A 55,841-nucleotide genomic window follows, 5' to 3' on the forward strand; every position below is an offset into this window, starting at 1 on the left:
TTTCGTGATCATCGTGCTCTGATACGCCCTTGAACATGGCGTCGAGTCAGACCTCCTGAAGCAGGCCCTCGACGGCAGCGAGTGCATCCTGGGCGTACGGCCGCCACCATGCCGGTCGGCGACCTTCGCCGGGCTCGGGTCCCAGGATGCACTCGCTGCCGTCGAGGGCCTGCTTCAGGAGGTCTGACTCGACGCCATGTTCAAGGGCGTATCAGAGCACGATGATCACGAAACCTCCAGGGGTGAAGATGAAGCGCTGGTGGTCGAAGCGGTGGTCGAAGCGGTGATCGGATCGGTGATCGGATCGGTGGTCGGATCGGTGGTCGAAGCAGTTTCCGCCCCAGCTATCGCGGTCGCCGCACCAGTTGGTGGTCGCCTGGGTGTGCACGGCAGGGGCTGCTGTGGCCGTGCCTGCTGCGCCGATCGCAGCGCCGCCGGCCATCAGAATGCTGGCCGCGGACACCGCGGCGAGGCGCCTCGCGCGTTGTGCTCGCATGATGGATGCACCTTTTCCTCCGTCGTCTCGCGCAACTCTCAGCGGCACGAGATGGATAGCCGCAGCCGAAGGGGGAGGAGCGGCGTGGTCGCAGCGTCGCCTCGCACATACGAGGAGCATGCGTTGCATGCCAAGATCCCCGCTGTACGGAAACCGGCTGAACGGGGCGTTTCCCCGGGTTGCGGGCTCTCCATTGACTACGTTGACGGCGCCCTTTTGGATTGCGGGTCGGCGAGAAGACCGCGAAGGGGCTCGCACCTCACGGGCTGCGCCGCACGGCCAAGACGCGCACGGAGGGGTTCCGAAGTCCGCCGAAGTTGATGGATGAGCGCACGGGACACATCCGGTCCGGTGCAGGCGCGCTACTCGCACATCACCGCGCGGATGAGGAATCGGCTCATGGATGAACTGACGAGCAGTGGGAGGAGTCGTTGGAGGCGCGGTTGGCCATGCATCCTCGGTCCCCGTTGCGTGCGCTCGACGCTTCGCTGAGAGCGCGCCAGGGTGACGCTCGGGGAGTGGAATCCTTGATCCACTCCCCGTTCACTCCCCAGAAGCACCGAGGAACGAGTCAGGGCCGGTTTCCCGTGAAGGAAAACCGGCCCTGAACTGGTATTTCAGCTGTCGGGGTGGCGGGATTTGAACCCACGACCTCTTCGTCCCGAATAAGGTCAGGGCAAGATCCAGATCTGACACTCAAGGTATTTGCGCAGGCCAGGGCTTTGGTGTGAGTTGGTCTCGCCAGGCATCTGGGAGACGTCGGGAGAAGATCTTCTCCCAAATTTCTCCCAGCTACGTAGCACCACAGGCGCTACCGCAGTAGATCAAACAGGCCGCGAGAGATGGGGGACGTCTCGGGGTCGGGCCGGGGATGTCACCGGGAGGCCGGCGGCTGCGGAGGGCCGCCGTGGCCGCGCCAAGCGGCGTACAGGCCGGATACGGCTACGGCGATCGTCGCCAGCGACTCCGCCGGCACGCCGCGCAGCACGAGCAGCGTGCCGACGCCGAGTACAGCGAGGAAGACGACGAGATCCTGAATTCGCTTGGTGCGCTGCGGCATGGGTAATTCCCCGTTCATGGTGAGGGCCTGTCCGGCGGATCGCATCTGTGACGATGGACGTCCACCCTCACGGAGGGGCGGGGCGCTGCGGCAGATGCAGCAGTGCTGCCGGACGACCGGCAGCACACTCGGGTACAAGCACGGGCACGGGATACGAGTTCGGGAACGGGGCGGCGGAGCAGGATGAGCGAACTGAAGCCGGTCGATGACGGCCTGCCGCCGGAAGTGGTCGCTCTCGCCCAGGCGTTGCGGGATCTCTTCGCGGGCCTGGGTATCTCGACCCGCCGCTACGCGGCTCGTCGCACGTACGACTCCTCCACCGTGTCCCGCTTTCTCGGCGGACACCGCCTGCCGCCGTGGGAGTTCGTCCTCAACCTCCTGCACGACGTCGCCGAGGAACGGGGCACCGTACCGACCGAGGAAACCATCGGCATGCTCCGCGCGCTGCACACCGCCGCGGTGCAGGCTGGCAACGGCCCGGTGCACAAGGTGCAGTTGCTGGAACGGAAGCTCGCGGAAGCCGATCAGGAGGCACGGCGGGCCGCCGCGCGGGAACGCTGGCTGGAGGACACCCTCCAGGACCGCGAACACCGCATTCGTGACCTTCAAATGCGCTTTCGCGAGCTGCAGGCGATGCCGGCGTCCCCGCTGACAGAGCCGGTGACCGGTGCCCCGTCCGGTGATGCGGCCGACCAACACGCCCGGCTGAGCGCGGAGATCCGTGAACTGCAGGCAGAGCTGGAACGTGTACAGGCCCTGCATCGGCAGGCGGAGAAGCGCTGCGAGCAGCTGGAGCGCCAGCTCGCCGGCGCGGAGGAGACGGCACAGCGGGAGGGCGAGGCCGCTCTGCTGCCGGAGCTTCTGCCGCCTGTCCCCGACGGGTCCGGTGCGGCCTCCCGCTCCGCTGCCGACGTACGGAACGAGGTCGTGACCACCCCCGGCGCATCACCTCTGAACTCGGTGTACCAGTTCGGGCACATCCACGGCGACGTCAGTGTCGTCGCCGACACCTGGCAGGTGGACGAGGAGTTCGTCGCCTCGGTAAGCGTCCGGTTGTGCGCGGGTGGCGAGCACGTGGGCAACGGCCTGCTCTTCGACGCTGAGACGGTGATCACGACGGGCGTAGTGCTGGAGCGGGCCCTGGGGACGAGCGCATCGGGGCACGTGATGGAAGTCGTGATCGGTGAGCACAGGGTCCGGGCCGAGCAGGTCGAGATCCGTGACCTCCCCGGATTCGGATCATATGGTTTGGGGGTCCGCTCGTCCCTCGCGGTGCTGCGCCTGGCTGAGCCCGTCGCCTTCCCCGACCAGGTGCTGGTCTTCGACTGGCGTCATACGCCCGGGAGGCAGAGCCTGGTGAGCGCGCACGCCATGCAGGGGCGGTACTCGTGCCTCCTCGACGTCAAGGGCCGCTCGGGAGACTGGCTGCGCGTGTCCGGCGAACTCGTCGACGGCCTTTTCGGCGCCCCGGCGTTCTCCAGCACTGGCGCGCTGACGGGCCTGGTCGCGGCACGTAGCACCGACAAGCGGGCAGGCCTGCTCCTCCCCGTCGGGGCCTTCCGTGCCCTGACCACCATCACCCTGGACGACTAGGGGGTCCGGTCCGCGTCGTTTCCTGCCGTGACGATCTTCAACGGCAGTAGTAGTGGTGGTCACTGGCGGTCTGGGAGAGGAATTCCAAGATCTTCTCCCAGATTTCTCCCAAAAAGGCCCCCGAAACGAGTAAGAGCCAACCTGCTCTCAAGAGCAGGTTGGCTCTTACCTGGTTTTTCAGCTGTCGGGGTGGCGGGATTTGAACCCACGACCTCTTCGTCCCGAACGCGATCAGCCCCTTCGCGACCTTGCATTGGTGCCATCGACCTGCCCCGTTCGCTACCGGGACTGTCCATGAGCGTCCGGGAGGGTCTCGACGGGGCTGCACCGTTTGGCCCCCTGTTTGGCCCCCTAGATTGGCCGATCGCGGGAGATGTCTCCGTGGGTGACAGCAGCCTGGGCTCTACTGCTCCTCAACTCACGTTCGCCGATGAGCACTTGCGCCGACATCCAAGGCGCCGTCTCTGAGCAGGGGAAGGGCTTTTGTCGACTGTCGTCGTTGGCTGGCTCGGACGGCCCACAGGCGGCCGGTCCGTCGGTGGAGTGGGCTTGAGGGCACGCGGGCGGCTCAGCAGCTCCGGGAGTCTCCTCAAACGGGACTCGCAGCCCGTGGCCGACTGCGAGCATGTAGGCATGTCGTCTCCCTCGCCGCACACCGCTATGGCCCGGGCCAGTTACCTCTTCGAGGACTGCAAATTAGAGCGTAGGCATATTGAGCGCATTTGGGCCGTAATGTGCGAAGGGTTCCCCTCTTCTACCAGCCGGGTCATGGGGACGCGGCGAGGAATTCTTGTAGAAATCTACGCGGCGACACTAGATGATCTGGTCCAGGGGCTAAGTGAGTCAAATGAGCCTGGTGATCCAGAAATTTTAGATAACCTCTGGCTAAGCATAACGACAACCCGAGATGACACACCCGACGGCGAATTCCCGAAAAGTATTCGCGTAGAAATTTCCCCTAAAGGTCTAACTTTATCAATCTCCGGTGATCCCGCTTGGGCCCGTTCCAAGGTTGAGCATCTAAAGTCTTTGATTCAGGAAACGCATGGGAAGCGTCGGCTTTGGCTACTCAAACCGGAACTGACGGGCGTCATGTTCGCGGGGATCTCATGGCTCGCATATGTGGCTATATTGACGGTGGCTGGTGTCGATCTGTCAGCTAAAGCCGATCCGTTCGCGTGGTCCTACGTACCCCTTGCCATGTGCCCCACGTTCGCATACTTTATTGGCTTCATCGTGGGCACACGTGTCCTACGGCGCCACCAGACCACCATTTGGATCTCGGAAAGCACGCCACCACCGCAAGCTCCCTCAATGTCCAGTTTCGAGAGAGTCACCATTGCGATCTCCATTGCATCGCTTCTCGCGGCGATAATATTCGGCTATCTCGGATACGATAAAGACAAGCATGATGCCGATAAGAGGGATAAATCGCATCCGGGCCTCACAGCGCGATAGTGGGCTTCCTTAGCTCGGCTGCCTAGCGGGAGTGCCAGTGCAGCGGGAGTGCCAGTGCAGGCTAGTTTCCGCATGCCGCCATGCCATTGCGGCACTGTCTGAATATACAGAGAAGGTGCGCGCGGATTTGGGTCTCAGCGAGGCAGGAATCCGGGCTTCTGTTCAGCGAGTGAGTGAAGTCGCGCGAGGTAGTCCTGTGCTGTCGGTTCGGAGCTGTACCGGTTCCTCATCTCGGCAGCGAGTTCGCGGCTGGTCATGATGAGCGACGGCACTGACTTCCGGTCGCCTTCGAGGGCCCGCTCTCCCATGATGACTGCCTGCTCCAAGTCGCCCTCACGCGCCGCCGTGACGCCCAGTGTGACGCGCGCTTCGGCGTTACGCATTGGTGAGCGGTCGGTGCCGTCAAAGTCCGTTCCCACCCTCAGCACCTCTTCGGCGAGCGTGCGCGCGAGCTTGTCTTCACCGACCAGGCGGTAACAGTCCATCGCGTAGAAGTCGTACTTGGCTGGGTCCACCACGAAGTGGTTGTCCAGATTCTCAGGGTGTGGCATTCCTTCGAGCATTCGCCGCCCCTTGTCCAAGGCGACCTCGACTTGCCGGCGGTCTCCGAGCCGCGCCCATGCCTTGGCCTCCTGTGCAGCGAGCTGCACGGCCACGCCGTGGTGCGCCGCTGTCTCGGCTCCGGCCCGTGCCGCCGCGATGACGCCCCGATAGTCACCGGTTGTGAGGGCGAACCATGCCCGCATCTCGTGCGCCCATCCGGCGACCTCCGCATGGTCTGCCTCAGTGGCGAGCGAGAGTGCTGCCTGTCGCGTCGACTCAGCCGCGTGGCGGTCGCCCGTGTCGTACTCGACGCAGCCGACCAGGAGGGCGAGCCAGCCGGACAGGGCGAGCACCTCGCGGTGCTGAGAGAGCGTGAGACTCTTCGAGTGGAGTTCGACCACGCGGCGAAGCCACTGGCGCCCCTCGATGAGAAGTTGCTCGCTCGGCATGAATGGATACTCCGAGGCGAGGCGGTCTGTCGTGATCCTTAGAGCATCGAGCGTGGCGGAGTCGACGTCGGACCGGCTGAGACGGCTCACGATCTCCAACGTCTCCATGCCGGACGCTGCCAGGATCTCCCTGTCTCCGTCCCGCCGCGCGGGCGCAGGGAAGAGCGCGTGCGTCACGGTGCCGAAAGTCGCCGCGATGATCGGTTGGTAGAAGTCGTTCGGCATCTGGCCTGACTCCCAGCGCTTCCACTGGCGAATCATGCTGTCTTCGGCGGGCAGCTCCGTGGGAGCGTGCGCCCGCAACGCCCTGACTGCCTCACGCTGCGACCAGTCACGTGCCGATCGCTCGGCAGCAATGCGCCGCGCCCATGCGGGCCTGTCGTCGGTCATGCGCCCTCCTCCGAGTGCCTACTCCGAGTCTCACCCGCGAGCCGGGGGGACAGGGAAGGTGACAGAGGGGTGTCACCGGACATGTCCCCTGCTCCGCTCTGCCGTCCCCTGGCTGTCACTTACCTCTCAACTCCCGTTCCCTGCATGGTGGTTGCAGATCACGCACCACCCGGCACGGAGCGGCTTTCGAGCGCTTCGAGCCTGCCGCGAAGTTCCGAGACCTGGGAGGTGAGATGTTCGAGCTGGCGCAGGACTTCAGGAAGGTCGACACCTACGTCGGCTTCGCTACCTTCGGTGGCTTGCTCCGGGTCGCGGGCATAGCTGCCGCGCGACGTGGTCATGATGAGCCCATCCTCGCGCAGGATCGCAAGGGCTCGTTGCATGGTCATTCCCGAGATCTTGAAGCGCGTGGCCAAGTCCCGCACGGAGCCAACATGGGCTCCGGGCTTGATGTCACCACACAAGATCTCCTGCCGCAGGATGTCGGCGGCCTGCTCAGACTCCGGCCTGGGGTCGTCTTTAGAGATTTCAGCGCTCATCACGCAATCGAGCGTACCCACCCCTAGTACGACCTAGCACGAATCCGTGCCACCCTCTTGCGTCATGGTACGTGCTAGTACATGCTGTTACGTATCAGCACGGCGAACCCGGAAGGGCTTCACCTGTTGTGTCCGCAAGTGCTTGACCTGCAAGACCGCACGACCAGGAGCCCCGCGGTGGACGGGGGGAGGCGACCCGGCGCCTTGGCATTAACCGGAGGGCTTAGACCGAAAGGTCATGTCTCCATACGCCTACTTCGAGGCCGGACAGCTCTACCTGACACGGGAGCGCGGTCGCGATGAAGGAGACACGCACTACCTCAACTTCCGGCGCACCTGGTGCGGCGGCCGGTTGCCTCCCCCACCCGTCCGGCTCCCTGCCGTACGGGCGGGGCTGAGGGGAGCCGGACATCCCCTGGTCTCCAACGGCGCGCGGCCCCGGTGCTCGAACACCGGGGCCGCTGGTTTGGGCCGTTCCCACCTGATGAGGAGTACGACCCATGAAGAACATCGTTGCTGGTCATGTGGCTGTTACCGCCACGGAGTTCGTTGAGCTCGCGCTCGGCACCCCGCTGGATCTGTGGCTGGGTGTGGAGGGCGAGACCGAGATGGAGCGGGCCGCCCGGCTGGACGCTGCGCGGGACATCCTCAGCGCGTATCCGGAGCTGCCGGACACGGTGAGCCAGGTCGCCGCGCAGGCGATCGAGACGTTCGCCCCGGAACTGTTCAACATCATCCCGCTGCCGCGCCGCACCGTTCGTCGTCGGCCGCGTGGTGGCAAGGCGGTGGCGGCATGAACGCGTCGACGACGGCGCGCCCCGAGGTGCCGCCGTTGACCCGCCCGGAATTGGGCCTTGCCGGTCTGGGCGCGCTCAGCGCGGCCGGGGTTGGCGCGCTGGGCCTGGTGGCGTCGTTCGATGCCGTGTCGGTGGCTGCGGCCCGGTGGGGTTTCGTCTCGCCGTGGATGCTGCCGGTCGGTATCGATGTGGCGATCCCGGTGTTCACGGTCGCCAATCTGCTGTTGATCCGGATGGATATGGCGCTGGCCTGGGTGCGGTTCGTGCCGTGGGCGCTGACGCTGATCACGTGCGGGCTGAACGTCGCGGCCGGGCAGGGCATGTGGGCGAAGGTGGCCCACGGGACGATGCCGCTGCTGTGGGTGGTGTTCTCCGAGATCGGCGCCCACATCTACGCCGTCCGGATCGGCGCGGTGACCGGCCGTCGCATGGACAAGATCCGGTTCGGCCGGTGGCTGCTGGCCTTCCCCTCCACCTTCGCCCTGTGGCGGCGCATGACGCTGTGGGAGATCACCTCCTACGCCGTCGCGCTGGAGCGGGAGAGGGAACGGCAGTTGGCCCGCGCGGAGCTGCGCGAGACCTACGGGCGACGTTGGCGCAAGCACACCCCGCAGCGCACCCAAGTGCTGCTCAAGCTGGGGGAATTGGCTCCTGCGACTGTGCCGGCCGATCCGGATCCGGAGCCCGAGCCGGACCGCACGGCCGAGGGGGAGTCGAAGGCGAAGCTGCGGCCCGCACGCCGCAGCAAGGCCAAGGGCAAAGCCGGGCGCACCCCTGCCGAGTTGCTGGCAGCGGCGCGGGAGGCTACGGCTACCTGGTCCGATGCTGAGCTGACCGCGGACCGTATCCGCACCACGGTGCGGGTGTCCGCAGCGAACGCCCGGATGCTGCGCGACGCGCTCAAGACCGAGCGCGCCACCGGCGGTGACCCTGCGGAGCTTGAGCCGGTGGCGGCCTGATGTCCCCGACGTTCGGCAAGTGCTACGACCCGAACGGCACCACCTACGGGATACCGACCTACCCCTGGCGCCTTGCCCCGGACGGCTATGCCACCCGGCGTCAGCTCCGGGCCCGCGGGTTACGGCCCGGCGGGCAGCCGGTCGCCGCGCAGGTGATGCGCCGGTGCCGGGGCCGCACGTCGGGCGCCCTGGTCGCCTACCTCTACCGCGTCGACCGGGCCAAGCCGGTCCGGCCGATGACGTCGCGCAAGTGGGGCGCGCTCGCGCTGGCGATGCTCGCCCGCCGTACCTGCCCGAAGTGCCGCGTTGATGCCGGGTACTGCATCCCGACCTCGCTCGGCATGTGCGTCACCTGCGCCTACCCCGAGGAACAGCGCGCCGAATGAACCAGCCCACCCGCCTGACGGGAGTTACGACGATGACCGACAACAAACCCACCGTGGGAGATCAGGCTGAGGCGATCCGTGCGCTGGCCTCACTCGCGACCGCGTTCCCGACCCTGCCCAGCGACAGCATCACCATCGGCACGGTGGTGGCACCGCACGGCATCCATCAGGGCATCCGCGTCCACCTGCACACCAAGTCCGCCGACTTCGAAGCCTGGCGCGAAGCGCTCAACATCGCTCCGGAGCAGGTCGCGCACTGCAACGCGACCAACATCCAGACCCTCACGGCACACGCGGTCGTCGGCGGCGTGGCCGTCGAACTGATCGCCTACATGCCGCGCTACGCCGTGGCCGAAGCCGCGTAGCACCTGATCCACCCCTTGGGGCCCGGACGCCTGCCGTCCAAAGCGCCGTCCGGGCCCCTTCCAACCCCGTGTCCCAGGGAGGGACGTTCAGTGAATCACGACGACGAGAACGAACTGTTCAACCGACTCGAAGCCGACATGGCAACCGACTCCGGACCCGACTCGGGTGCCCGGGTAGTCGACTTGGACAAGGCCCGGTCGGCTCGTGCCGAGTCGGTCGACTCGGTCGGACACCCGACACCCGACCCGGATGGGCGAGTGGTGGTCGACCAGCCGACTGCTGTCGCTGCCGGTCCGGGCTATCTGGGTCGGCTGATGGGCGCGCGCCGTCGGGACGTTGTCCCGGTGTGGCTGCGGTCGGCCGGAGAGTTGAAGACCGCGGCCACGTGGGTGGCCCGGCACTATGCGCATGCGGCCGGGTATCACGCGCTGCGTTCCCCGGTCTACGCCCTGCGTCTGGCGTTTCAGTCCCCGGCTGGGGCCGCGAAGTTCGTCGGCAGCACGCTGCGGTGGGTGGCCGACCGTGAGGGCGAGCCGGTCCGGCTCGCCGCGGTGCGGCGCGAGGACGCTGCCGAGTACCTGAAGCTCTCGCGTCAGCGGGATGGTCGGGTCCGGCTGCGGACGCTGGTCAGCGTGCTGTCCATGTTCATCGGGCTTGGCGCGGCGCTCGCTCTCTACGTCCTGGCTCCGGGCTGGCTTCAGGCCGTGTCGGTCAGCGCGTTGGTGATGGCGCTCGGGTTCAACGGCCGGCAGGCCGATGCGCCGGTCATCCACCGGGCGGTCGAGATGCCCAAGGCCGTCAAGCTCACCAGTGACATTGTGCTCCGCGCGCTCGGTTCACTGGGCATTCCCGCGATCAACCAGGCACAGGGCAAGGGGCGGGACGGGTTCGAGTTCACCGCCCCGATCACCCGCGATGGGCCCGGCTGGCGGGCTGAGGGCAACCTCCCGTACGGCGTGACGGTGACGGACATCATCGAGCGGCGCGAACGCCTCGCCTCGGGCCTGCGCCGCCCGCTCGGGTGTGTGTGGCCCGAGGCGGTGCCGGATGAGCACACCGGACGGCTGGTGCTGTGGGTCGGTGACCAGGACATGAATAGGGCTAAGCAGCCTGCCTGGCTGCTGGCCAAGGGCGGACTGGTCGACCTGTTCAAGCCGGTCGACTTCTCTACCGACCAGCGGGGCCGCTGGGTCGGCCTGACGTTCATGTACATCGCGGCGATCATCGGCGCGATCCCGCGGATGGGTAAGACGTTCCTGCTGCGCCTGTTCGCGCTGATCGCGGCGTTGGACCCGCGGGCGGAGCTGCACACCTACGACCTGAAGGGCACCGGTGACCTGGACCCGGTCGGCGAGCACGTCTCCTACCGGCACCGTGCCGGGGAGGAAGACGGGGACATCGAGTACGCCATCGCCGACATGCGCGAGGTGCGCGGCGAACTGCGGCGCCGCGCGAAGGTGATCCGCTCGCTGCCACGGGACGTGTGCCCGGAGTCCAAGGTGACCAGCGAACTTGCCTCCAAGCCGAGCTTGGGACTGCATCCCATCGTGATCTGCGTGGACGAGTGCCAGGTGTGGTTCGAGCACGACAAGTACGGCAAGGAGTTCGAGGACATCTGCACTGACCTGGTCAAGCGGGGACCGGCCACCGGGATCGTGCTGATGCTGGCCACCCAGCGGCCGGACGCGAAGTCGCTGCCCACCGGCATCTCCGCGAACGCGGGCGTGCGGCTGTGCATGAAGGTCATGGGCCAGACCGAGAACGACATGGTGCTGGGCACTTCCTCCTACAAGCGGGGCGTGCGCGCCACGATGTTCTCCTGGGCTGACAAGGGCATCGCCTACTTCGTGGGCGACGGCTCGGACGCCCGGATCATCCGCAGCGTCTACGTCGACGCCCCGAACGCCGACCGGATCGCGCGGCGCGCCCGCAAGGCACGCGAGGACGCCGGGACCCTGTCCGGCCACGCGCTCGGTCAGGAGCCGGAGCCTGCTGCGGGCAGCGGCTACGACCTGCTCGCCGACATCCTCGCCGTGGTCGCGGCCGATGAGCCCAAGCGCTGGTCCGAGACCGTCGTCGCCCGCCTCGCCGAACTGCGGCCGGACGTCTACGACGGTTGGGACCCCGACGCGCTCGCCGCGGCGCTGAAGCCGCACGGCGTCTCCACCATCCAGGTGGGCCGCCGTATCGACGGCAAGGTCGTCAACCGGCGCGGTATCGACCGCTCCCACATCGTCACAGCGATTGCGGAGCGTGACGGAAACCGGGACGCGGGCTGAGTCTCCGGGGCCGCTAGCGCTAGCGGCACACCCCGCTAACGTTAGCGGCCCCGCTAGCACCCGAAACCCTGTCTGATCAGGCCGCTAGCGGATAGCGGCCCACCTGCGAAAACCCCTGAACACCGCCTGGGAGGGCCCGTCATGCCCCCTGCCCTGCTCGCTATCGCCTGCCTACTCGCCATCACTCTTGGTTACTGCGGTCTGTGTGCGGCGTCGCCGTTCGGACCGTGCCGCAAGTGCCGCGGCTGGGGCTTCGACATGAAGACCGACCGCAAGGGCCGCCTCAAGCGCGGCAAGGACTGCCGCCGCTGCCACGCGACCGGCAAGCGCATACGCGTCGGCCGACACCTCTACAACGCCGCCGCCCGCCTCCACCGCGACGGCACCCGCTGACCACGCTCCCTCAACTCACCGCAAGGAGGCCTCTCGTGGCTGTCACCGTCTCGCTCGTCGCCCTGTTCGGGCTGGTCCTGTTCTTCCTGCTGCGCTCCAAGACCCTCGGCTACGGCTCCGCGTTCATCGCTGCGATGTTCGGGTTCTACCTCGCCTCCACCGGAGCGTCCGGGCCCGTCAACGACCTGTCTGCGGCTGTCATCGACGCCATCAGCAAGCTCTAGGAGGCACCCCGTGAACGAACCGATCCTGGCGCGCCACTGGATCGCCCTCGCAGCCCCCAAGGCCGCACCCGCCGTGGCCACGTCCACCGTGCTGATCCTCGGCCGCATCTGGAACGCCAACGGTGCCGAACACTCCGTCGGCAACGCCGCGTTGATGGTCGTGCTCGCCACCGGGGCCGCGGCGGCCGGCGCTTTCGCCTCGGCCGGTCGCCGTGGTGACAGCGTCATCGCGGGGACCGCGTTCGCCGCCTCGGGAGGGCTCGCGCTCGCCGGGGTCGCCGGATACGCCGACGGCATCTCGCTGCCCCTGCTGCTGTGGGTCCTCGCTACCGCGATCGCGTACGGGCTCGCGGCCCGGTACTGGCGCACCGACCGCCGCGAAAGTGTCGCCTACGAGCGGCGCACCATCGAGCGTCGCGAGGAACACGCGCACGTCGAGCGCGTGGAAGCCCTGCGCGCCGGAGCACAGATCGAGGTAGCCCGCTCCGGTGCCGCCTACGCCGAATCCCTCGCCACCGCGCTCATCACCCGCGCGGCCCTGCCCGGCTTCGACCCCAAGGCCCTTGAAAGCGCGGGCCTGCCCGAACTCCCCACCGTCGAGATCACCAAGGAGCACTGACATGGACATGAACCACGACGAGGTCGTGACCGTCGAGCTGGACTGCGACGGCTGGACCGAGCCCTACGCACGTGACATCACTCGGCGCCAGCTCGGGGAACTGCTCCTGCAGCTCGATGACATGAGCTACGCGACCGACAACGCCGACCCCGCGCCGCAGCCGCTCACGTGGCCGACGCCGGAAGACGCGTACGCCACCGCGCCGTGCATCACCAGCGAGATCGGATGGACCGCCTACCACTCCGTCGGCCGTCCCACCGGCGCACTGCTCGGGCGGGAGTTCTGGCTCCGCAAGGCCGCGGTCCTGGACCGCATCGCCCTCGGGGACGAGGCCGGAGAGGGGTTCGGCGACGCATGCGAGGCCGCCACCGAAGCGGCCCGCCACCTGCTCGACATCGACCACGCCGACGGCATCACCGACCCGCGCGGCTATGTCCGTCAGCAGTACGCCCTGTGGGCCAAGAACCAGTAGCTACGCCCGGGGCGGCCGCGCCTCTCGCCAAAGACTCGCGGCCGCCCCGGCTACCCAGCACCCATTCAGAGAACTGGAGACATCCAGCATGACTCATGTTCCGCCGTCGGCGCCGCTCACTGCGGCCTTAACTGCCGCTGAACGCGGCTGGCACGTCTTCCCCCTCCGACCCCACGACAAGCGCCCTGCCCTGCACGGCGAAGCGGTCTGTCCCGGGATCGGGGACTGCGCGGGTGGTCACCGCAAGTGGGAAGAGCGCGCCACCATCGACCCTGACCGCATCCGCCGCGCGTGGGCCTCGCTCCCGTTCAATGTCGGCATTGCCACTGGCCCGTCCGGGCTGTTGGTCGTGGATCTCGACATGCCCAAGCACAAGGGCAGGAGCAAGGGCAGTGCGGACACGCCTTGCGGCGTGACGACCTTTCGTGCGCTCTGCGAGCGCGCCGGGCAGGACCTGCCCACTACGCACACGGTGCGGACTGCGAGCGGTGGAGCGCATCTGTACTTCACCACCCCGCCCGGGGCTCGGCTCGCGAACACGGCGGGCAGGCTCGGCAAGCTGATCGACACCCGAGCGTGGGGCGGCTACGTCGTCGCCGCGGGCAGCATCACCCAGGCAGGCCCCTACACCCCGGTTGATCCCACCCCGCCCGTCCCACTCCCGGAATGGCTGTACGCCCTTCTGGCGCTCCGTCAGGCATCGCGGAGACTCATGGCTGTGCCGTCGTCCTCTCGGGCCTCTCGCTACGCCGCAGCCGCGCTCAGGGCGGAAACGGCGACCGTGCGGGACGCCCCGCAGGGCGAGCGCAATGCCACGTTGTTGGCGGGGGCGCGAGCTCTTGGGCGGTTCATCGCGTGGGGCGACCTTCCCCGCGATGTGGTGGAGGAGGCTCTTCAATCGGCGGGGGAGTGCGCGGGCCTGTCGGAGCGCCAGTGCCGCTCGACCGTGCGCAGCGGACTGAACTGGTCCATTGCCCACAACTCGCAGCGGAGGACGGCATGAGCAACCCTCCCCGCTCCCCAATAAAGAGCCATCCCGGCACCACCCACCGGCCGCGCGCCGCCGCACTGGCCGCGGTTCCTCCGGGTGTGGGCGCCCCAAAGGACGTCGCCGAAGGCGTCCCATCTGCCCTTCGCCCGGACCCGCACCAGGCAGACGGCCGCTACCCCGTCGCGTGGCTGCACATCGCCGCACCCAAGGGTGCGATTCCCACCGCCACTTCGAAGTGTGTGTGCGGCTGGGACCGCAGCGCGATCGGCCGGCCGAAGGTGCGTGACCTGATCGACCTGCACACCGCGCACCGCGATCTATGCCCGCTCCGTACCTCTCAGGAAGGGAGGAAAGCAGCATGAGCACCAATCGGCCGACACAAGTTTCGGACGGCTCCGCGCTGCTCGATGAGGTGGAAGCCTTCCACCGGCGCTTCAACGTCTTCCCCATCGACGCGGCCTATGTCGCGGTGACTCTGTGGGATGCTCACGCGCATCTGCTGGACTGCTTCGACGCCACGCCACGCATCGCGTTCCTCTCGCCCGAGCCGGGCAGCGGGAAGAGCCGAGCCCTGGAAATCGTCGAAACCCTCGTGCCCAAGCCCCTGGTGGCGGCGAACGCATCCGCCTCGGTGCTCTTCCGCGCCGTGTCCACACTCGAGACACGACCCACGGTCCTGTTCGACGAGATCGACACCGTCTTTGGCCCCAAGGCCGGGGACAACGAGCCCTTGCGCGGTTTCCTCAACGCGGGGCATCGCCGCGGGGTGGGCATGTGGCGGTGTGTCGGCGACGGGGCCAATCAACAGGTGCAGGAGTTCCCCTCCTACTGCGCTGTCGCGATGGCGGGGCTCGGCTCGCTGCCCGACACGATCCTGACCCGCTCGGTCATCATCCGCATGCGCCGACGGGCCCGGAACGAACGCGTGGAGCCGTATCGGCAGCGCATCCACGAGAAGGAAGGGAACGCGCTGCGCGACATGCTCGCCAACTGGGCCCAGACCGTGAGCCACCTCGTTGACGGGGTCTTCCCGATCCTGCCGCCGGAAGTGACGGACCGGCCGGCCGATGTGTGGGAACCGCTCATCGCCATCGCCGACGCAGCGGGCGGGGAGTGGCCCCAGCGGGCCCGTACCGCATGTGTCGAGTTGGTCAATGCGGCCAAGGATGGCGACAAGGGCAGCGTTGGTATCCGGCTGCTCACCGACCTGCGGGATTACGTGTTCAACGGCATCGATCGCCTGCCCACCGTCGCCGTACTCGACCGGCTGCACAGTCTGGACGAGGCGCCGTGGGCGGACATGAGCGGCCGGCCGCTGGACGCCCGGGGGTTGTCGCGGATGCTGCGCGAGTACATGACCGCGGACAACAAGCCCATCGCGGCCCGGAACATCAAGACCGGCGGCAGCGTGATGAAGGGCTATTACGCGGCGGATCTTCACGACGCGTGGGCGCGGTACTGCCCCCCTACCCCTGAGAGTCCGCTACTTCCGCTACCTCCGCTACCGCGCAGGTCAGAGGCCCAAGAAAGGTAGCGGATAGCCGGAATCTATCCGCTACCTCACCGCTCCATCCGCTACCGGCCCACGGACCCGATCCGGGGCCGGTAGCGCATTTATCCGCTACCTCGCGCCCTATCCGCTACCTCGATCACGCCCCTGACCAGGGCGGTAGCGGAGGTAGCGGAGGTAGCGGACCTGACAGGAAGGGGGGCCACCGCCCCTTGCTCCTTGCCGAGGAGGCACCGCCGCATGAGCACCGCCACCGCACTTGCTGAACAACTCCTCTATAGGCCCGAAGAGGCGGCCAAGGCTCTCAGGATTGGCCGCTCGATGGTCTACGAGGAGATACGCCTCGGACGACTTCAGACAGTCCGCATTGGCCGTCGCCGACTCGTGCCGCCGGAGTACATCGCGCGGTACGTCGAACTGCTCAAGCGCGAGGCAGAGACCACCGTCTGACCTCAGATCACCTCAGCTATGCAGGGCCGCGCTCTTTGGGCGCGGCCCTGTCCCATGGAGGCTCAACACAGCATGACCGAGACCCCGCAGCGCGCCCAAAGGGCTGGCCACGGTGCAGACACGATCTATTGGGACCCCACCAAGAAGAGCTATGTGGGAGCCGTCTCGTTGGGGTATGCCCCGAACGGCAAGCGCCGCCGGCCGAAGGTGTACGGCAAGACGAAGACCGAAGTCCGCAACAAGATCCGAGACTTGAAGAAGGAGATTCAGACCGGCGTCAAAGCGCCGGCCAACTACACCGTGGCCGATGCGGTGAACGACTGGTTGGAGCGTGGGCTGAAGGGGCGCGACGAGAAGGGCACCGTCGGCAAGAACCGCTCGATGGCAAACAAGCACCTGATCCCGTTCATCGGCAAGGCCAAGCTGAAGGAACTCAGCGCGGACGACGTCGACGACTGGTTGGACGGCAGGGCCGAATTCCTCGCAACGCGAAGCCTGCGTGACCTGCTCGCCATCCTGCGCCGTTCCATCGCGCACGCTCAGCGTAGGGACAAGGCTGCGCGGAACGTCGCCCTACTCGTCACCGCACCGGAGGGGCGCCCCGGCCGTCCGAGCAAGGCGCTGAACTTGGAGCAGGCGAAAGCAGTGCTCACTGCCGCGCGTCCGTCACGGCTGTACGCCTACCTCGTGCTCTCGCTCCTCAGCGGGGTGCGCACGGAAGAGGCGCGACCCCTCACCTGGGACCACCTCTTCCTGGAGACAACCGACGGCATCCCGCCCCACGTGGCGGTGTGGCGCTCGGTTCGCAAGCACGGCGAGACCAAGACCAGGAAGAGCCGCCGGACCATAGCTCTGCCCAAGCAGGTAGTCGAAGTCCTCGAAGAGCACATGCGATGGCAGAAGCAGGAACGAGCATCGAGAGGGATGGAGTGGAGCCCGACGGGCCGTGTCTTCACGACACGGAGCGGCGAGCCGCTGGACGCAGCCAACGTCCGGAGAGACTTCAAGGCCATCGTGAAAAGGGCCGGGCTGAAGCCTGAGTGGACGCCGCGGGAACTCCGGCACAGCTTCGTGTCCCTGCTCTCCGACCACGGCATCCCCTTGGAGCAGATCGCGCTCTTGGTTGGTCACAGTAGTCAGGCGACCACCGAGGCGGTCTACCGCAAACAGCTCCGGCCCGTGATCACGACGGGCGCCGAAGCGATGGACGACATCTTCGCTGATGGCCGAGATCAACATGAACCCATTGCGACCTGAGCTCGCTCGTACGATCCCCTAAGCATGTCAGGTGCCCATTCATCAGCGCTTGGGCACCTGGCGCAGGCCAGCTCTGCTGGTCAGACGTCCAGCAGATCGCAGCAGAGCTGGATGACGGCATCGTAGGCTTCATAGCTCTTCCCCTGCTCCGCTATTAGCTCGTCCAGACCCACTGCCGGGTCGTAACGGGTTCGCACATGGGCTCCCGAGTCTTCCTCGAGGGCGAGGAGCATGCTGCCCGCCCATCCGGCAAGTGCTCCCACAAGTTCCGTCGCTGCGGCGGCTGCTTCCGCGGGGCCCTCCAGGGCCACGAGACTCATCGGCTCTTCCAGCTTGCGGACCGTCTCGTTGAATCGTTCCCAGAGATCGTCAGTGTTGCGCTCACGACCTGAGTAAGCGGCTGTGGCATTGCCGCCGAGCCTGATGGCCTCAGAAGCTTGGCTTATTAATTGGCTGTAGGCGTCTCGCCGCTGCTGGCGACGCCAGTGCTCGTGCTGATTCCTTCTCTGGTCTCTTCCAGTCAGCCGCACTGATGCCAACGTGCCCGCGACGCCGATGAAGCCCCCTAGCGCCGCCCCCACCAAGCCCGCTATGCCTTGATCCATAGCGTCAGTAGATCTGCCCCGGATGTCCGGTCGTCGCCTGACGAAACAAGTGCACCCGTTTGGGTCTTGATCAACTTCCGTTGGCCCCCTGTTTGGCCCCCCGGGCACGACAGAGGCCACATACCGAATTTGGTATGTGGCCTCTGACCAGCGTCGGGGTGGCGGGATTTGAACCCACGACCTCTTCGTCCCGAACGAAGCGCGCTGCCAAGCTGCGCTACACCCCGATGTCACCGCTGTCGCGGCGACATCGATTACTTTAGCCCACCCGCGCCTGGAGGCGAAATCCGGTTTTCACGCCCCCGTCGACGTCTCGCCGAGGCCCTGCGGCCGTCTTCGGCGGTGCCCCTGCCGGCGCCCCCGAACCGCGCACCCTCAGTCCCGCGCCGTCAGCGTCAGCAACGTCGCTTCCGGTGGGCACGCGAACCGCACCGGCGTGTAGCGGCTGGTGCCGCAGCCCGCCGAGACATGCAGGTACGAGACCTTTCCATCGGCCCGGTGCGTGGAGAGGCCCTTCACCCGGTCCGTGTCGAGGTCGCAGTTGGTGACCAGCGCCCCGTAGAAGGGGATGCACAGCTGCCCGCCGTGCGTGTGGCCCGCCAGGATCAGGGGGTAGCCGTCGGCCGTGAAAGCGTCGAGCGTGCGCAGATACGGGGCGTGGACGACGGCCAGCGACAGATCGGCGCCGGTCTCGGGGCCGCCCGCGACCTCTTCGTACCGGTCCCGCTTGATGTGCGGGTCGTCGAGGCCGGTGAAAGCCAGCTCGTAGCCGTCCAGCTTCAGCCGGCCGCGGGAGTTGCTCAGGCCCACCCAGCCCGCCGCGTCGAACGCGTCGCGCAGGTCCTCCCACGGATTGTGGACCACGCCGACCGCCGGGGCGTTGCCGTTCAGGCCGTGGCGGCCCTGGGCCCTCTCCAAAAGGTAGCGGGCGGGATTGCGGAGCGTGGGGCCGTAGTAGTCGTTGGAGCCGAAGACATAGATGCCCGGGAATTCCATCAGCGGGCCGAGCGCGTCCACGACCTCGGGCACACCGTCAGGGTCGGAGAGGTTGTCGCCGGTGTTGACGACGAAGTCCGGGCGCAGGCCCGCGAGGGACTGCAGCCAGGCACGTTTCTTGCTCTGACCGCTCACCATGTGGATGTCCGAGAGCTGGAGTACGCGCAGCGGCCGCATTCCCGGCGGCAGCACCGGCACCGTCAGCCGTCGGAGCCGGAAGGAGCGGGCCTCGAAGCCGGCGGCGTAGGCGAGGCCGGCCGCGCCGACTGCCGTGATTCCCAGGGGTACTCCATAGCGTGCGCGCATGCGCCCATCGTCGCAGACCCTTCGAGGAGAAACGGTTGGCGGGCATCCGCTTCCGTCGCGGCTTCCCGTACGGGGAGAGCGAGCAGCAGGCCGAGCGAGATCCAGACGTACGTGTTGCTGCCCAGGAAGCCGTCGACACCCGTGGCGTCCCAGCTCCACAGCCACACGACGCTGCTGCACAGCACGACGTAGATCGCGACGGCCCATGTCAGCAGCCAGCGGCGTCTCGGATCGCCGGGCTTCGCGCGGAGCCCGGAGTCGATCAGCACGGCGAGGGCCGGGAGCAGCCAGACCAGATGGTGGACCCAGGTGACCGGGCTGATGAGACAGGCTACGAGGCCGGTCAGCGCGAAGCCCGCCCGCTCGTCGCCGGCCGCGACGGCCTGGCGCGCCCGCCATGCCCAGACGCACAGGAGCACGATCACGCCGAGCGCCCACACCGTACGGCTGGGGGCCGCGGGTTCCGAGAGCCGCGCCAGGACGCCCTGCCACGACTGGTTGGAGACATAGGCCAGCGAACCGACACGGTCCGTGTCCCACATCGCCTCGGTCCAGTACACCCGCGACGCGCCGGGTGCCGCCCACATGGCGAGCAGTGTGGCGCCGGTCGCGACAGCTGCCGCGGTGCCGGCGGCCCGCCAGCGCCGGGTGACCAGCAGATAGCCGATGAAGACTGCCGGAGTGAGCTTGATCGCGGCGGCGAGCCCGATACCGACGCCCGCGAGCCTGCCAACGCCCGTGAATCGCCGGCCTCTGCCGTGGCCCGTGAGCCGCCCCGCGTCACCGTGTTCCGTGAACCGTTCTCGGGCCATCGACAGCGGCCAGGCGTCCGACAGCACCAGCGCCAGCAGCAGAAGATTGACCTGCCCGAAGCTGAACGTGTCGCGGACCGGTTCCAGCAGCGCGAACAGACAGCCCGCGACGGCGAAGGCGAACCAGCGGCTCCAGCCCTGCCGGCGGACGACTGCCACGGCCGACCAGTACAGGATGGCGGCCGCCGCGGCTAGGTTGAGCAGCACGCTGATCGCCACCGCGCTCGGCCAGTCGACCAGCGTCATCGGCAGCATGCACACCGCCGCGAACGGCGGATAGGTGAAGCCGTAGTGCGTCCCCGGCACCAGATAGTCGTAGATCGGCCCGCCATGGCGCCAGCTGTCGACGGCTCCGTAGTAGACGCCGAGATCGAACCAGTCCCGGTGCAGCGGGACCGTCGCGAGGAAGAGTCCGGCCGCGGCCGCCAGCGCCACCACCAGCAGCAGCCGTCCGCGTGTGCTCGTCGGCCACGTCATGCCGTACTCCCCACAGGTCCCGTCCCCGTCATGCCGTACTCCCCACTGGCCCGGTCCCGGCCCCCGTGCGTTCCGTGATCCGGTACGCGCACCACAGCGTCAGCACCGCCAGCACCCCGCCGCCGGCCGCCAGCGCGAGCTGCGCCCGGTCCGGCGCGAATCCACTGGGGAGTACGGCCAGGGCCAATACCGCGCTGGCGACGGCGACCGCCCGGCGTATCGGCCGGTCGGGCCCGGCGGCTATCAGGAACAGCCCCCACAGCACGTACCAGGGCCGGATCGCGGGCCCGAGTACGGCCACCGCCGTCAGGCTCAGCCCGAGTGCGTAGACCGGGCGCGGCAGATGGCGCCGCCAGGCGATCAGTACGGCGGTTGCGGTCGCGGCGAGGCCGAGCAAGTGCCATGCCGGAGTGGCGAATTGGGCCAGTCCGCTGCCGGCGTTCTCCAGCACGGCGCCGGTCATCCGACCCAGCGACGAGGTGAGTGACCAGTTCTGCGGCGATACCGGGGTGTGCAGGGCGGCTATCCACCCATAGCCCGTGCCGGCCAGCGCGGTCGCCGCGGCTGTGGTGGCCGCTGCCACGCCGAGCACCGCCAGCGCCGCTTTCAGCCTCCGCGCCCGGCCGCCGAGATGCCGGCCCCAGAGCAGGGCCACGGCCAGCAGCCCCAGCGCGGCGGGCGCCTTCACCAGGGCCGCGAGGGTGACCAGTACGACGGCGAGTACCGGCCAGCGGCCCAGCGCGGCCACCAGACCGGCGCCCAGCAGGCCGAGCATGATCGCGTCGTTGTGGGCGCCGCCGACGAGATGCAGCAGCACCAGCGGGTTGAGCGCCCCGAGCCAGAGCGCGGCGGCCGGCTCCGCCCCGCAGTGCCGGGCCAGCGCGGGCAGGCAGACGACCATCGCGGCGACCCCGAGCAGCGCGACCAGCCGCATGCCGAATACGCCGGTGGACACCTCCGTACGGGAGAAGTCGGCTATCGCCTTGGCGCAGGCGAGAAAGACCGGGCCGTACGGGGTCGGGGTGTGCCGCCACACCGGCGCCACCTCGTCGGTCAGTGGGCCGCCGAGCCGGGAGGGACCGTACGCGTACACATCGATCCGCGCGTCGACCATCGCGCCCTGGGCGAGGTAGCTGTAGACATCCCGGCTGAACAGCGGTGGCGCCACGATGAGCGGTGCCGCCCACAGCCCGAGTGTGAGCAGCAGCGCGCGGCGGTCCGGTGGTTCAGGGCCGCGGATCGCGCGCCCCAGCAGGGCCCAGGCCGCGATCAGCAGTACGAGCCCGAAGTACGCGCCGGCCAGGCCGACCGCCGCCCGGCCGGACTCCGGCGCGAGAGCCTCCCGTACGGGCAGCGCTCCGGCGGTCGCGCCGCCCGCGGCAAGGGCTGCCGAGCCCACCAGCCCCAGCAGTTGGCAGCGGCGGGTGTCGACGACGGGGACGCGGATGGACGGCACGTGGGCAGACTGTCAACGGGCGATGGCCGGAAGGCGACGCCGTCATCGCCATCGAGCGGCAGCCGCATGTCGGCCGCATGACGGATGCCGGGTCCGGCGGCCCGCCGCCGTGAAATGCGCGGGCATGTACATCGCCGCACCCGCGGGTGGCGCGTCACAGCATGCCGAGGTCTCGGTCGGGGCGGCAGATCGTACAGGGCTCGACGTGCGCGGCGAGGGCCGCGAGTGCCCGCTCGCGGCTGATCGGCCTGGCTCGTGATGCCCCGCCGTGGGCGCAGTCCGGTGACGGCCGCCCATTGGGAACGCTGTTCTCTGTCAAGTCCCGAAAAGTAGTGACGTGTCGCGACGGCAAGACCCGGGGCTTACTCGAGAGGCGGCTCCGACAAAGCCGGTACATGATCCGTGCCTCCCGGACATGGAGCGACAGTGCCTTGGGAGGCGAATGAGAATTCTGTTTCCGCGACATCAATGCAGTTGAGGAGAGTGCCGTGAGTTCCCTGCCTCCTTCGTCCGAGCGCCCCACCGGCCCTCCCTCCGGTCCGCTGTCCGGCCTGCCCTCAGGTGAGCAGACGCCGGTACCTCCGCCCCCACCCGGGCCATCACCCCCACCCGAGCCACCGCCCCCACCTGGGTCCACGGGTCCGCCCGGCGGACCGGATGAGCCAGGTCGGCGCCGCGGAGGACAGTCGCCCCGGTGGCAGACGCGGAGAACCTTGATGGGTGTCGGCACCATGGTGGTAGGTGCCGCGATGGCGGTGATCCTCACGGTTGCCCTCCCCGGCGGGAAAAGGGGCGGTGGGGAGGTCTTCCTCCAGACCCCTTCCGTGGCCGGCCCTGATCCGTTCACCCCGTCGACCGTCAACCAGGACAAGGACGCCGCAGCCTCGTCCGCAAGCCCTGGTGCGTCATCGGCCGGCGTGGACGGCGGCACGGGCGCCCTCGTCGTCAATGGTTCCCACCCGGGGTTGTACGGCGGTACGCGGAACGTCGCGAGCTGTGACGTCGAGAAGCAGGTCAAGTTCCTCACGCAGCACGGCGACGAAGGGCAGGCCTTCGCCGGAGCCCTCAATCTCCGGCAGTCCCAAATCCCCCAGTACCTGCGGTCCCTGACACCGACTCGGCTGGTCTGGGACACACGCGTCACGAACCACGGGTACACGAGCGGCGCGGCGACCAGCTATCAGGCCATCCTGCAGGCCGGCACGGCCGTCCTCGTCGACGACCGCGGCGTTCCGCGCGTCCGCTGCGCCTGCGGCAACCCCCTGACTCCGCCCGTCGCCGGCGAGAACAAGCAGAAGTACACCGGCAGGCAGTGGTCGTCATTCCAGCCCTCCAACCTCGTTGCGGTCACACCCGCCGAAAAGCCCATGAAGGCCGTGACGATGTTCGACCAGGAACGCAAGGGCTGGTTCCAGCGCCCGAACGGCGACCTCCTGGGCAAGAGCGACGCCAGGGTTCCCACTCCGAAGGGCCAGCCTGCCGGAACGCACTTCCCTGTCCTGCCCCCTCCTGAATCGACAGAGGAGCACCGGGACAAGAAGGAAGGGGAGTACCCGGAGAAGGGCAAGAAGAAGGACGAGGACAGCAAGAAGGACCAGCCGAAGGAGCAGCCGAAGAACGAGCCCAAGGACCACCAGAAGAACGAGCCGAAGAAGGAGCCCAAGGACGAGCCCAAGGACCAGCCGAAGAAGGAGCCCAAGGACGAGCCCAAGGACCAGCCCAAGAGCGAGCCCAAGAGCGAGCCCAAGGACGAGCCGAAGGACCAGCCGAAGAACGAGCCCAAGGAGCAGCCGAAGGACCAGCCGAAGAGCGAGCCGAAGAAGGAGCCGAAGAACGAGCCCAAGAACGAGCCGAAGGATCAGCCCAAGGACCACCCGAAGAGCGAGCCGAAGGACCAGCCCAAGGACCACCCGAAGAGCGAGCCGAAGAACGAGCCCAAGAACGAGCCGAAGGACCAGCCCAACCAGGACCAACCACCGGCGCCTGGTTGAGCCGCCGGCCCCTGAGTCGCACGTCTCCTCCTGGGCCGGCTGCGGATGCCCGCGCACAGCAGGCGAAGGCTCGCACGGGCCGGAACCCTGTGACACCCGCTTTAAGGAGTTCGATCGGCGTTCGGCATGGTCGTAGAGTCCTGCGGGGGATGGTCCATGCAGGGACACGCGAGTGTGCTGGCGTCCGGCGCCGTTGATGTCACCCGTGGATGTCAGGCCGACAGGTGGTTCGGATCCAGATCCGGCAGTGGATCGCCGCCGGTTCCCCTGTCCAGTCGGTACGACTGCGCTCGTCTCGCTGTGACCCGGCTGTCCGGGCCGGCCTGCGGAGCCGTTCCGAGTCGTTGTTGACCTGCGAATCTTCTTTGACCGGGTCCATGAGAAAAGGCTATGAAGAGGCTATGACTACGCTCAAGTCCAAGCTGCACGAAGACCTCACCGCGGCGATCAGGGCGCGCGACGAACTGCGCTCCTCCACTCTCCGGCTGACCCTCGCCGCGATCACCAAGGAGGAGGTCGCGGGCAAGACGGCGCGCGAGCTCTCCGACGACGAGGTGCAGAAGGTGATCGCCAAGGAGGCGAAGAAGCGCCGTGAGGCCGCCGAGGCCTTCGCCCAGGGCGGGCGGACCGAGTCGGCCGAGCGGGAGCAGGCGGAGGGTGTACTGCTCGACGCGTACCTGCCGAAGCAGCTCACCGACGACGAGCTGGGCGCGATCGTCGCGCAGGCCGTCGAGGAGGCGAAGGCCGCGGGCGCCGAGGGGCCGCGTGCCATGGGTGCCGTCATGAAGATCGTGAACCCGAAGGTGGCGGGCCGCGCCGAGGGCGGCCGGGTGGCCGCGGCGGTGAAGCAGCGCCTCGCGGGCTGAGCGCGCTCACGCACGTACTGATTGCGCGCGTAGGGAGCTCATGACCGCGTAAGTGATCGAGTGCCTGATTGAGTACCTGATCGCGCACCTACGCGAAAGACGCGCACCCACGCGAAAGAGGGGCCCCGGTCGCATCCGACCGGGGCCCCTCTTCACATTCGCCGGCTACCCAGGATTCGGCCAGCCGCCGTTCGCGCCGCCGTTCCCCTTGCCGCCGCGGTCGTTCCCGCCGAGCAGGTCCGGCGGGATCGAGATCCCGGGCCACGGCTGCTGCCCGCCGTTGCCCTGGCCGCGGTTGTCACCGGGCTTGTTGCCGGGCTTGCCACCGGGCTTGCCCTTCTCCTTCGGCTGGTCCGGGATCGGCACGCTGATGAACGTCGGAGCGGACTGCCCGTCCAGCGCCCCTCTCATCGCGTCCCGCCAGATCGGTCCGGGGACCTGACCGCCGAAGACCTTCTGCTGCCATACGCCGCCGATGGTGATGTTCTCCATCTTCACCTGCTGCGTGGGGCTGCCGACCCAGACCGCGCCGGAGAGGTTCGGGGTGTAGCCGACGAACCAGGCGTTCCTTCGCGCGTCCGTGGTTCCGGTCTTGCCCGCGTTGTCGCGGCTCTGCAGACCGGCCTGCTGACCCGTACCGGAGTCGATCACTCCGCGCAGCAGCGTGTTTATCGTGTCGGCCGTCCGCTCGGACATGACCTTGTTGCAGCTGCTCTTCGGCACCTGCAGGCTCTGTCCGTCGGCGGTCGCGATGGACTCGATGGCGGTCGGGGTGCAGTACGTGCCGCGGTTGGCGAACGTCGCGTACGCGTTGGCCATGGTCAGCGGCGACACGCCCTTGGATCCCAGGGAGATCGCGGGCACCTCGGGCAGCTTCTCGCCGTTGCCCTGCACGACGCCCATCTTGCTCGTCATCTCCATGACCGGGCACATGCCGATGTCGGCGATCATCTGCACGAAGTAGGTGTTGACCGACTTCGCCATCGCCTCCTTGAGCGCGTACGGGCCGACCTCGGACTTGTTCTCGTTCGGCACTTCGGCGTTCTCCGTGTTGACCCACGGCTTTCCGCTGCAGGTCTGCACCCCCGGATAGGGCATCTTGTACGGCGCCGGGTAGACCTGTGTCGGCGGCCTGCCCTGCTCTATGGCGGCCGCGGCCACGAACGGCTTGAATGTCGAACCCGTCGGGAAGCCGTAGTTCGAGCCGCCCAGCTGCTTGTTGACCGAGTAGTTGATCTGGGTCTCGGTCTTGCCGAAGCCGTACGGCCGGGACTGGCCCATGGCCATGATCTTGCCGCTGCCCGGCTGGACCATCGTTACGGCGGTGGCGACACTGTCCGTCTGGTAGACGTGATTCTTGATCGACTCCTGTGCCGACTTCTGCGCCTGCGGGTCGAGCGTCGTCCTGATCGTCAGGCCGCCCTGGTTCCAGACCTTGGCCCGGTCCTCCTTGTTCTTGCCGAAGACCGGGTTGGAGAGGAACACCTCGCGTACGTAGTCGCAGAAGAAGCCCGCGCCGTTGACGGCCGTGATGCAGCCGTTCTTGGGCTTGCTGACCTTCAGGGTGATCGGGGTGGCCTTCGCCCGGTCCGCCTCCGCCTGCGAGATGTCGCGGACCTCGGCCATGCGCTGCAGCACGGTGTTGCGACGCTTGGTCGCCTCCTGCTTGTCATTGACCGGGTCGTAGCGGCTCGGCGACTGGACGATGCCGGCGAGCATCGCCGCCTCCTCCACCTTCAGGTTCTTGGCGGACTTGGAGAAGTAGCGCTGGGACGCCGCCTCGACGCCGTACGCCTGCTCGCCGAAGAAGGTGATGTTGAGGTAGTTCTCGAGGATCTTCTTCTTCCCGAGCTCTTCCTCGACCTGGATCGCGTACTTGAGTTCCTGGATCTTCCGGCCGAGCGTCTGCTGGGTGGCCTGGGCGACCTTGTCGGGGTCGTCGCCGGCCTCCTCGACGAAGACGTTCTTCACATACTGCTGGGTGAGGGTGGAAGCGCCCTGTGACACGCCACCCGACTGGGCGTTGCGGTTGAGCGCGCGCAGGACACCCTTGAGGTCGATCGCCCCGTGCTCGTAGAAGCGCGAGTCCTCGATCGCGACGATCGCCTTCTGCATGTAGGGCGAGATGTCCTTGAGCGGGACGACCGTGCGGTCGCGCGAGTAGACCGTGGCGATCTGGCCGCCCTTGGAGTCGAGGATGCTGGTGCGCTGACTCAGCGGCGGAGTCTTGAGGTTGGCCGGGATTTCGTCGAATCCCTGGACCGTTCCCTTGGCCGCGAGTCCCAGCGCTCCGGCGGCGGGCAGGGCGATGCCTGCCAGCACCGCTCCGGAGAGGACGCTGACACCGAGGAACTTGGCGGCCTGCTGGGTCCCGGTCAGACCTCCGCCCGAGCGGTTCTTTGGCATGGGGGCAGCCTACGTTCTCATTCGCCGGACACGCGTATAGGCCTTGGCCTAAGCTGCTCTCAACTGTCACAGCAGTGCGGTTTCGTATCAAGGCCTCCCCGAACTTCGGCTGTATCCGAACATGGCAGAGCCCTGTCCGAATCCGCCTCATGCGTCATCCGAAGTCCGTTGTGACTCAACTGAACTGTCCCGGTTTGCCGGAATGGTCACGTATACCCTCGGCTCACTCCCCTGGGTGATCTGCCGCGTACGCATAGTCCGTTCGGGCCATTCAAGATTGGGCCCGAAGGGGGTGTTGCGCTGTGCCCACCTTCCGTAACGTCCTCAACTGGTAGCGGTGAATATGCCGCTACCGCCGTGGGGGAGCCTCGATTCGGGAGAGGACGGCGCCGGCATGGGCTGGGTAACCGACTGGAGTGCGCAGGCAGCCTGCCGCACTACCGATCCGGATGAACTGTTCGTACAAGGGGCAGCGCAGAACAGGGCCAAGGCGGTGTGCACCGGATGCCCGGTGCGGACCGAATGCCTGGCCGACGCGCTCGACAACCACGTCGAGTTCGGCGTGTGGGGCGGAATGACCGAGCGGGAACGGCGTGCACTGTTGCGCAGGCGTCCCACGGTCACCTCCTGGCGCAGACTGCTGGAGACCGCGCGTACGGAATACGAGCGCAGCGCGGGCATTCTGCCCGTGGGCCTCGATGACGACGAGACATACGAGACATATGCGGCGGCTGGGTAGTCACCCGCGCTAGCTCGTACGAGAGCTCGTGCAAGCGTTACGCAGCTCCGGCCGGAGTACGACCGTCGGTCGCGAGCCGGTCGCCGATGGCCCGAAGCCCCGCGAGATCATGTACGTCGCCGGGCAGAGCGGGCACTTGGGCCACCGCCACCTCGGGGTGGAGCGCGGTGAAGCGGTCGCGCGTTCGCTGTTCACGCGCGAGCACCTGCATCCGTTCGGCGTGCAGGCGCAGCAGCCCTGCGGTCAGCAGCTCTGTGGTGTGGTCCCCCTGACCGTCATGGTCATGGGCTTCATGGTCCTCGGGACTGTGCTCCACGGTGGTTTTCTGCACGGGGGTGTGCTGCACGGTGATTTTCGGCACGGGCGGGGATTCGGGAGAGGCGCCCGGGGCGTCACGAACACCAGTCTTCCCGGGCTCCTGATCCACAATGCCGCCCTCGTCAAGATTTTCTGCGGCGGCAAGTGCCCGCTCGGCCGACAGCCGGGCGGCGCCGCTGCCGTGGACCCGGTTCAGCACCAGACCGGCGAGCGGCATCTCCTCCGCCGCCAGCCGCTCCACGAAGTACGCCGCCTCGCGCAGCGCGTCCCGCTCGGGTGCCGCGACCACGAGGAACGCCGTGCCGGGAGCCTGCAGCAGCCGGTAGGTCGCGTCCGCACGGGTGCGGAAGCCGCCGAACATGCTGTCCATCGCGGCCACGAAGGTCTGTACGTCACGCAGGAGTTGCCCGCCCAGCAGCTTGCCGAGCGTCCCCGTCATCATCGACATGCCGACATTCAGGAACTTCATCCCGGCCCGGCCGCCCATCTTCGCCGGAGCCATCAGCAGCTTGATGAACTTCCCGTCCAGGAACGACCCCAGGCGCTTGGGCGCGTCCAGGAAGTCCAGCGCCGAGCGCGACGGAGGGGTGTCGACGACGATCAGGTCCCATTCGTCGCGGGCGCGCAGCTGCCCCAGCTTCTCCATCGCCATGTACTCCTGCGTGCCCGCGAAGCCGGCCGACAGGGACTGGTAGAAGGGGTTCTCCAGGATCGCGCGGGACCGCTCGCCGTCCGCGTGCGCCTCGACGATCTCGTCGAAGGTCCGCTTCATGTCCAGCATCATGGCGTGCAGTTCACCCTCGCCCTCGATGCCCTTGACCCTGCGCGGGATGTTGTCGAGGGAGTCGATGCCCATGGACTGGGCGAGCCTGCGGGCCGGGTCGATGGTCAGGACGACCACCTTGCGGCCGCGCTCGGCCGCCCGTACGCCGAGAGCCGCCGCGGTCGTCGTCTTGCCGACACCGCCGGCGCCGCAGCACACGATGATGCGGGTGGCCGGGTTGTCGATGAGAGGGTCGATCTCGAGCGGGGCCGACACGTCCAGGGTCATGAGGCAGCCTCTTGATTCCGGAGTTCCTTGGCCAGTTGGTAGAGCCCGGCCAGGTGGACTCCCTCGCTCAGCAGGGGGAGTTCGTACGACGGCAGTCCCAGGCCGTCCAGCGCGGCGCGCTGCTCGCGCTCCAGCTCGACGCGCTGGGCGTGGTCCCTGGCCTGCTCGAGGAGCGGCGTGACGAGCTTCGCGGAGCCGCTGACGCCGGCCGCCGTGAGCGCCTTGGCGATCTCCGCGCGGCGGTCCCCGGCGGCGCTGCGCACCGCCTCCTCGTCGAGGATGTGCGGCCGGACCATGTTCACGATCACCTTGCCGACCGGGAGGCCCGCGGCGCGGAGTTCGGCGACGCCGTCCGCGGTCTCCTGGACCGGCATCTCCTCCAGCAGCGTCACCAGATGGACGGCCGTCTCCGGTGACTTGAGGACACGCATCACGGCCTGGGCCTGATTGTGTATCGGGCCGAACTTGGCCAGCCCCGCCACTTCGTCATTGACGTTCAGGAAGCGGGTGATGCGGCCCGTGGGCGGCGCGTCCATCACCACGTAGTCGTACGTGTAGGTGCCCTGCTTCGTCTTGCGGCGTACGGCTTCGCATGCCTTGCCGGTCAGCAGTACGTCCCGTACGCCCGGCGCGACGGTCGTCGCGAAGTCGATCGCGCCGAGCTTCTGCAGCGCGCGGCCCGCCGAGCCCAGTTTGTAGAACATGTGGAGGTAGTCGAGGAGCGCCCGCTCGGCGTCGATGGCCAGCGCGAACACCTCGCCACCGCCGGAGGAGACGGCGATTTTCCGCTCCTCGTACGGCAGCGCCTCTGTCTCGAAGAGCTGTGCGATGCCCTGTCTCCCCTCCACTTCGACGAGGAGAGTCCGCTTTCCCTCGGTAGCGAGGGCGAGCGCGAGGGCGGCGGCGACCGTCGTCTTACCGGTACCACCCTTGCCGCTGACGACCTGGAGCCTGCTCACGTATTCGAGCCTAACCAGTCGGGCGGCGGGCTACGCACGAGGCTGCCCGTCGGTGCGACTACAGTCGGCTCCATGACCAAGTGGGAATACGCGACCGTGCCCCTTCTCGTGCACGCGACCAAGCAGATTCTGGACACCTGGGGCGAGGACGGCTGGGAGCTCGTCCAGGTCGTTCCCGGGCCGAACAACCCCGAGCAGCTGGTGGCCTATCTGAAGCGGGAGAAGGCATGAGCGGCGTTGTCGACGCGAAGCTCGCCGAGCTCGGGCTGACGCTGCCGGAGGTCGTACCGCCGCTGGCCGCGTACCAGCCTGCTGTGGTGTCCGGTGTGTACGTCTACACCGCGGGGCAGCTCCCGATGGTGGAGGGCAAGCTTCCGGTTATCGGCAAGGTGGGTGGCGAAGTCACCGCCGAGGAGGCCAAGGAGCTGGCGCGAACCTGTGCGCTGAACGCCCTGGCCGCCGTGAAGTCGGTTGTCGGCGATCTGGACCGGGTCGCGCGAGTGGTGAAGGTTGTCGGCTTTGTCGCGTCGGCATCGGACTTCACCGGCCAGCCCGGTGTGCTGAACGGCGCGAGCGAACTGCTGGGCGCGGTGTTCGGCGACAAGGGTGTGCACGCGCGCAGCGCGGTGGGTGTCGCGGTGCTGCCGCTGGACGCTCCGGTCGAGGTCGAGATCCAGGTGGAGCTCGTTCAGGGCTGACTTTCCCGTCCGGGACTGACTGCTCGTTCAGGACGCTCCCGGTCCGGCGCTGACTGCTCGTTCAGGGCTTGATGGTGCCGGGCCAGGCCTTCGGTGGAGCTTCTCCACGGCTGAAGTGCCTGCTCAAGTGATGTGCGGGGCCCCGTGCCCGCCGGTTTCCGGTGGGCGCGGGGCCCCACTCGTCTGCGGCAATCCCTCGCAACTCTCTTGACGTGGACGCGTCGAAGGGTGTGGTCTGTTCATGGTTAGGAATGTTTCCTAACCATCTGAACGTCACCTGCACGCACCGCACATCGTGCACCTCCTCCATCCCGTCGTCCCCAACGAAAGTGGGAGGGATCCGTGGCACCTACCCCCCGCCGGTCGCGCAGAGCGATCAGCGCTCTCGTGGCCGCGGCCACAGCAGCGTTAACCATGGCCCTGCCGACTGTGAGCAACGCCCGGCCCACCGCCGCCGGGACAGCGGTCGTCAAGGCCGCGCCGGTCCGGTACGAAGCCGAAACGGCGACGATCTCGCAGGGCGTTGTCGAGTCCAACCACGCCGGCCACTCCGGCGCCGGCTTCGTCAACTACAACGCCGTGACAGGCGCGTACGTGGAGTTCACCGTCGACTCCGCGCAGGCAGCCAACGCCGAACTGGACTTCCGCTACGCCAACGGCACCGCGGCAAGCCGTCCGCTGGACATCACCGTGAACGGCACCAACGTCGCCGACGACCTCGCCTTTCCCGGCACCGGCGCCTGGACCACCTGGAAGACCGCCACCGTCGACGCGGCGCTCAAGGCGGGCAGCAACAGGATCCGAGCGACCACGGTCGCGGGCGACGGCCCCAACCTGGACAGGCTCACCGTCACCGCGAGCGGCCCTGCCGACACCGAGAAGCCCACACCGCCCGCGAACCTGCGCAAGGACAAGGAGCCGACGGCGAGCACAGTCTCGCTGGCCTGGGACGCGTCCACCGACAACGTCAAGGTCGTCGGCTACGACATCTATCAGCACGGCCAGCTGATGAAGCAGGTCGACAGCGGCACCCTGGCCGCCACGGTGGGGAACCTCAACCCCGAGACCTCGTACGACTGGACCGTGTTCGCCCGTGACGCCGCGGCCAATGTCTCGGCCGCGAGCAACGCCGTCACCATCGCGACGCTGCCCGCGCCGCCGGACAACGAGGCGCCGAGCACTCCGGGCAATCTGCGCTCCACCGGCAGGACCGCTACCAGTGTCGACCTCGCCTGGAACGCCTCCACGGACAATGTGAAGGTCACCGGGTACGAGATCCAGCGCGACGGCGCGGTCACCGGAACCTCCGATTCCGCCTCGACGACCGTCGCGGGCCTGAAGGCCGACACCGCCTACAGGTTCAAGGTCAGGGCTTTCGATCTCAAGGGCAACAAGTCGGAGTTCAGCCCGGAGATCACCGTCACCACCGGCGGCAGCCGGCCCGGCGGGGTCCCCGACCCGGGCACGGTCTCCACCCTCGCCGGCGGTGTGGATGTCGCCTGGGGCCTGGGCTTCCTGCCCGACGGCTCCGGCGTCTACACCGAGCGGAACACCTTCAACGTCTACAGGCTGACGAAGTCCGGCCGGAAGACGCTGATCGGCAAGGTCCCCAACGCCGTGACCACGGGCGGCGAGGGCGGTCTGCTGGGAATCGAGATCAGCCCCGGCTTCAACACCGACCACTACCTCTACTTCACCCACACCGCCTCCGAGGGCAACCGCATCGTGCGGATGAAGTACGAGAACAACGCGCTGAGCGACTACAAGATCCTGCTCCAGGGCATGGAGAAGAGCCGCTTCCACAACGGCGGCCGGCTGCGCTTCGGCCCCGACGGCAAGCTGTACGCCTCCATGGGCGACGCGCAGAGCGGCAGCCGGGCGCAGGACAAGAACTCGCTCAACGGCAAGATCCTGCGCATCAACGCGGACGGCACCATTCCGTCGGACAACCCGTTCGGCAACGCCGTCTGGAGCCTCGGCCACCGCAACCCGCAGGGCCTCGACTTCGACTCCCAGGGCCGGCTCTGGCAGGCGGAGTTCGGCAACAGCACTATGGACGAGGTCAATCTCATCCTGAAGGGCGGCAACTACGGCTGGCCCAACTGCGAGGGCACGAGCGGGAGTTGTTCCGGCTACATCGCTCCCAAGAAGACCTGGCCGACCAGCCAGGCCTCACCCAGCGGCCTGACGATCATCAACGACTACGTCTTTGTCGCCACCACCGTCGGCCGGCGCGTCTACCGGCTGCGCATCGACGCGAGCAGCAACCTGGTCGAGCAGAAGGCGTACTTCCAGGGGACGTACGACCGGCTTCGTACGGTCGAGGTCGACCATGACGGCGACATCTGGCTCACCACGTCCACGGACAAGGACGGCACCAACGGCAACGACCGGGTACTGCTCATCGACATCGTCTACTCGGGCGGCAGTCCGCAGCCCGGCGATCTCAAACTGACCAGCAGCGCCTTCAACGACAACGCCGACATCCCGGCGAAGTACACCTGCGCCGGGGACGGCACCGCGGGCCGGGATCCGTCGCCGCCACTGGCGTGGGGCGCGGGAGATTCCGCGGCGAAGAGCTACGCGATCGTCTTCGCGGATATCGCCGACAACGGCAACAAGCTGCACTGGGCGATCCGGGACGTACCGGCGTCGAAGCTCTCGCTTCCGGAGGCGCTGGGGTCCGGTTTCAATGTCCCTGGCCAGGACGGCGCGAAGTAGAAGGCGATGGGCAGCGGGGCGAACGCGCAGCAGTTCTTCGGCCCGTGTCCGGGCGGCTCCACCCACCCGTACTCCTTCGCGCTGTACGCGGTGAACGCGACGACCGTACCGGCGCTGACCTCGGGCTCGACGATGGTCCAGATCGAGACGGCGATCAAGAACGCGAGCACCGCGAGTGTGAAGCTGCGCGGTAGCTCCAATGCCGGTACGTAAGCGCCGAACGCCGGTATGCGAGTGATCGGGGGGCGGCCCGTTTCACCGGCCGCCCCTCGAACATCACGGCGGATGCGCATAGCATCCGCCCATGTCCAATGGTCAGTGGTACCCGCCGGAGTGGCCGGACCGTATTCGCGCGCTCGCGAGCGGTGAGATCACCGCGGTGACGCCGAAGCGGGCGGCGACCGTGATGCTGCTGCGCGACACGGCGGACGGCCCCGCCGTGCACATGCTGCGCCGACGCGCCTCCATGGCCTTCGCGTCAGGCGCGTACGTGTATCCGGGCGGCGGCGTGGACGAACGCGACGACGATCACCTGGTCCGGTGGGCGGGCCCGTCGCTCACCGCATGGTCGTCCCGTCTGGGCACCGGCCCTGCCGAGGCCCAGGCCATCGTGTGCGCGGCGGTGCGGGAGACGTACGAGGAGGCGGGCGTCCTGCTCGCGGGCCCGACGCCCGACACCGTCGTCGGCGACACGACGGGCGACGACTGGGAGGCGGACCGCCAGGCGCTGGTCGACCGCGACCTGTCCTTCGCGGACTTCCTGGACCGCCGGGGTCTGGTGCTGCGCTCGGACCTGCTGGGCGCGTGGGCGCGGTGGATCACTCCGGAGTTCGAGCCGCGCCGGTACGACACATGGTTCTTCGTGGCGGCACTCCCCGAGGGCCAGCGGACACGGAACGCCTCGACGGAGGCGGACCGCGCGGTCTGGATCCGCCCTCAGGAGGCGACGGCGGGCTACGACAAGGGTGACCTGCTGATGATGCCGCCGACGGTCTCCACCTTGCGGGCGTTGCAGCAGTACGCCACGGCGGCGTCGGCGCTGGCAGCGGCGGGGGAACAGGAGCTGACCCCGGTCCTGGCCCGGGCGCGGCTGGAGGAGGGGGAACTGGTGCTGAGCTGGCCGGGCCACGACGAATTCACGAAACACATCCCGACGGGGGGCGGCGCGCAGTGACACGGGGCGGCAGGGCACGGCTGACGGTGCGTGGGAGGCAGGCGGCTCGCGCCGGGCGTGCGGCGGGTGTCGGGCCGGTTCCGGGGCCGCCCGTGGGGGCCTGCGGCCGTGCCGGGTGTGCGTCGGGGTCGCGGCGTGGCGCTGTGCCGCCGCTGACACCGACCACTGCCGTCGCGGGAATCCAGCCGCCGACCGGGCCCGGGGCTGCTGTCCGCCGCACCGCGTGTGCGGCGGTGTCGCCGCTCCCGCGGCGCGGTGGCACGCGCCTGCGTGCGTCGGCCGCGGGCCGCGCCGGGCGGGCGTGGCAGTCGCTCCTGTCGCAGCGCCCCGCGGCGAAGCCGCTCACCGTAATCGTCGGCCACCCCGGAGGTGCGCGATGACCGACGCCGCCGCGCTGCCCGGGCAGCCACGTGGTGGTGCGCTCTCCGGGCCCGCCACCGCCCGTGCCGTCAATGTCCTCGCGCCCAATGCCTCCGCGATGACCCTCGACGGCACCAACACCTGGATCGTCTCCGAGCCCGACTCCGAGCTCGCCCTCGTCATCGACCCCGGACCTCTGGACGACATACATCTCCAGGCCGTCATCGCCACCGCCGAGAAGGCGGGCAAGCGGGTCGCCCTGACCCTCCTCACCCACGGCCATCCGGACCACGCCGAGGGCGCCGCGCGCTTCGCCGAGCTGACGCGCACGAAGGTGCGCGCCCTCGACCCCGCGCTGCGGCTCGGTGACGAGGGGCTTGCCGCCGGGGACGTGATCACCACCGGCGGGCTCGAGATGCGCGTCGTCCCCACGCCCGGCCACACCTCCGACTCGCTCTGCTTCCACCTCCCCGCGGACCGGGCCGTACTGACCGGTGACACGGTCCTCGGGCGCGGCACGACTCTTGTCGCGCACCCGGACGGGAGGCTCGGCGACTACCTCGACTCCCTCCGCCGGCTGCGCTCGCTCACGGTGGACGACGGGGTGCATACGGTGCTGCCGGGTCACGGTCCGGTGCTCGACGACGCCCAGGGCGCGGTGGAGTTCTATCTGGCACACCGCGCGCACCGCCTCGCCCAGGTGGAGACGGCCGTCGAGAGCGGTCACCTCACCGCGGCCGAGGTGGTCGCGCACGTCTACGCGGACGTGGACAGGTCGCTCTGGCCGGCGGCAGAGCTGTCGGTGCGGGCGCAGCTGGAGTACCTCCGCGAGCACGGCCTGATCGAACAGGGCTAGGAGCGGCGCGACCCGCGCAGGGTCGGGCGGGGAGGCTTCGGCCCCTGGACGGCGATGTACTCCGGCCCGGGCCGGAGGCGGGCAGCGGCACCGCCCACGGCCGCCGAGCGCGCAGCACCGGCCCACGGCCGCCCATGCCGCGTCGGCTCGGTCCGCGGCGGCGCGGATCCGCGTCAGGCGTGGCCCTGGTGGCCGCCGCGACCCGCTCGCACCGCCGCGGTCACGGCCGGGCCGGAACTCCTACGAGAAGGGCCGCCCCGGAGTCGACCGGGGCGGCCCTTGCCGTATGTCTGATGACCGGGTGCTGTCCGGTGACTAGCGCGAGCGCTTCGCGAGGCGCTCCACGTCCAGGAGGATCACCGCACGCGCCTCCAGCCGCAGCCAGCCGCGCTGCGCGAAGTCCGCGAGCGCCTTGTTCACGGTCTCGCGGGAGGCGCCGACCAACTGGGCCAGCTCTTCCTGCGTCAGGTCGTGCACGACGTGGATGCCCTCTTCCGACTGCACACCGAAGCGGCGCGACAGGTCGAGGAGCGCGCGGGCCACGCGGCCAGGGACATCGGAGAAGACCAGGTCGGACATCTGGTCGTTGGTTTTGCGCAGCCGGCGTGCGACAGCGCGCAGCAGGGCCGTGGCCACCTCGGGCCGCACGTTCAGCCAGGGCTGCAGATCGCCGTGGCCGAGGCCGAGGAGCTTGACCTCGGTCAGGGCGGTGGCGGTCGCGGTACGCGGGCCCGGGTCGAAGAGGGACAGCTCGCCGATCAGCTCGCCCGGGCCGAGGACGGCGAGCATGTTCTCGCGGCCGTCGGGGGACGTGCGATGGAGCTTGACCTTGCCTTCGGTGACCACGTAGAGGCGGTCGCCCGGGTCGCCCTCGTGGAAGAGCGCATCGCTACGGGCGAGCGTCACTTCACTCATCGAGGCGCGGAGCTCCGCGGCCTGCTCATCATCGAGCGCCGCGAAGAGCGGGGCGCGCCGCAGAACGTCGTCCACGAGTTCTCTCCTTGTCGACCTGCTCAGGGACCGTGGCCCCATGATGCCGGACCACGCAGTGCTAGCCCGGAGGCAACCCCCGGACCCCAGGCAAGTAAATATTCGTGCGATCAATCACAACAAGTTTGACGCACTGGGGTGCCTGTTCGTGCGGCGGGGGCCCGATTGGGTCCTGATTGCCGGTGACCGGGGCGGATGTCGGTGGGGCCCCTTAGGCTGGCCGGGTGTCCAATTCGCCGGTGAGAGCGCAGGCCAAGGGGGCCGGAAGAGTGTCCGGAAAGCAAAATTCCGCCGTGGGCGAACAGTCGTCGTCCAGTCTCAAGAAACCGACAAATATGCCCAAAGCGGAATCAAGGCTGGCCATGGTCCGCCGCGCGCGCCGGATCAATCGGGAGCTCGCCGAGGTCTATCCGTACGCTCACCCGGAGCTGGACTTCGTCAATCCCTTTCAGCTGCTCGTCGCCACGGTCCTGTCCGCCCAGACGACCGACCTGAGGGTGAACCAGACCACGCCCGCGCTCTTCGCCAAGTACCCCACGCCCGAGGACATGGCCGCTGCCGTGCCCGAGGAGCTGGAGGAGATCATCCGCCCGACGGGCTTCTTCCGGGCCAAGGCGAAATCCCTCATCGGCCTGTCCGCCGCCCTCCGGGACAACTTCGGCGGCGAGGTTCCGGGCCGGCTGAAGGATCTGGTGACGCTGCCCGGAGTCGGCCGCAAGACGGCGAACGTGGTCCTGGGAAATGCATTCGGTGTCCCGGGGCTGACTGTCGACACGCACTTCGGCCGCCTGGTGCGCCGCTGGAAGTGGACCGAGCAGGAGGACCCGGAAAAGGTCGAGGCGGAGATCGCGGCGATCTTCCCGAAGTCCGAGTGGACCATGCTCTCGCACCGGATCATCTTCCACGGCCGACGTATCTGCCACGCCCGCAAGCCCGCCTGCGGCGCCTGCCCCATCTCGCACCTCTGCCCGTCGTACGGGGAGGGCGAGACGGACCCCGAGAAGGCGAAGAAGCTGCTCAAGTACGAGCTGGGCGGTCAGCCGGGCCAGCGGCTGAGCCCGCCGCCGGACTACCCGGGCGCATCCGCGCCGCCCCCGGGGGCCGCCGGGTGACGCCGCGCCCCGAACCGCACGCCGGACGATTCACGGAACGATCCACGCGCCTCGAGGCGTTGTGCACGAGGGGATGCCGATGATGCGCGCTGGAGAAGAGACGTACAACAAGACGCAGGACGAGACGTACGAGAAGAGCTACGACGGGCGATACGACGGCGATGTGGCCGTCACGACCGAGGGCCTGCCCGAGTGGCTCGACCCCGTCGTGCGCGCCGCCCGCACCGTCGAGCCGGAGCAGCTCAGCCGCTTCCTGCCGCCCGAGAGCGGCCGGGGCAGGCAGTCCGCTGTCCTGATCCTTCTCGGCGACGGCGCCAAGGGCCCCGAGCTGCTCCTCATGGAGCGTGCGAGCAGCCTCCGCTCGCACCCGGGGCAGCCCTCCTTTCCGGGCGGCGCACTCGACCCGGAGGACGGCGACCCGGCCACCACGGGCCCGCTGCGCGCCGCGCTCCGCGAGGCCGAGGAGGAGACCGGCCTCGACCCGGCCGGTGTCCAGATCTTCGGCGTGCTGCCGAGGCTCTACATCCCGGTGAGCAGTTTCGTCGTCACACCCGTATTGGGTTGGTGGCGCATCCCGAGCCCCGTCGGAGCTGTCGATCCCGCGGAGACCGCGAGGGTCTTCACGGTGCCCGTGGCGGATCTCACGGACCCTTCCAACCGGGCGACCGCCGTGCACCCGAGCGGTCACAGCGGGCCGGCATTCATGGTCGAAGGGGCTCTGGTCTGGGGTTTCACCGCCGGTGTCATCGACCGGATCCTGCATTTCGCCGGATGGGAGAGACCATGGGACCGCGCCAAGCAGGTCCCCTTGGACTGGCGCTCATGAAAGTCTGATCCCCAGCCGCTCCAGCCGGACGGAGCATACGGCGACGAACTGCGAGGCTATTGACGGTGAACGTGCTGGACATCCTGCTGCTGGTCGCAGCCGTGTGGTTCGCGATCGTCGGCTATCGCCAGGGCTTCGTCGTCGGCATCCTGTCGGTGATCGGTTTCCTCGGCGGTGGCCTTGTAGCGGTCTATCTGCTCCCCGTCATCTGGGGCCAGCTGACCAACGACTCCGATGTGTCGACGACGGCCGCGGTCGTCGCCGTGGTGATCGTGATCGTCTGTGCCTCGGTGGGCCAGGCCTTCACCACCCACCTCGGCAACAGACTGCGCCGGTTCATCACGTGGTCGCCCGCCCGCGCGCTGGACGCGACCGGTGGCGCGGTGGTCAACGTGGTCGCGATGCTGCTGGTCGCCTGGCTGATCGGCTCCGCGCTGGCCGGCACGTCCCTGCCCACGCTCGGGAAGGAGGTCCGTAACTCCAAGGTGCTGCTCGGCGTCTCCAGGGTGATGCCCAGTCAGGCCAACACCTGGTTCGCGGACTTCTCCTCCGTCCTCGCGCAGAACGGCCTCCCGCAGGTCTTCAGCCCCTTCGCCAACGAGCCCATCACCGAGGTCCAGGCCCCGGACCCGGCGCTGGCGGGCAGCCCGGTCGCCGCCCGCGCCCAGCGGTCCATCGTCAAGGTCGTCGGTACGGCCCCGAGCTGCGGCAAGGTCCTCGAGGGCACCGGGTTCGTCTTCTCCGACCGCCGGGTGATGACCAATGCCCATGTCGTCGGCGGCGTCGACGAGCCGACCGTGCAGATCGGCGGCGAGGGCAGGCTGTACGACGCGAAGGTCGTGCTCTACGACTGGCAGCGCGACATCGCCGTACTGGACGTCCCCGACCTCAAGGCGCGGCCGCTCCTGTTCAGCGAAGCGGACGCGCGCAGCGGCAACGGCGCGATCGTCGCCGGCTTCCCGGAGAACGGCTCGTACGACGTGCGCTCGGCCCGTGTCCGCGGCCGGATCAACGCCAACGGCCCCGACATCTACCGCCGCAGCACCGTGCGCCGCGATGTCTACTCGCTCTTCACGACGGTCCGGCAGGGCAACTCCGGCGGCCCGCTGCTCACGCCGGACGGCAGGGTGTACGGCGTCATCTTCGCCAGGTCACTGGACGACCCGGACACCGGATACGCCCTGACGGCCGACGAGATCCGCGACGACATCACACGTGGCCTGAGCGCCAACCAGCAGGTCGACAGTCAGGGATGCGCGCTGTAGCGGCGGTGCGGAGGCGGAGCCGGGCGTCAGCCGCGGGTATGCCGCAATCGCGCCGAGACCCAGCGGGCCCGGCGCCTCAGGATGCGGGGAATGCCGATTCCCTGCCCCGGATGCTCATGGCCCTCGGCTTGAGGGCCACCCCTCTCGTGGGTGATCGGCCCAGCGGCCGAGCGGCGGTTGCGTGCTGCGTCACCGTAGTCGTGCGTCCAGCCCATACACCGACGTTTGCCCGTGCCCCATGGTCGGTAACCGCGTCAGGGGCGGCCAATTGGCCTATGCGCCAGGCATTTGGCTGCGTGTAGTACAAGCGTTCCATTGGCTTTATGGAATGTCCCGGTCGGGGTCCCGTCGGCGGGGTCCATCGTTCGAGACCAGCGTTCGAACCCCTCGGCCGGGCCCAGCGTTCGGGCTCGGTCTACCGGTCCGGCTCGGGGTCCTTCAGCCAGTTGATGAGCTCCGTCGAGAACGCCACCGGATCCTCCTCATGGGGGAAGTGACCCAGGCCGTCGAACAGCCGCCAGCGGTACGGCGCTTCCACGTACTCGCCCGACCCCGCCGCGCTGCGCGTACGGATCGCCGGGTCCAAGGAGCCGTGCAGATGCAGCGTCGGCACCCGGACCGGGCGCTTCATCCGGCGGTTGAACTGGATACCGTCCGGCCGCGCCATCGACCGCACCATCCACCGGTACGGCTCAAGCGAGCAGTGCGCCGTCGACGGGATGCTCATCGCCCGCCGGTAGACCTCGACCGCCTTCTCGTCCGGCAGCTGTGGCCCGGACCACTCCTGGATCAGCTTGCCCACCAAGGCCGCGTCGTCCGCGACGAGCTGACGTTCCGGAAGCCACGGTCGCTGGAAGCCCCAGATGTACGAACCGGCGCGGCTCTGCGAGAAGTCGGAGAGCATCGCCGAGCGCCAACGACGCGGATGCGGCATCGAGGAGACCGCGAGCCGGCGCACCAGCTTCGGCCGCATCACCGCAGCGGTCCACGCCAGATACCCGCCCAGGTCGTGTCCGACCAGCGCCGCGTCCGGCTCGCCCAGCGAGCGCACCACGCCCGTGATGTCGAGCGCCAGGTTCGCGGGGTCGTAGCCCCGCGGCGTACGGTCGCTGCCGCCCATGCCCCGCAGGTCCATCGCCACCGCCCGGAACCCCGCGTCGGCAAGCGCGGTCAGCTGATGCCGCCACGTCCACCAGAACTGCGGAAAGCCGTGGAGCAGCAGCACCAGCGGCCCGTCGCCCATCTCGGCGATGTGGAAGCGCGCACCATTGGCCGCCACGTCGCGGTGGGTCCAGGGACCGTCGAGGCGTACGGGGCTGCCAAGGCTGCCGAAGCCGCCGGGGTTGGTATCAGGGGCCGTCATGCAGACGAGCGTGCCACAACTGGACACCCGGCGTTTGCCAGGGCGGCCCGGATACGGACAACAGCCGGCCCCGGCCGCCGGCGCCGTCGGTGCTCACCGGCCTCCCGCGGGCCCGCCGGGCCCGGGCTCAGACGGAGATCCTGTCCTGCGCCGACCGGGGGTGCGGCTTGACGTTCTGCAGTACGGCCGCTGTCTGCTTGGCCGAAGCGATGGACCTCTCCGGCGGCTTGACCTTCTTGAACTTGGTGACGGCGAGCAGCGCCGCCAGCCCGGCCAGCACCAGGAACGCGCCGCCCACGATCAGGAACGACCAGGCGAGGCCGAGGCCCAGATTGTGGATCCCGTACGCCGCGGCGAAGCTCAGCACCGGCAGCGAGAAGAGCGCGAACACTCCCGCGATCGTGATGGCCGTTCCGCCGATGGCGCCACGCTTGACGTCCTGTCGCAGTTCCGCCTTGGCCAGGGCGATCTCGTCGTGCACAAGCGCGGACATCTCGGCGGTCGCCGAGGCGACCAACTGGCCGAGACTGCGGTCGGCGCCGACGGCGTTCACCGTGCTGTTGCCGGGGTCGCTCATCGCTGACTCCCTCTCCATCATCTACGGATCCGATGTCAGATCATGCCGGACTGCCGAGCATTGTGCCCCGTCAGGGGTCTTGTGGGGCTGCCGGTTTCCCGTCCGCCGCCGGGAAGTGGACGTCGGCCGTCGTCGTCCGGTCGGTGGACCTGCGACGGCTCGTCCGCCGAACGCGGTGCACGCCGGGACATATTCGGGCGTGGTGCTGGATGAGCCGGTGCTCGTCCGGCTCATGGCCGGATGCCTCGGATCAGGCCGGACTGTCGACTCCGCCGCGCGCCGTCCTCTCCAGTTCTGCCTTGCGACGGTGTTCCGCGGCCTTCTCCTCGTAGATCGCCGCCATCCGCAGGTGGTACTCGGGATTGTCCTGCTCGTAGATGTCGGGGATGCCGTCCTGGTCCTCGTCGCGCTCCTCGTCCTCGCACAGCGCCCGGTACTTGCGCACCCGCAGCTTGAGCAGAATCCCGGACAGCACGGCGGCGATCAGCGAGCCCATCAGGACCGCGGCCTTGACCTCGTCGGTCAGTGCCGCGTCGCCGGCGAAGGCGAGTTCGCCGATGAGCAGGGAGACGGTGAAGCCGATGCCGGCGAGTGAGGCGACGGCGAGGACGTCCGGCCAGGCGAGGTCGTCATTGAGCTCGGCCCTGGTGAAGCGTGCCGCCAGCCAGGTGCCGCCGAAGACGCCGACGGCCTTGCCCACCACCAGACCGAGGACGACGCCCAGGGTCTCCGGCTTGGTGAAGACATCGGTGAGCGCGCTGCCGGAAACGGTGACGCCCGCCGCGAAGAGCGCGAACAGCGGCACGGCGAGTCCCGCGGAGAGGGGCCGTACGAGGTGCTCGATGTGCTCGCCGGGGGAGTGGTCCTCGCCGTCCCGCTTGGTACAGCGCAGCATCAGGCCCATCGCGACGCCGGCGATGGTGGCGTGGACACCGCTGTTGTACATCAGCCCCCAGATGACCAGGGCCAGCGGCACGTATACGTACCAGCCGCGCACTTCCTTGCGCAGCAGCAGCCAGAACAGGGCGAGCCCGATCACGGCCCCGCCGAGCGCGGCGAAGTTCAGTGAGTCGGTGAAGAAGACAGCGATGATCAGGATCGCGAAGAGGTCGTCGACGACGGCGAGGGTCAGCAGGAACGCGCGCAGCGCGGACGGCAGCGAGGTGCCGATGACCGCGAGGACGGCGAGCGCGAAGGCGATGTCGGTGGCGGTCGGGACGGCCCAGCCGGCGGTGGATCCGCCGCCGATGACGGCGGTGAGGGTGTAGACGAGTGCGGGCAGCGCCATGCCGCAGATCGCGGCGACCACGGGGAGGGCGGCCGCCTTGGGGTCGCGCAGTTCACCGGCGACCAGTTCGCGCTTGAGCTCGATGCCCGCGACGAAGAAGAAGATGGCGAGCAGCCCGTCGGCGGCCCAGTGCTGGACCGAGAGGTCGAGGCCGAGGGAGGCCGGGCCGATGTGGTAGTCGCTTACGGCTTCGTAGCTCTCGCTCAGCGGGGTGTTCGCCCACACCAGCGCGGCGATCGCGGCCACCAGGAGGAGTACGCCGCCAACGGTCTCGGTGCGCAGCGCGTCCGCCACGTACGTCCGCTCGGGCAGCGAAAGGCGCCCGAGGAACTTGCGGTTGGTGGGGCTGGGCGCGGCCACGTCGTGGGACCTCCGGTCGGGTGGGCAGGGCAGAGCACATGCCGACCAGACTTCCCGGCGCACCTGGTTTCGCTGTCGCGCTATTGACGCGGTTGTCACTTTACCCAAGAGCGCAAGGGCGTATCCGGTGACCTTCACTTTAGGTGCATAGGGGGCGCATGGCGCGATACCGCCCTGCGTATGCCCGTAGTGCGAACCGCCGCACCGGGTCCGCATGTACATGACCCCAAACCCGCCCAGCCCGCCCAGGGGGAAGGGGCCCGTCCGCGCGGGCTCCTTCCCTCTGCGCCGGCTCTCAGTCCTCGCTGGCCGCGCTCGGCAGCCTCGACTGGATCAGGTCCATCACCGACGAGTCGGTGAGCGTGGTGACATCGCCCAGCTGACGGTTCTCGGCAACGTCACGCAGCAACCGGCGCATGATCTTGCCGGAGCGCGTCTTCGGCAGCTCCGCCACGGGCAGCACCCGCTTCGGCTTGGCGATCGGGCCGAGCGTCGCGCCCACGTGGTTGCGCAGGTCGTTCACGAGGTTCTCGTCCTCGCTCGCCGTACCGCGCAGGATCACGAAGGCAACGATCGCCTGACCGGTCGTCTCGTCCGTCGCGCCCACGACCGCCGCCTCGGCGACCTTCGGGTGCGAGACCAGGGCCGACTCCACCTCGGTGGTCGAGATGTTGTGACCGGACACCAGCATCACGTCGTCGACCCGGCCCAGCAGCCAGATATCGCCGTCGTCGTCCTTCTTGGCGCCGTCGCCCGCAAAGTACTTGCCCTGGAAGCGCGACCAGTACGTGTCGATGAAGCGCTGGTCGTCGCCCCAGATGGTGCGCAGCATCGACGGCCACGGCTCGGTGAGGACGAGATAGCCGCCGCCACCGTTGGGCACCTCGTTCGCCTCGTCGTCCACGACGGTCGCCGAGATGCCGGGCAGCGCGCGCTGCGCGGACCCGGGCTTGGTCTCGGTCACACCGGGCAGCGGCGAGATCATCATCGCGCCGGTCTCGGTCTGCCACCAGGTGTCCACGATCGGCGTCTTGCCGGCGCCGATGTTCTCCCGGTACCAGATCCACGCCTCGGGGTTGATCGGCTCACCGACCGATCCGAGGATGCGCAGACTGCTCAGGTCGAATTTGGCGGGGATGTCGTCACCCCACTTCATGAACGTGCGGATCGCGGTCGGCGCCGTGTAGAGGATCGTGACGCCGTACTTCTGGATGATCTCCCAGAAGCGGCCCTGGTGCGGGGTGTCGGGCGTGCCCTCGTACATCACCTGTGTCGCGCCGTTGGCCAGCGGCCCGTACACGATGTACGAGTGTCCGGTCACCCAGCCGATGTCGGCTGTGCACCAGAAGACGTCCGACTCCGGTTTGAGGTCGAAGACGGCGTTGTGGGTGTAGGCCGCCTGGGTGAGATAGCCGCCGGAAGTGTGCAGGATGCCCTTCGGCTTACCCGTGGTGCCGGAGGTGTAGAGGATGAAGAGCGGGTGCTCCGCCTCGAAGGCCTCCGGGGTGTGCTCCGCGGACTGGCGGGCGACGATCTCGTGCCACCACACATCGCGGCCCTCGGTGATCGCTGTGTCCTGGCCGGTACGCCGGATCACCAGGACATGCTCCACCTGCGGGCACTTGGCGACGGCCTCGTCGATCGCGGGCTTGAGCGCGCTCGGCTTGCCGCGGCGGTAGCCGCCGTCCGCGGTGATGACCAGCTTGGCGTCGGCGTCCTGGATACGGGAGGCGACGGCGTCGGCCGAGAAGCCGCCGAAGACCACCGAGTGGGCGGCGCCGATACGGGCGCACGCCAGCATCGCCACCACGGCCTCGGGGATCATCGGGAGGTAGACGGCGACCCGGTCGCCCTTGACGACTCCCAGCTCGGTGAGGGCGTTCGCGGCGCGCGAGACCTCGTCCTTGAGTTCGGCGTAGGTGACGGCCCGGCTGTCGCCGGGCTCGCCCTCGAAGTGGATGGCGATCCGGTCGCCGTTGCCCGCTTCGACATGGCGGTCCACGCAGTTGTACGCGACGTTGAGCTTGCCGTCGGCGAACCACTTCGCGAACGGTGGGTTGGTCCAGTCGAGGGTCTCGGTCGGTTCGGTGGCCCAGGTGAGCCGGCGCGCCTGCTCGGCCCAGAAGCCAAGCCTGTCCGCCTCGGCCTGCTCGTACGCCTCCGCCGTCACGTTGGCGTGTGCGGCCAGCTCGGCCGGAGGCGCGAACCGCCGCTCCTCCTTGAGCAGGTTGGCCAGGCTTTCGTTGCTCACGACATCTCCCTTTCCCAGGGCGTCCTATATGCCTATGTGTCCCGAGCCATAGCTCATCAGCCGACGGGCCCAGACACAAGGGCCTGCCGAAAATTGGTTTAGACCTGTAAGTGCCCCTCCTCCCCGGGCGGCGGGAAAGAGGGGCCATACGTTCTCACGGACAGGACGGGTGAGCGGTTCAGGCGCGGTGTTTCAGGCCGGCGATTCGGGCGGGCGGTTCAGGCGCGTTTCCAGGGCGTGGATTCAGGCGGGCGGTTCAGGGTGTGGTTCCGGGCGGGCGGTTCAGGCTTGCGACTTCTCGAGGGCCGAGGGCGTGGGGGCGACCCGGTCGAAGACCTCGTCGATCTCGTGCTCGTCGCTGCTCGCGAGCAGGTACGCCTGGGCCTCGCCGACATGGAAGTACATGCCGTGCAGCTCCAGCGTGCCCTCGGCGAGCCGTCGGGCCACCGCCTCATGGGCACGCAGATGCTCCAACTGCTGGACCACATTGGTGAGACACAGCTGCTCCACCGCGTCGGCCGGCAGCCGCCCGGAGATCCTGGCCCAGGAGCGGTGCCGGCTCTTCATCCGCTCCAGACTCGGCAGCCCATGCCGCAGCCAGCGACGCAGCGGGGTCTGGGCGCCCGTGGGCGGAGTGCTCAGCAGGGCCTGCATCGCCCCGCACCCCGAATGCCCGCAGATGGTGATCGAGTCCACCTCCAGCACATCGACGGCGTACTCGATCGCGGCCGCCACCGAGTCGTCGCCACTCTCCGCGCCGGGCAGGGGCACCAGATTGCCCACATTCCGCACGGTGAACAGATCGCCCGGGCCGCTGGCCGTGATCATGCTGGTGACCAGGCGGGAATCGGCGCAGGTGAGGAAGAGCTGCGAGGGCTGCTGCCCCTCGCGGGCCAGTCGCGCCAGCTCGTCGCGCACCAGCGGAGCGGTATTGCGCTGGAACGAGCTGAGCCCATTGGCCAGTTGATGCGGCTTGGCACGTGGTGGGCGCTCGCCGCAGTGGTGGTTGCGCCAGGGCGTCCAGGGGCGACAGCAGCCGTGCGTCTCCGAGGCGGGCTCGCTGATCCGGCCCCCTGCCCGGCCGGTGAACTCCACCGTCCCGCCCTGCGCGATATGCGAGGTCTGCCAGTCGTGCAGCGCTTCGTACGCGGCATGGTCCATGAACGACCCGTCCAGTTCGACGACGCATTCGGCCTCCGGGGGGACCTGGGCCAGTGTCCGGCTCAGCCGGGGCACGGCGAGGAACGTCAACTGGCCGCGTGCCCGCACCCGGTGGACCCCCTCCTGCTCATCGGAGGTGATCCGGGTCCTGGTCAGCCTGTGCAGTGCGACGGCGACCGCCATCGCGATCCCGATCATCACGCCTTCCAGCACGCCGGTGACGACGACCGAGGCCAGTGTCACCGTGTACACCATCGTTTCGCGGTTCCGCTTCACGCTGCGCAGATGGGTGAGGCTGACCATCTGGACGCCCACGACCATCACCAGCGCGGCGAGGGACGCCAGCGGGATCAGATCCAGCACGGGCACCAGCAGCAGCGCGGCGACCGCGACCCACAGGCCGTGCAGCATCGTGGAGTTACGGCTCACACCGCCCGCGGACACATTGGCGGCGCTGCGTACGGCGACCCCGGTGACGGGGAGCCCGCCGAGCGCGCCGGAGACGATATTCGCCGCACCCTGGCCGGCCAGTTCCCGGTCGAGATGAGCGCGCGGAATGCGGACCGCCGGCTTCTTGCGGCCGGCCACCAGCTTGTCGACGGCGACCGCCGACAGCAGCGACTCCACGCTGCCCACCAAGGTGATGGTGAGCACGGCGGCGAGTAGGCCCAGCACCGGTCCCTCCGGCAGCTCCGGCAGGGCGTGGCTGCTCCAGGACGGAAGGTCGACGCGCGTCAGGTTCAGCCCGGCGACCGTGACGATGACGGTCGTGCCGGCCACTGCGGCGAGTGCGGCCGGGAGCTTCCGTACGATCCGGCCCGCGCGCCCAGGAATGCGCGGCCACAGCAGCAGTACGGCGACTGTCAGGATGCTGGCCGATACCGCGGCCGGATGGAGACCGGCCAACTGGGCGGGCAGAGCACGGACGTTGTCGACTGCGGAGCTCTGCGGGGTGCCGCCGAGAACGATATGGAGCTGGGCGAGGGCGATCGTGACGCCGATGCCGGCCAGCATGCCGTGCACGATCGCCGGGCTGACGGCGAGAGCCGATCGGGCCACCCGCAGGGCGGACAGCACGAGTTGGGTGAGTCCGGCGAGAACGGTGATGGCGCAGGTGGTGCGCCAGCCGTACCGGTGGATCAGATCGGCGGTGACCACGGTCAGTCCGGCCGCCGGGCCGCTGACTTGCAGCGGTGACCCGCCGAGCCGGCCGGCGACGATACCGCCGACTGCGGCCGCCACCAGCCCGGCCTGGAGTGGTGCGCCGGTGGCGAGTGCGATGCCGAGGGAGAGCGGCAGCGCGATCAGAAAGACGGAGATCGAGGCGGAGAAGTCGGCGCCCGCGATGGGGAATCGACGGCCACCGCCTTTGCCGCCGCCGTCGAGTGGCGGCGGACCGTGGGGGCGCTGGAAGCGCGAGATGAGAGACGTGCGGGGCTTGTTGTCCTTGGTCTTGCGTGAAGGGTCGTCTGTGCGAGTGGGGACGCAGGAAGACATGGTTCCCGTCTCCTCCGGGGCAGCGCGGTCGCGGAATGGGGGGACGCGGCCGTGGGTCACGGCGTGCAGCGGCGGGATACTCAACTCTCGGTAAATGGATCGTAATGCAGAGTAAAGAGTCTGGCATTAATTCCAGGGCAAATAGGGCATGCTTTCACCCGATCCAGTGACTAATCATCTGAATGCGTCACGTCGCACCTCCCTCTCGGCGTCGCGATGCGAGTTTGTCGACGCCGTATGTGGGTCGTCGTACAGACGTACCGACACCGAAAGAGGGTGGGCGGATGATGGCCGCTACGAAGAGGATCGCTGTCGCCGCTGTCGCCGCTGTCGCCGCTGTCGCCGCTGTCGCAACGGCGCTGATCGCGGGGCTGGCCGGCTGTTCCGGCGGGTCCGCCCGTAAGCACGGTGCCGCCGGTGCGAAGCGGGGCGCCGCGGGCCCCAGTAGCGCGGTGCGTCTTCTCGCTTCCTCAGCGGGCCCGGGCACCAGGGGCGCCGCGGCGCCTCCCGGGCCTCGAGGCGCCGCGCCCGGTCTCCCCCCGGTCGGCCCGGGGCGTCACTTCCTCAGCTGGGCTGGGGTACTGCCGCATGCTCGCCGAGCACGAAGCCGGGGTCGACCTGCGCAGCCAGATCGGCGCCGGTCTTCGCGTTCCCCCAGCTCTCCGCGTTCTTCAGGTGGAAGTGCACCATCTGGCGCGTGTAGCGCTCCCAGTCGCGGTCCTCGTACGAGTCCTCCGCGGCGTTCTGCAGGGCCTGCAGCGACATGCGGTTCTCCGCCTCCAACAGCTCGAAGCGCGGCGGCCGGCCCTTCTCCATCGCCCTGACCCAGTCGGAGTGGCCGACCGTGACGAGCAGGTCGTCGCCCGCCTCCTCGCGCAGGAAGTCCACGTCGTCCTGGCCCTGCACCTTGTTGCCGACGACCTTCAGCGCGATGCCGAAGTCCCGTGCGTACTCCTTGTACTGGCGGTAGACGGAGATGCCCTTGCGGGTCGGCTCGGCCACCAGGAACGTCATGTCGAAACGCGTGAACATCCCGGAGGCGAAGGAGTCCGAGCCCGCGGTCATGTCGACGACCACATACTCGTCCGGGCCGTCGACCAGATGGTTGAGGCAGAGCTCCACCGCGCCGACCTTGGAGTGGTAGCAGGACACCCCCAGATCGGAATCGGTGAAGGGGCCCGTCGCCATCAGCCGGATGTCCCCGTCGTCGAGGCGGACGGTGCGGGCGCAGGCCTCGTAGACCGGGTTGTCCTCATTGACGCGCAGCAGCCGCGAGCCCTCGCCGGGCGGCGTGGTCTTGATCATTGTCTCGGTGGAGGCGATCCGGGGGTTGGAGCCGCGCAGGTAGTCCTTGATGAGCGGCAGATGCGCGCCCATCGCGGGCAGCGCGGCGGCCTCGGACTCGTCGAGACCCAGTGCGGCCCCCAGGTGCTGGTTGATGTCGGCGTCCACCGCGACGACGGGGGCCTCATTGGCGGCGAGGTGGCGGATGAAGAGCGAGGACAGCGTGGTCTTGCCGCTGCCGCCCTTCCCTACGAAAGCGATCTTCATGTTCACCTAGGGTAGCGGCATGTACGCGCAGTGTGGTCGGAGTGCGTGAACAAGACCACTCCAAGGTGGGGCGCGCGCCACGGGCGCGTAGCCTCGCTACCTATGAGTACGAATGCCTCGTCGGTCGACCCCCTCGCCACTCTCGGATCCTTGCCGGGCGTCGCCGACTCCGTGGACTCCGTACGCAAAGCCGTCGACCGTGTCTACGGACACCGGGTCATGCGGCGCCGCAGCAATGAGGTCACCTCGGAAGCGGCATTGCGTGGAGCGCGCGGTTCCGCCGCGCTGTCTGGAGCGGACTGGGCCCTGGAGGAAGTACGCAGGCGCACCGACTTCGGTACCGAGGCCGAGGCGCGTACGGTCGGTGCGGCACTGCGGCTGACTGCCGAGGCCGGTCAACTGCTCTCCATCTGGCGGCAGTCGCCGCTCCGGGTGCTGGCCCGGCTGCATCTGGTCGCGGCCGGCGGTGCCGGCGTCGACGAGACGGTGGGCCGTCCGCGCCTGGCGGGCGAGGCGGTCGACGAGCCGCTGATCGACGCGCCGGTGCCGGACGCGGGCGAGGTCGCCGGCCGGCTGGACGGCCTGGCGGAGCTGATCATCGTGGGGAGTTCTGCGCCGGCGCTGGTGACGGCAGCCGTGGTGCACGGCGAGCTGCTGGCGTTGCGCCCCTTCGGCTCGTACAACGGTCTGGTCGCGCGGGCGGCCGAGCGCATCGTGCTGATCGGCAGCGGACTCGACCCCAAGTCGATCTGTCCGGCAGAGGTCGGCCACGCGGAGCAGGGCCGGGCGGCGTACGTCGCGGCCTTCGAGGGCTATCTCTCCGGAAAGCCGGAAGGCATGGCCGGCTGGATCGCGCACTGCGGGCGCGCGGTGGAGCTGGGGGTCCGGGAGTCGACGGCGGTGTGTGAGGCGTTGCAGCGCGGCGCTGCCTGAACTGCCTCTGAAAAACGCCCTGAACAGGGTTGCGGCGGTACCAATGGGTGGTACCGCCGCTGGCACGTCCGCCGAGTTACCAAGCGTCCTCGATATATTGCCCATCAGGTCGGGAACTCCTGCCCGTAACCTGGTGCGGCTGGCCCGTAATCGACGGGTCGACGTCGCGTGGGTGCTCAGTTTTCATGCGCGGTCCGTGGGCCTTCATGCGTTACAGGTGATCCTTTCGGATGTCCTTGGTCTCGCGGGCCGTTGAATCCTTTCTACTCCTGCTCGCGGTGAAGCGGAAGCCCTGGCTGCACATCTTTACTTTTAGGTTCAAATACGGGCGAATTAATATACGGCGGTGGCCTGCGCGGCCGCGGTGCGCCGACGGCTGGTGTACCAGACCAGGCCGGCGGTCGCGGCGGCCGCACCCACCGCGGCCATCGCGATCAGGGCGGGACGCGGCGGCATGGAGAACGCGGGTAGCCGCTGCTTCAGCCGCACCGGGCGATTGAAAACGAGAACCGGCCAGCCGCGCGAGGTCGCCTCGCGGCGCAGTGCGCGATCCGGATTTACGGCATACGGATGGCCGACAGACGCCAGCATCGGGACATCGGTGGCCGAGTCGCTGTATGCGTAACAGCGGGCCAGGTCGTATCCCTCCGACGCGGCCAGCTCCTTGATCGCTTCCGCTTTGGTCGGCCCGTACGCGTAATACTCCACTTCGCCCGTGAAGCAGCCGTCGTCGCCGACCACCATGCGAGTGGCCACCACCCGGTCGGCGCCGAGGAGCTCGCCGATCGGCTCGACGACCTCCGCGCCGGAAGTGGAGACGATGACGACGTCGCGGCCGGCCGTGTGATGCTCCTCGATGAGCGTCGCGGCCTCGTCGTAGATGATCGGGTCGATCAGGTCGTGGAGGGTCTCGGCGACGATCTCCTTGACCTGCTGGACGTTCCAGCCCTTGCAGAGCGCGGAGAGGTACTGGCGCATCCGCTCCATCTGGTCGTGGTCGGCGCCGCCCGCGAGAAAAACGAACTGGGCGTATGCGGTGCGTAGTACGGCGCGCCGGTTGATCAGCCCCCCTTGGTAGAAGGACTTGCTGAAGGTCAGAGTCGATGACTTCGCAATGACCGTCTTGTCCAGGTCAAAGAAGGCAGCTGCGCGAGGCAAGGAGTGGTTTTCCACGGGCCTGAGCATATGTGCCCGCCATTCGGCGTACGCTCGGGCGTGTGGGTTTGCCTGAGAAGGCTCTCGGGTACACCATGGAAGTCACGGATCGTTCGCGACCGTGCTAACCCGGTCCGGCTCCTCCCCCCCCGAGTCGGCCGGAGAGACGACCCCCGCTCTCCCCCCCGGCGGGGGTCGTCGCATGTCCGGACGCCTTTCGTCCGCCTTCTGCGATCGACTCCGATCATTCTTCCCACCCGCGTGCCGTGTCCGCCGGTGGGTTCCGCATAGCCCAAGTCGTGACTGTGCGTAGTGATTGTGCTGCTCTCGGGGAGTCACCGGTATGGGCTACGGAGTTATTCACAAGTGGCTAGTTGTCCACAGTTTTGCAGCAAGATCCACACGATTTTCCGGTGCGCTGCACGGTGATTCCACCCGCGTAGTTCGCGGACCGAAGGAATCGCAGATCTCGCCTTGAAGTGAGATCGAAGTAAGAGGGGCGTGGAGATCGTGGCTGGATCTATCACATCGCAACGGCCGCCGGTCGCCGAAGGGCGCCGGGACGGGCCGCTGATCGTCACCGAAGACGTGGAACTGCTCGACGATCTGCTGCGGCTGTGCGCCGCGGCCGGGGCCGAGCCCGACGTCCACCATTCGATGCCGGAGCGACGGGGAAGCTGGGAGGGCGCGCCACTGGTCCTGGTTGGCGACGACGCCGCCGCGCGCTGCCGAGGAGCGACCCGCAGACGCGGTGTGCTGCTCGTCGGGCACGACCAGGACGACCCGGACGTCTGGCGGCGGGCGGTCGAGATCGGGGCGGACTGCGTGCTGCGGCTGCCCGATGCCGAGAGCTGGCTCGTCGACCGGATCGCCGACGTGGTCGAAGGGGTCGGGCGGCCGGCGCTGACCGTCGGAGTGATCGGCGGACGCGGCGGAGCCGGTGCATCGACGCTGGCCTGCGCGCTGGCGGTGACCGCGGGCCGGGTCGGCCTTCGCACGATGCTCGTCGACGGCGACCCAAGTGGAGATCCGACGGGTTCCAACGACGGCTCGCTCAGTGTGTCGTTGCTGTTCACCCAGGTCGGAGCCTTGTGGGGCATGTTCACTCGATCGTGTGAGGTTCTGACGATTGCTGGCAGATTCCAGGAGCTATCCGCGTAATTTCGCAACTCGTGACAGATTCCAGGACTCGCCGCTTCTCGCTGATCACAGGTGGGGGCGGCACAGGCTCGTTGGATCAGGAGTCAGGGCTCGCTGACGTGCGCACGCTGCAGCGGCGGGCGAGCGAGTCGGCGTCGCCGGAGGCCGAGCGGGATCTGTACCAGGACACGCTCGCCGAGTACTGCTGGGCCAGGGACGTGGCAGGGCTAGCGCCCAGCACGCTACAGAAGCTCGTACAGCCCGTGGTGGAGGTGTGCTCGTTCTACAACGTCGTCCCGTGGCGCCTGACGTCGAAGGACCTGGACAAGTACTTCGCCGGCCCGGGCAAAGCACACCGGCACTCGACGACCCGCGCCAAGATGACGAAGATCGACGGATACTTCGCTTTCCTCGAACAGCGGTACGCGGGTGAGATCCTGCGGCGGTTCGGGGCGGCAGTCGAGTCGCCGATCGACGCGTTCAACCGTCCTTGCCACCGTGGCGACTTCGGCCTGCGCATCCCACCGTCGGCCCGAGACACACGGGATTTCTTCGCCTCCTGGCGGGACGCGCTGCCGACCGCGCGGAAGTACCCGGTGGCGGTCCGCAACTACGTGATGTCGAAGCTGACCTACATCTCTGGGGTGCGGGCCGCCGAACTCTGCGATGTCCGGCTCGGCGACATCCACTGGGATCACGGCCAGTGGGGACGCTTTCTCGTCCGCGGCAAGGGTGCCCGCGGTTCGGGGCCACGCGAGCGCGAGGCATTTCTGTTTGCAGAGGGTCGTCAACTGCTGTGGTGGTACATCGAGGACGTCCGTGGCGAGTTCCGTGACGACGCGAGTGATCCGCATGCGCCGCTGTTCCCGTCCGAGCGGCTGCCGGAGGCGATCGCCGCGCTGAACATGCCGATCGCGCCGGGCGTCTGTCCGGACACCTTCCGGCGGGCCCTCAAACTGGCCTCGCGCGAGCATCTGAGGGGCTCGGTCACCGGGCTGTTCCCGCACCTCCTGCGGCATGCTTGCGCAACCCACAATTATGAGGCTGGGATGCCTCTTTGGGATGTCCAGGTCCTGTTGGGTCATACCTGGGCATCGACCACGGTTGGATATCTGGCGACCGCCAAGGGAGACCCCGAGCGGCGGAGCCTGGAGTCGTCTCGGCGAGCGGTTCGCCGACTGAGCGGGGAGGCATGAAGTGAAGTGGAACCTGCGCTGGGTCGCGGCCCGGCGCGACATCTGGAGGCCGACTCAGCTGCAGGCTGCCTTCGCTGAGGTGGGCTTCACCCCCTCGTTGAGCAAGGTGGCCGCCCTGTGGTCGAACAAGCCGGTCACGGTCCGTCTCGACGACCTGGACATGATCTGCACCGCGCTGGACTGCACTGTCGCCGACCTTATGGAGGCCGAGCCGGTCGCCACCGTCGACAGCGAGCACGGTCCGCAGCGGAAGGCGGTCGGAGACGACGCGGGACCCGTGGCAGGCCCGGCACGGCCGATCCCCAAGCCCTCGACGGGCGGCCGGCGCCGGTCACTCCCTCCGAACTGAGGCACCGCGTTGCCTCCTCGACGTTCGCTGGGAAGCTGCCCACTCTGCGCCAGCTGGGGAGCTCTGACATACACCGGGCTCTGCCCGACCTGCATCCGCATGCGGCATCGGGCACGGGCCGGGGACGAGGGACGCCGGGAGGCGCCCTGCCGCCGCTGCGGCTGGCCCGCAGTGGTGAACGCTGAGGGAACCTGCTACCCCTGCCTCCTGGCCGTCCGCCTGGGCGAGGATGAGGACTGGCGCCGAGCAGAAGTACGCGGTGAGTTCCTGGCACCAGGCCGCCACCGGCAGCTGGCGTTCTACCTGGACGGACTCCGACTCCCGACGGTCATGCCCTACCGCAAGCGGAACCGCTCCGGCACGGCCAGCACGAAGGCCCGGCGCCTGACCACAAGCTCCAGGACGTCGGAGGACGGGGACGTCTGCACCCCGCAGATCGACGGTCAGCTCGGACTGTTCGCCACCCCGCCACGATCCCTGCGCAGGTCTCACGCCGCTCTCCTTCGCGGCCGTGACATCCCCGATCTCCCGCTGCTGCTGCGGGCATTGGAGGACATAGCCGTCGAGCGAGGTGTCAAGGACGGTTGGCGACGGATCACCCGCGACCTCGGCATGCTCGCCCTGGCCGCACGAGACCCCGGGGAACGGCTGGTCCGCCCCGAGACCCTGCCCGACCTCCCGGATATGCATCCCACGATCGAAGAGGCCCTTGCGCGGGCCTGTCTCCTGGCAAAGCGGCGACCACGGATCGTCCCGAAGTTCCTTCTCACAAGCGGTAGTTGCAGTCAGTGCCTGGCCTGGGCAA

Annotated in this window: 51 protein-coding genes, 1 tRNA gene and 2 pseudogenes (1 of these 54 cut by a window edge); 32 read left to right on the forward strand and 22 right to left on the reverse strand. The window is 68.5% G+C overall.

Features of this window, described 5'->3' with window-relative positions:
• Positions 1 to 211: 211 nt before the first annotated feature.
• Positions 212 to 496 carry a hypothetical protein gene (locus ACWDZ6_RS06050; RefSeq protein WP_451501854.1) on the reverse strand — a complete coding sequence of 95 codons (285 nt, stop codon included), beginning with the start codon at positions 494 to 496 and terminating at the stop codon, positions 212 to 214.
• An 874-nt stretch (positions 497 to 1,370) separates the two neighbouring features.
• Positions 1,371 to 1,556 carry a hypothetical protein gene (locus tag ACWDZ6_RS06055; RefSeq protein ID WP_340474391.1) on the reverse strand — a complete coding sequence of 62 codons (186 nt, stop codon included), beginning with the start codon at positions 1,554 to 1,556 and terminating at the stop codon, positions 1,371 to 1,373.
• Positions 1,557 to 1,739: 183 nt separating this feature from the next.
• On the opposite strand from ACWDZ6_RS06055, the gene ACWDZ6_RS06060 reads away from it, so the two are divergent.
• Both ACWDZ6_RS06060 and ACWDZ6_RS06065 read left to right on the forward strand, forming a co-directional pair.
• Positions 1,740 to 3,149, forward strand: coding sequence for a hypothetical protein (locus tag ACWDZ6_RS06060; protein ID WP_451501855.1), 1,410 nt, complete (start codon positions 1,740 to 1,742; stop codon positions 3,147 to 3,149).
• Between the two features lie 768 nt (positions 3,150 to 3,917).
• Positions 3,918 to 4,607 carry a hypothetical protein gene (locus ACWDZ6_RS06065; RefSeq protein ID WP_451501856.1) on the forward strand — a complete coding sequence of 230 codons (690 nt, stop codon included), beginning with the start codon at positions 3,918 to 3,920 and terminating at the stop codon, positions 4,605 to 4,607.
• A 134-nt stretch (positions 4,608 to 4,741) separates the two neighbouring features.
• Here the strand turns inward: ACWDZ6_RS06065 and ACWDZ6_RS06070 are convergent, their stop codons facing one another.
• Positions 4,742 to 5,824 (reverse strand): XRE family transcriptional regulator, encoded by a 1,083-nt coding sequence (locus ACWDZ6_RS06070; RefSeq protein ID WP_451501857.1) that lies wholly within the window; start codon positions 5,822 to 5,824, stop codon positions 4,742 to 4,744.
• A gap of 323 nt (positions 5,825 to 6,147) precedes the next feature.
• On the reverse strand, positions 6,148 to 6,528 hold the full coding sequence (locus ACWDZ6_RS06075) for a GntR family transcriptional regulator (RefSeq protein ID WP_451501921.1): 381 nt from the start codon (positions 6,526 to 6,528) through the stop codon (positions 6,148 to 6,150).
• Positions 6,529 to 7,028: 500 nt separating this feature from the next.
• On the opposite strand from ACWDZ6_RS06075, the gene ACWDZ6_RS06080 reads away from it, so the two are divergent.
• From ACWDZ6_RS06080 to ACWDZ6_RS06145, 14 genes are all read left to right on the forward strand, one after another.
• Positions 7,029 to 7,325 (forward strand): hypothetical protein, encoded by a 297-nt coding sequence (locus ACWDZ6_RS06080; protein ID WP_451501858.1) that lies wholly within the window; start codon positions 7,029 to 7,031, stop codon positions 7,323 to 7,325.
• Positions 7,322 to 8,284 (forward strand): DUF2637 domain-containing protein, encoded by a 963-nt coding sequence (locus ACWDZ6_RS06085; protein WP_451501859.1) that lies wholly within the window; start codon positions 7,322 to 7,324, stop codon positions 8,282 to 8,284. Before ACWDZ6_RS06080 ends, ACWDZ6_RS06085 begins: the two co-directional genes overlap by 4 nt.
• Complete coding sequence (locus ACWDZ6_RS06090) at positions 8,284 to 8,670, forward strand: RRQRL motif-containing zinc-binding protein (RefSeq protein ID WP_451501860.1); 387 nt, start codon at positions 8,284 to 8,286, stop codon at positions 8,668 to 8,670. Before ACWDZ6_RS06085 ends, ACWDZ6_RS06090 begins: the two co-directional genes overlap by 1 nt.
• A 32-nt stretch (positions 8,671 to 8,702) precedes the next feature.
• Entirely contained in the window at positions 8,703 to 9,035 is a 333-nt protein-coding gene (locus ACWDZ6_RS06095; RefSeq protein WP_451501861.1) for a hypothetical protein, read from the forward strand.
• Between the two features lie 90 nt (positions 9,036 to 9,125).
• Positions 9,126 to 11,315 carry a cell division protein FtsK gene (locus ACWDZ6_RS06100; protein WP_451501862.1) on the forward strand — a complete coding sequence of 730 codons (2,190 nt, stop codon included), beginning with the start codon at positions 9,126 to 9,128 and terminating at the stop codon, positions 11,313 to 11,315.
• A gap of 141 nt (positions 11,316 to 11,456) precedes the next feature.
• On the forward strand, positions 11,457 to 11,708 hold the full coding sequence (locus ACWDZ6_RS06105; protein WP_451501863.1) for a hypothetical protein: 252 nt from the start codon (positions 11,457 to 11,459) through the stop codon (positions 11,706 to 11,708).
• 35 nt (positions 11,709 to 11,743) lie between these two features.
• The gene (locus tag ACWDZ6_RS06110) at positions 11,744 to 11,932 is read left to right on the forward strand and encodes a hypothetical protein (RefSeq protein ID WP_451501864.1); all 189 of its coding nucleotides are present in this window, start codon (positions 11,744 to 11,746) and stop codon (positions 11,930 to 11,932) included.
• A 10-nt stretch (positions 11,933 to 11,942) separates the two neighbouring features.
• Positions 11,943 to 12,551: a hypothetical protein gene (locus tag ACWDZ6_RS06115; protein WP_451501865.1), complete on the forward strand. Its 609-nt coding sequence runs from the start codon at positions 11,943 to 11,945 to the stop codon at positions 12,549 to 12,551.
• A gap of 1 nt (position 12,552) precedes the next feature.
• Positions 12,553 to 13,023 (forward strand): hypothetical protein, encoded by a 471-nt coding sequence (locus ACWDZ6_RS06120; protein WP_451501866.1) that lies wholly within the window; start codon positions 12,553 to 12,555, stop codon positions 13,021 to 13,023.
• A gap of 88 nt (positions 13,024 to 13,111) precedes the next feature.
• Positions 13,112 to 14,026 (forward strand): bifunctional DNA primase/polymerase, encoded by a 915-nt coding sequence (locus tag ACWDZ6_RS06125; RefSeq protein ID WP_451501867.1) that lies wholly within the window; start codon positions 13,112 to 13,114, stop codon positions 14,024 to 14,026.
• Positions 14,023 to 14,376, forward strand: coding sequence for a hypothetical protein (locus ACWDZ6_RS06130; RefSeq protein WP_451501868.1), 354 nt, complete (start codon positions 14,023 to 14,025; stop codon positions 14,374 to 14,376). Before ACWDZ6_RS06125 ends, ACWDZ6_RS06130 begins: the two co-directional genes overlap by 4 nt.
• Positions 14,373 to 15,548 carry a DUF3631 domain-containing protein gene (locus ACWDZ6_RS06135; protein ID WP_451501869.1) on the forward strand — a complete coding sequence of 392 codons (1,176 nt, stop codon included), beginning with the start codon at positions 14,373 to 14,375 and terminating at the stop codon, positions 15,546 to 15,548. Before ACWDZ6_RS06130 ends, ACWDZ6_RS06135 begins: the two co-directional genes overlap by 4 nt.
• A gap of 216 nt (positions 15,549 to 15,764) precedes the next feature.
• Complete coding sequence (locus ACWDZ6_RS06140; protein ID WP_451501870.1) at positions 15,765 to 15,974, forward strand: helix-turn-helix domain-containing protein; 210 nt, start codon at positions 15,765 to 15,767, stop codon at positions 15,972 to 15,974.
• A gap of 72 nt (positions 15,975 to 16,046) precedes the next feature.
• Complete coding sequence (locus ACWDZ6_RS06145; protein WP_451501871.1) at positions 16,047 to 17,231, forward strand: site-specific integrase; 1,185 nt, start codon at positions 16,047 to 16,049, stop codon at positions 17,229 to 17,231.
• Between the two features lie 80 nt (positions 17,232 to 17,311).
• Here ACWDZ6_RS06145 and ACWDZ6_RS06150 read toward each other — a convergent pair whose 3' ends face one another.
• The 6 genes from ACWDZ6_RS06150 to ACWDZ6_RS06175 form a co-directional block, all read right to left on the reverse strand.
• Positions 17,312 to 17,836: a hypothetical protein gene (locus tag ACWDZ6_RS06150; RefSeq protein ID WP_451501872.1), complete on the reverse strand. Its 525-nt coding sequence runs from the start codon at positions 17,834 to 17,836 to the stop codon at positions 17,312 to 17,314.
• 153 nt (positions 17,837 to 17,989) lie between these two features.
• A tRNA-Pro gene (locus tag ACWDZ6_RS06155) sits at positions 17,990 to 18,063 on the reverse strand.
• A 148-nt stretch (positions 18,064 to 18,211) separates the two neighbouring features.
• A complete protein-coding gene (locus tag ACWDZ6_RS06160; RefSeq protein ID WP_451501873.1) occupies positions 18,212 to 19,138 on the reverse strand; it encodes a metallophosphoesterase in 927 nt (308 codons plus the stop codon).
• On the reverse strand, positions 19,033 to 20,427 hold the full coding sequence (locus ACWDZ6_RS06165; RefSeq protein WP_451501874.1) for a glycosyltransferase 87 family protein: 1,395 nt from the start codon (positions 20,425 to 20,427) through the stop codon (positions 19,033 to 19,035). The genes ACWDZ6_RS06160 and ACWDZ6_RS06165 overlap by 106 nt, the downstream gene beginning before the upstream one ends.
• A 28-nt stretch (positions 20,428 to 20,455) precedes the next feature.
• Positions 20,456 to 21,883 carry a polyprenol phosphomannose-dependent alpha 1,6 mannosyltransferase MptB gene (gene mptB / locus ACWDZ6_RS06170; RefSeq protein ID WP_451501875.1) on the reverse strand — a complete coding sequence of 476 codons (1,428 nt, stop codon included), beginning with the start codon at positions 21,881 to 21,883 and terminating at the stop codon, positions 20,456 to 20,458.
• 154 nt (positions 21,884 to 22,037) lie between these two features.
• Complete coding sequence (locus tag ACWDZ6_RS06175; RefSeq protein WP_451501922.1) at positions 22,038 to 22,616, reverse strand: DUF6233 domain-containing protein; 579 nt, start codon at positions 22,614 to 22,616, stop codon at positions 22,038 to 22,040.
• Here ACWDZ6_RS06175 and ACWDZ6_RS06180 point away from each other — a divergent pair.
• Together ACWDZ6_RS06180 and ACWDZ6_RS06185 are read left to right on the forward strand one after the other, a co-directional pair.
• Positions 22,600 to 23,874, forward strand: a complete 1,275-nt coding sequence (locus ACWDZ6_RS06180) for a DUF6777 domain-containing protein (RefSeq protein ID WP_451501876.1) — start codon at positions 22,600 to 22,602, stop codon at positions 23,872 to 23,874. The two genes, ACWDZ6_RS06175 and ACWDZ6_RS06180, sit on opposite strands and share 17 nt — an antisense overlap.
• 401 nt (positions 23,875 to 24,275) lie before the next feature.
• On the forward strand, positions 24,276 to 24,740 hold the full coding sequence (locus ACWDZ6_RS06185) for a GatB/YqeY domain-containing protein (protein WP_351455119.1): 465 nt from the start codon (positions 24,276 to 24,278) through the stop codon (positions 24,738 to 24,740).
• A 165-nt stretch (positions 24,741 to 24,905) separates the two neighbouring features.
• On the opposite strand, the gene ACWDZ6_RS06190 is transcribed toward ACWDZ6_RS06185, so the two are convergent.
• Positions 24,906 to 27,146, reverse strand: a complete 2,241-nt coding sequence (locus tag ACWDZ6_RS06190; protein ID WP_451501877.1) for a transglycosylase domain-containing protein — start codon at positions 27,144 to 27,146, stop codon at positions 24,906 to 24,908.
• 394 nt (positions 27,147 to 27,540) lie between these two features.
• Here ACWDZ6_RS06190 and ACWDZ6_RS06195 point away from each other — a divergent pair, with 394 nt between their 5' ends.
• Positions 27,541 to 27,885 carry a WhiB family transcriptional regulator gene (locus ACWDZ6_RS06195; protein ID WP_326651586.1) on the forward strand — a complete coding sequence of 115 codons (345 nt, stop codon included), beginning with the start codon at positions 27,541 to 27,543 and terminating at the stop codon, positions 27,883 to 27,885.
• A 37-nt stretch (positions 27,886 to 27,922) separates the two neighbouring features.
• On the opposite strand, the gene ACWDZ6_RS06200 is transcribed toward ACWDZ6_RS06195, so the two are convergent.
• Both ACWDZ6_RS06200 and ACWDZ6_RS06205 read right to left on the reverse strand, forming a co-directional pair.
• The gene (locus ACWDZ6_RS06200) at positions 27,923 to 29,254 is read right to left on the reverse strand and encodes an ArsA family ATPase (protein ID WP_351455124.1); all 1,332 of its coding nucleotides are present in this window, start codon (positions 29,252 to 29,254) and stop codon (positions 27,923 to 27,925) included.
• Positions 29,251 to 30,213, reverse strand: coding sequence for an ArsA family ATPase (locus tag ACWDZ6_RS06205; RefSeq protein ID WP_351455127.1), 963 nt, complete (start codon positions 30,211 to 30,213; stop codon positions 29,251 to 29,253). The genes ACWDZ6_RS06200 and ACWDZ6_RS06205 overlap by 4 nt, the downstream gene beginning before the upstream one ends.
• 72 nt (positions 30,214 to 30,285) lie before the next feature.
• Between ACWDZ6_RS06205 and ACWDZ6_RS06210 the strand changes: the two genes are divergently transcribed.
• From ACWDZ6_RS06210 to ACWDZ6_RS06230, 5 genes and pseudogenes are all read left to right on the forward strand, one after another.
• Entirely contained in the window at positions 30,286 to 30,444 is a 159-nt protein-coding gene (locus tag ACWDZ6_RS06210; protein WP_003967454.1) for a DUF4177 domain-containing protein, read from the forward strand.
• Positions 30,441 to 30,911: a RidA family protein gene (locus tag ACWDZ6_RS06215; protein WP_451501878.1), complete on the forward strand. Its 471-nt coding sequence runs from the start codon at positions 30,441 to 30,443 to the stop codon at positions 30,909 to 30,911. The genes ACWDZ6_RS06210 and ACWDZ6_RS06215 overlap by 4 nt, the downstream gene beginning before the upstream one ends.
• A 414-nt stretch (positions 30,912 to 31,325) precedes the next feature.
• Positions 31,326 to 33,845, forward strand: a pseudogene (locus tag ACWDZ6_RS06220) (PQQ-dependent sugar dehydrogenase).
• A 91-nt stretch (positions 33,846 to 33,936) separates the two neighbouring features.
• Positions 33,937 to 34,806 (forward strand): NUDIX hydrolase, encoded by an 870-nt coding sequence (locus ACWDZ6_RS06225; RefSeq protein ID WP_389179272.1) that lies wholly within the window; start codon positions 33,937 to 33,939, stop codon positions 34,804 to 34,806.
• Positions 34,807 to 35,182: 376 nt separating this feature from the next.
• Complete coding sequence (locus ACWDZ6_RS06230; RefSeq protein ID WP_351455137.1) at positions 35,183 to 36,022, forward strand: MBL fold metallo-hydrolase; 840 nt, start codon at positions 35,183 to 35,185, stop codon at positions 36,020 to 36,022.
• Positions 36,023 to 36,337: 315 nt separating this feature from the next.
• Here ACWDZ6_RS06230 and ACWDZ6_RS06235 read toward each other — a convergent pair whose 3' ends face one another.
• Entirely contained in the window at positions 36,338 to 37,012 is a 675-nt protein-coding gene (locus tag ACWDZ6_RS06235; protein ID WP_326651593.1) for a Crp/Fnr family transcriptional regulator, read from the reverse strand.
• Between the two features lie 293 nt (positions 37,013 to 37,305).
• On the opposite strand from ACWDZ6_RS06235, the gene nth reads away from it, so the two are divergent.
• From nth to ACWDZ6_RS06250, 3 genes are all read left to right on the forward strand, one after another.
• Entirely contained in the window at positions 37,306 to 38,124 is an 819-nt protein-coding gene (gene nth, locus ACWDZ6_RS06240) for an endonuclease III (protein ID WP_451501879.1), read from the forward strand.
• 82 nt (positions 38,125 to 38,206) lie between these two features.
• On the forward strand, positions 38,207 to 38,950 hold the full coding sequence (locus tag ACWDZ6_RS06245; protein ID WP_451501923.1) for an NUDIX hydrolase: 744 nt from the start codon (positions 38,207 to 38,209) through the stop codon (positions 38,948 to 38,950).
• A gap of 65 nt (positions 38,951 to 39,015) precedes the next feature.
• The gene (locus ACWDZ6_RS06250; RefSeq protein WP_451501880.1) at positions 39,016 to 40,215 is read left to right on the forward strand and encodes a MarP family serine protease; all 1,200 of its coding nucleotides are present in this window, start codon (positions 39,016 to 39,018) and stop codon (positions 40,213 to 40,215) included.
• A gap of 26 nt (positions 40,216 to 40,241) precedes the next feature.
• On the opposite strand, the gene ACWDZ6_RS06255 is transcribed toward ACWDZ6_RS06250, so the two are convergent.
• The 7 genes from ACWDZ6_RS06255 to ACWDZ6_RS06285 all read right to left on the reverse strand — a co-directional run bounded on the left by ACWDZ6_RS06255 (position 40,242) and on the right by ACWDZ6_RS06285 (position 50,263).
• Positions 40,242 to 40,430, reverse strand: a complete 189-nt coding sequence (locus tag ACWDZ6_RS06255) for a hypothetical protein (RefSeq protein WP_326651597.1) — start codon at positions 40,428 to 40,430, stop codon at positions 40,242 to 40,244.
• A 200-nt stretch (positions 40,431 to 40,630) separates the two neighbouring features.
• Positions 40,631 to 41,578, reverse strand: a complete 948-nt coding sequence (locus tag ACWDZ6_RS06260; RefSeq protein ID WP_451501881.1) for an alpha/beta fold hydrolase — start codon at positions 41,576 to 41,578, stop codon at positions 40,631 to 40,633.
• Positions 41,579 to 41,705: 127 nt separating this feature from the next.
• A complete protein-coding gene (locus ACWDZ6_RS06265) occupies positions 41,706 to 42,155 on the reverse strand; it encodes a phage holin family protein (protein ID WP_451501882.1) in 450 nt (149 codons plus the stop codon).
• Between the two features lie 250 nt (positions 42,156 to 42,405).
• Positions 42,406 to 43,803 carry a Na+/H+ antiporter NhaA gene (gene nhaA, locus ACWDZ6_RS06270; RefSeq protein ID WP_451501883.1) on the reverse strand — a complete coding sequence of 466 codons (1,398 nt, stop codon included), beginning with the start codon at positions 43,801 to 43,803 and terminating at the stop codon, positions 42,406 to 42,408.
• Positions 43,804 to 44,098: 295 nt separating this feature from the next.
• Positions 44,099 to 46,054, reverse strand: coding sequence for an acetate--CoA ligase (acs, locus tag ACWDZ6_RS06275; RefSeq protein WP_451501884.1), 1,956 nt, complete (start codon positions 46,052 to 46,054; stop codon positions 44,099 to 44,101).
• 282 nt (positions 46,055 to 46,336) lie between these two features.
• Positions 46,337 to 48,712 carry a bifunctional SulP family inorganic anion transporter/carbonic anhydrase gene (locus tag ACWDZ6_RS06280; protein ID WP_451501885.1) on the reverse strand — a complete coding sequence of 792 codons (2,376 nt, stop codon included), beginning with the start codon at positions 48,710 to 48,712 and terminating at the stop codon, positions 46,337 to 46,339.
• Between the two features lie 564 nt (positions 48,713 to 49,276).
• Positions 49,277 to 50,263, reverse strand: coding sequence for an ATP-binding protein (locus tag ACWDZ6_RS06285; RefSeq protein WP_451501886.1), 987 nt, complete (start codon positions 50,261 to 50,263; stop codon positions 49,277 to 49,279).
• 102 nt (positions 50,264 to 50,365) lie between these two features.
• On the opposite strand from ACWDZ6_RS06285, the gene ACWDZ6_RS06290 reads away from it, so the two are divergent.
• Positions 50,366 to 51,196 (forward strand): oxidoreductase, encoded by an 831-nt coding sequence (locus tag ACWDZ6_RS06290; RefSeq protein WP_451501887.1) that lies wholly within the window; start codon positions 50,366 to 50,368, stop codon positions 51,194 to 51,196.
• 333 nt (positions 51,197 to 51,529) lie between these two features.
• On the opposite strand, the gene ACWDZ6_RS06295 is transcribed toward ACWDZ6_RS06290, so the two are convergent.
• Complete coding sequence (locus ACWDZ6_RS06295; protein WP_451501888.1) at positions 51,530 to 52,381, reverse strand: HAD family hydrolase; 852 nt, start codon at positions 52,379 to 52,381, stop codon at positions 51,530 to 51,532.
• Positions 52,382 to 52,861: 480 nt separating this feature from the next.
• On the opposite strand from ACWDZ6_RS06295, the pseudogene ssd reads away from it, so the two are divergent.
• The 4 genes and pseudogenes from ssd to ACWDZ6_RS06315 all read left to right on the forward strand — a co-directional run.
• Positions 52,862 to 53,377 (forward strand): annotated as a pseudogene (ssd, locus tag ACWDZ6_RS06300) (septum site-determining protein Ssd); the annotation flags it as partial.
• A gap of 233 nt (positions 53,378 to 53,610) precedes the next feature.
• Complete coding sequence (locus ACWDZ6_RS06305) at positions 53,611 to 54,687, forward strand: tyrosine-type recombinase/integrase (RefSeq protein WP_451501889.1); 1,077 nt, start codon at positions 53,611 to 53,613, stop codon at positions 54,685 to 54,687.
• Position 54,688: 1 nt separating this feature from the next.
• Positions 54,689 to 55,036: a helix-turn-helix domain-containing protein gene (locus tag ACWDZ6_RS06310; protein WP_451501890.1), complete on the forward strand. Its 348-nt coding sequence runs from the start codon at positions 54,689 to 54,691 to the stop codon at positions 55,034 to 55,036.
• 174 nt (positions 55,037 to 55,210) lie between these two features.
• Positions 55,211 to 55,841: the beginning of a site-specific integrase gene (locus tag ACWDZ6_RS06315; protein ID WP_451501891.1), read on the forward strand. It continues 1,538 nt past the right edge of the window; 631 of the gene's 2,169 nt are visible here — the first part of the coding sequence; it begins with the start codon at positions 55,211 to 55,213; its stop codon lies beyond the right edge, outside the window.

It is taken from the genome of Streptomyces sp. NPDC002926 (genome assembly GCF_053591755.1).

What these genes read in the sequence shown, in the direction of transcription:
- ACWDZ6_RS06280 (WP_451501885.1), bottom strand. Translation starts at nt 48,712, where the DNA reads ATGTCTTCCTGCGTCCCCACTCGCACAGACGACCCTTCACGCAAGACC.
- ACWDZ6_RS06075 (WP_451501921.1), bottom strand. Translation starts at nt 6,528, where the DNA reads ATGAGCGCTGAAATCTCTAAAGACGACCCCAGGCCGGAGTCTGAGCAG.
- ACWDZ6_RS06230 (WP_351455137.1), top strand. Translation starts at nt 35,183, where the DNA reads ATGACCGACGCCGCCGCGCTGCCCGGGCAGCCACGTGGTGGTGCGCTC.
- ACWDZ6_RS06055 (WP_340474391.1), bottom strand. Translation starts at nt 1,556, where the DNA reads ATGCCGCAGCGCACCAAGCGAATTCAGGATCTCGTCGTCTTCCTCGCT.
- ACWDZ6_RS06265 (WP_451501882.1), bottom strand. Translation starts at nt 42,155, where the DNA reads ATGAGCGACCCCGGCAACAGCACGGTGAACGCCGTCGGCGCCGACCGC.
- ACWDZ6_RS06120 (WP_451501866.1), top strand. Translation starts at nt 12,553, where the DNA reads ATGGACATGAACCACGACGAGGTCGTGACCGTCGAGCTGGACTGCGAC.
- ACWDZ6_RS06060 (WP_451501855.1), top strand. Translation starts at nt 1,740, where the DNA reads ATGAGCGAACTGAAGCCGGTCGATGACGGCCTGCCGCCGGAAGTGGTC.
- ACWDZ6_RS06130 (WP_451501868.1), top strand. Translation starts at nt 14,023, where the DNA reads ATGAGCAACCCTCCCCGCTCCCCAATAAAGAGCCATCCCGGCACCACC.
- ACWDZ6_RS06070 (WP_451501857.1), bottom strand. Translation starts at nt 5,824, where the DNA reads ATGCCGAACGACTTCTACCAACCGATCATCGCGGCGACTTTCGGCACC.
- ACWDZ6_RS06150 (WP_451501872.1), bottom strand. Translation starts at nt 17,836, where the DNA reads ATGGATCAAGGCATAGCGGGCTTGGTGGGGGCGGCGCTAGGGGGCTTC.
- ACWDZ6_RS06065 (WP_451501856.1), top strand. Translation starts at nt 3,918, where the DNA reads ATGGGGACGCGGCGAGGAATTCTTGTAGAAATCTACGCGGCGACACTA.
- ACWDZ6_RS06295 (WP_451501888.1), bottom strand. Translation starts at nt 52,381, where the DNA reads ATGCTCAGGCCCGTGGAAAACCACTCCTTGCCTCGCGCAGCTGCCTTC.
- ACWDZ6_RS06090 (WP_451501860.1), top strand. Translation starts at nt 8,284, where the DNA reads ATGTCCCCGACGTTCGGCAAGTGCTACGACCCGAACGGCACCACCTAC.
- ACWDZ6_RS06125 (WP_451501867.1), top strand. Translation starts at nt 13,112, where the DNA reads ATGACTCATGTTCCGCCGTCGGCGCCGCTCACTGCGGCCTTAACTGCC.
- ACWDZ6_RS06290 (WP_451501887.1), top strand. Translation starts at nt 50,366, where the DNA reads ATGAGTACGAATGCCTCGTCGGTCGACCCCCTCGCCACTCTCGGATCC.
- ACWDZ6_RS06085 (WP_451501859.1), top strand. Translation starts at nt 7,322, where the DNA reads ATGAACGCGTCGACGACGGCGCGCCCCGAGGTGCCGCCGTTGACCCGC.
- ACWDZ6_RS06080 (WP_451501858.1), top strand. Translation starts at nt 7,029, where the DNA reads ATGAAGAACATCGTTGCTGGTCATGTGGCTGTTACCGCCACGGAGTTC.
- ACWDZ6_RS06285 (WP_451501886.1), bottom strand. Translation starts at nt 50,263, where the DNA reads ATGAAGATCGCTTTCGTAGGGAAGGGCGGCAGCGGCAAGACCACGCTG.
- ACWDZ6_RS06145 (WP_451501871.1), top strand. Translation starts at nt 16,047, where the DNA reads ATGACCGAGACCCCGCAGCGCGCCCAAAGGGCTGGCCACGGTGCAGAC.
- ACWDZ6_RS06105 (WP_451501863.1), top strand. Translation starts at nt 11,457, where the DNA reads ATGCCCCCTGCCCTGCTCGCTATCGCCTGCCTACTCGCCATCACTCTT.
- ACWDZ6_RS06135 (WP_451501869.1), top strand. Translation starts at nt 14,373, where the DNA reads ATGAGCACCAATCGGCCGACACAAGTTTCGGACGGCTCCGCGCTGCTC.
- ACWDZ6_RS06185 (WP_351455119.1), top strand. Translation starts at nt 24,276, where the DNA reads ATGACTACGCTCAAGTCCAAGCTGCACGAAGACCTCACCGCGGCGATC.
- ACWDZ6_RS06200 (WP_351455124.1), bottom strand. Translation starts at nt 29,254, where the DNA reads ATGACCCTGGACGTGTCGGCCCCGCTCGAGATCGACCCTCTCATCGAC.
- ACWDZ6_RS06260 (WP_451501881.1), bottom strand. Translation starts at nt 41,578, where the DNA reads ATGACGGCCCCTGATACCAACCCCGGCGGCTTCGGCAGCCTTGGCAGC.
- ACWDZ6_RS06245 (WP_451501923.1), top strand. Translation starts at nt 38,207, where the DNA reads ATGCGCGCTGGAGAAGAGACGTACAACAAGACGCAGGACGAGACGTAC.
- ACWDZ6_RS06225 (WP_389179272.1), top strand. Translation starts at nt 33,937, where the DNA reads ATGTCCAATGGTCAGTGGTACCCGCCGGAGTGGCCGGACCGTATTCGC.
- ACWDZ6_RS06195 (WP_326651586.1), top strand. Translation starts at nt 27,541, where the DNA reads ATGGGCTGGGTAACCGACTGGAGTGCGCAGGCAGCCTGCCGCACTACC.
- ACWDZ6_RS06180 (WP_451501876.1), top strand. Translation starts at nt 22,600, where the DNA reads ATGGGTGTCGGCACCATGGTGGTAGGTGCCGCGATGGCGGTGATCCTC.
- ACWDZ6_RS06175 (WP_451501922.1), bottom strand. Translation starts at nt 22,616, where the DNA reads ATGGTGCCGACACCCATCAAGGTTCTCCGCGTCTGCCACCGGGGCGAC.
- ACWDZ6_RS06190 (WP_451501877.1), bottom strand. Translation starts at nt 27,146, where the DNA reads ATGCCAAAGAACCGCTCGGGCGGAGGTCTGACCGGGACCCAGCAGGCC.
- ACWDZ6_RS06210 (WP_003967454.1), top strand. Translation starts at nt 30,286, where the DNA reads ATGACCAAGTGGGAATACGCGACCGTGCCCCTTCTCGTGCACGCGACC.
- ACWDZ6_RS06160 (WP_451501873.1), bottom strand. Translation starts at nt 19,138, where the DNA reads ATGCGCGCACGCTATGGAGTACCCCTGGGAATCACGGCAGTCGGCGCG.
- ACWDZ6_RS06050 (WP_451501854.1), bottom strand. Translation starts at nt 496, where the DNA reads ATGCGAGCACAACGCGCGAGGCGCCTCGCCGCGGTGTCCGCGGCCAGC.
- ACWDZ6_RS06165 (WP_451501874.1), bottom strand. Translation starts at nt 20,427, where the DNA reads ATGACGTGGCCGACGAGCACACGCGGACGGCTGCTGCTGGTGGTGGCG.
- ACWDZ6_RS06095 (WP_451501861.1), top strand. Translation starts at nt 8,703, where the DNA reads ATGACCGACAACAAACCCACCGTGGGAGATCAGGCTGAGGCGATCCGT.
- ACWDZ6_RS06215 (WP_451501878.1), top strand. Translation starts at nt 30,441, where the DNA reads ATGAGCGGCGTTGTCGACGCGAAGCTCGCCGAGCTCGGGCTGACGCTG.
- ACWDZ6_RS06140 (WP_451501870.1), top strand. Translation starts at nt 15,765, where the DNA reads ATGAGCACCGCCACCGCACTTGCTGAACAACTCCTCTATAGGCCCGAA.
- ACWDZ6_RS06255 (WP_326651597.1), bottom strand. Translation starts at nt 40,430, where the DNA reads ATGGGCTGGACGCACGACTACGGTGACGCAGCACGCAACCGCCGCTCG.